The 54,287-nt window shown below is 70.3% G+C and carries 57 protein-coding genes, 1 pseudogene and 1 riboswitch (1 of these 59 running past the window's edge); of the genes and pseudogenes, 31 read left to right on the top strand and 27 right to left on the bottom strand.

Going from position 1 to position 54,287, the window contains the following annotated elements; translation table 11 throughout:
* Window positions 1–700, bottom strand: partial view of a class II fumarate hydratase gene (locus GXW71_RS23535; RefSeq protein ID WP_211855130.1) — the beginning only. 707 nt of this gene lie to the left of the window's left edge; 700 of the gene's 1,407 nt are visible here — the first part of the coding sequence; it begins with the start codon at window positions 698–700; its stop codon lies off the left edge, out of view.
* A 95-nt stretch (window positions 701–795) separates the two neighbouring features.
* Here GXW71_RS23535 and GXW71_RS23530 point away from each other — a divergent pair, with 95 nt between their 5' ends.
* Window positions 796–1,200 carry a DUF4332 domain-containing protein gene (locus tag GXW71_RS23530; RefSeq protein WP_211855129.1) on the top strand — a complete coding sequence of 135 codons (405 nt, stop codon included), beginning with the start codon at window positions 796–798 and terminating at the stop codon, window positions 1,198–1,200.
* Between the two features lie 177 nt (window positions 1,201–1,377).
* Here GXW71_RS23530 and GXW71_RS23525 read toward each other — a convergent pair whose 3' ends face one another.
* Window positions 1,378–1,776: a VOC family protein gene (locus GXW71_RS23525; protein ID WP_211855128.1), complete on the bottom strand. Its 399-nt coding sequence runs from the start codon at window positions 1,774–1,776 to the stop codon at window positions 1,378–1,380.
* A 92-nt stretch (window positions 1,777–1,868) separates the two neighbouring features.
* On the opposite strand from GXW71_RS23525, the gene GXW71_RS23520 reads away from it, so the two are divergent.
* A complete protein-coding gene (locus GXW71_RS23520; protein ID WP_246526825.1) occupies window positions 1,869–2,225 on the top strand; it encodes a DUF952 domain-containing protein in 357 nt (118 codons plus the stop codon).
* Window positions 2,226–2,232: 7 nt separating this feature from the next.
* Here the strand turns inward: GXW71_RS23520 and GXW71_RS23515 are convergent, their stop codons facing one another.
* Window positions 2,233–2,835, bottom strand: a complete 603-nt coding sequence (locus tag GXW71_RS23515; RefSeq protein WP_211855127.1) for a class I SAM-dependent methyltransferase — start codon at window positions 2,833–2,835, stop codon at window positions 2,233–2,235.
* A gap of 107 nt (window positions 2,836–2,942) precedes the next feature.
* Complete coding sequence (locus GXW71_RS23510) at window positions 2,943–3,845, bottom strand: DMT family transporter (protein ID WP_211855126.1); 903 nt, start codon at window positions 3,843–3,845, stop codon at window positions 2,943–2,945.
* Between the two features lie 169 nt (window positions 3,846–4,014).
* Here GXW71_RS23510 and GXW71_RS23505 point away from each other — a divergent pair, with 169 nt between their 5' ends.
* Together GXW71_RS23505 and GXW71_RS23500 are read left to right on the top strand one after the other, a co-directional pair.
* Window positions 4,015–5,073: a quinone-dependent dihydroorotate dehydrogenase gene (locus tag GXW71_RS23505; protein ID WP_211855125.1), complete on the top strand. Its 1,059-nt coding sequence runs from the start codon at window positions 4,015–4,017 to the stop codon at window positions 5,071–5,073.
* Entirely contained in the window at window positions 5,073–5,936 is an 864-nt protein-coding gene (locus GXW71_RS23500; protein WP_211855124.1) for a TIGR01459 family HAD-type hydrolase, read from the top strand. The genes GXW71_RS23505 and GXW71_RS23500 overlap by 1 nt, the downstream gene beginning before the upstream one ends.
* 245 nt (window positions 5,937–6,181) lie before the next feature.
* Here GXW71_RS23500 and GXW71_RS23495 read toward each other — a convergent pair whose 3' ends face one another.
* Complete coding sequence (locus GXW71_RS23495; protein ID WP_211855123.1) at window positions 6,182–6,790, bottom strand: YqgE/AlgH family protein; 609 nt, start codon at window positions 6,788–6,790, stop codon at window positions 6,182–6,184.
* Between the two features lie 146 nt (window positions 6,791–6,936).
* Here GXW71_RS23495 and GXW71_RS23490 point away from each other — a divergent pair, with 146 nt between their 5' ends.
* A complete protein-coding gene (locus GXW71_RS23490) occupies window positions 6,937–7,419 on the top strand; it encodes a peroxiredoxin (RefSeq protein WP_211855122.1) in 483 nt (160 codons plus the stop codon).
* Window positions 7,419–7,688, top strand: a complete 270-nt coding sequence (locus GXW71_RS23485; protein WP_211855121.1) for a hypothetical protein — start codon at window positions 7,419–7,421, stop codon at window positions 7,686–7,688. Before GXW71_RS23490 ends, GXW71_RS23485 begins: the two co-directional genes overlap by 1 nt.
* 213 nt (window positions 7,689–7,901) lie before the next feature.
* Here GXW71_RS23485 and GXW71_RS23480 read toward each other — a convergent pair whose 3' ends face one another.
* Complete coding sequence (locus tag GXW71_RS23480) at window positions 7,902–9,137, bottom strand: MFS transporter (protein WP_211855120.1); 1,236 nt, start codon at window positions 9,135–9,137, stop codon at window positions 7,902–7,904.
* A gap of 49 nt (window positions 9,138–9,186) precedes the next feature.
* Window positions 9,187–9,339: a hypothetical protein gene (locus GXW71_RS23475; RefSeq protein ID WP_211855119.1), complete on the bottom strand. Its 153-nt coding sequence runs from the start codon at window positions 9,337–9,339 to the stop codon at window positions 9,187–9,189.
* A gap of 192 nt (window positions 9,340–9,531) precedes the next feature.
* Here GXW71_RS23475 and GXW71_RS35255 point away from each other — a divergent pair, with 192 nt between their 5' ends.
* Window positions 9,532–10,122: a LysR family transcriptional regulator gene (locus GXW71_RS35255; protein ID WP_211855118.1), complete on the top strand. Its 591-nt coding sequence runs from the start codon at window positions 9,532–9,534 to the stop codon at window positions 10,120–10,122.
* 185 nt (window positions 10,123–10,307) lie between these two features.
* Here GXW71_RS35255 and GXW71_RS23465 read toward each other — a convergent pair whose 3' ends face one another.
* The 3 genes from GXW71_RS23465 to GXW71_RS23455 are packed head-to-tail and all read right to left on the bottom strand — an operon-like array spanning window position 10,308 to window position 13,175.
* The gene (locus GXW71_RS23465; RefSeq protein ID WP_246526824.1) at window positions 10,308–11,726 is read right to left on the bottom strand and encodes an aspartate aminotransferase family protein; all 1,419 of its coding nucleotides are present in this window, start codon (window positions 11,724–11,726) and stop codon (window positions 10,308–10,310) included.
* Between the two features lie 46 nt (window positions 11,727–11,772).
* Window positions 11,773–12,435: a GNAT family N-acetyltransferase gene (locus GXW71_RS23460; RefSeq protein WP_367617355.1), complete on the bottom strand. Its 663-nt coding sequence runs from the start codon at window positions 12,433–12,435 to the stop codon at window positions 11,773–11,775.
* 35 nt (window positions 12,436–12,470) lie between these two features.
* Window positions 12,471–13,175, bottom strand: coding sequence for a pyridoxamine 5'-phosphate oxidase family protein (locus tag GXW71_RS23455; RefSeq protein WP_367617354.1), 705 nt, complete (start codon window positions 13,173–13,175; stop codon window positions 12,471–12,473).
* Window positions 13,176–13,252: 77 nt separating this feature from the next.
* Between GXW71_RS23455 and pdxR the strand changes: the two genes are divergently transcribed.
* Window positions 13,253–14,671 carry a MocR-like pyridoxine biosynthesis transcription factor PdxR gene (gene pdxR, locus GXW71_RS23450; protein ID WP_211855117.1) on the top strand — a complete coding sequence of 473 codons (1,419 nt, stop codon included), beginning with the start codon at window positions 13,253–13,255 and terminating at the stop codon, window positions 14,669–14,671.
* Between the two features lie 39 nt (window positions 14,672–14,710).
* Here pdxR and GXW71_RS23445 read toward each other — a convergent pair whose 3' ends face one another.
* Together GXW71_RS23445 and GXW71_RS23440 are read right to left on the bottom strand one after the other, a co-directional pair.
* Window positions 14,711–15,184 carry a DUF2214 domain-containing protein gene (locus GXW71_RS23445; protein WP_211855116.1) on the bottom strand — a complete coding sequence of 158 codons (474 nt, stop codon included), beginning with the start codon at window positions 15,182–15,184 and terminating at the stop codon, window positions 14,711–14,713.
* A 14-nt stretch (window positions 15,185–15,198) separates the two neighbouring features.
* Window positions 15,199–15,585, bottom strand: coding sequence for a DUF6152 family protein (locus tag GXW71_RS23440; protein WP_246526823.1), 387 nt, complete (start codon window positions 15,583–15,585; stop codon window positions 15,199–15,201).
* 175 nt (window positions 15,586–15,760) lie between these two features.
* Between GXW71_RS23440 and GXW71_RS23435 the strand changes: the two genes are divergently transcribed.
* The 7 genes from GXW71_RS23435 to GXW71_RS23405 all read left to right on the top strand — a co-directional run bounded on the left by GXW71_RS23435 (window position 15,761) and on the right by GXW71_RS23405 (window position 23,752).
* A complete protein-coding gene (locus GXW71_RS23435) occupies window positions 15,761–16,030 on the top strand; it encodes a hypothetical protein (protein ID WP_246526822.1) in 270 nt (89 codons plus the stop codon).
* 33 nt (window positions 16,031–16,063) lie between these two features.
* Complete coding sequence (poxB, locus tag GXW71_RS23430) at window positions 16,064–17,791, top strand: ubiquinone-dependent pyruvate dehydrogenase (RefSeq protein WP_246526821.1); 1,728 nt, start codon at window positions 16,064–16,066, stop codon at window positions 17,789–17,791.
* A gap of 73 nt (window positions 17,792–17,864) precedes the next feature.
* Window positions 17,865–18,485 (top strand): hypothetical protein, encoded by a 621-nt coding sequence (locus tag GXW71_RS23425; RefSeq protein WP_211855113.1) that lies wholly within the window; start codon window positions 17,865–17,867, stop codon window positions 18,483–18,485.
* Window positions 18,486–18,538: 53 nt separating this feature from the next.
* Window positions 18,539–20,110, top strand: a complete 1,572-nt coding sequence (locus GXW71_RS23420; RefSeq protein WP_211855112.1) for a hypothetical protein — start codon at window positions 18,539–18,541, stop codon at window positions 20,108–20,110.
* 191 nt (window positions 20,111–20,301) lie between these two features.
* On the top strand, window positions 20,302–21,276 hold the full coding sequence (locus GXW71_RS23415) for an isopenicillin N synthase family dioxygenase (RefSeq protein WP_211855111.1): 975 nt from the start codon (window positions 20,302–20,304) through the stop codon (window positions 21,274–21,276).
* 75 nt (window positions 21,277–21,351) lie between these two features.
* A complete protein-coding gene (locus GXW71_RS23410) occupies window positions 21,352–22,917 on the top strand; it encodes an ABC transporter substrate-binding protein (protein ID WP_211855110.1) in 1,566 nt (521 codons plus the stop codon).
* Window positions 22,918–23,071: 154 nt separating this feature from the next.
* Window positions 23,072–23,752, top strand: coding sequence for a GntR family transcriptional regulator (locus GXW71_RS23405; RefSeq protein WP_211855109.1), 681 nt, complete (start codon window positions 23,072–23,074; stop codon window positions 23,750–23,752).
* A 42-nt stretch (window positions 23,753–23,794) separates the two neighbouring features.
* Here the strand turns inward: GXW71_RS23405 and GXW71_RS23400 are convergent, their stop codons facing one another.
* A complete protein-coding gene (locus tag GXW71_RS23400) occupies window positions 23,795–25,003 on the bottom strand; it encodes an MFS transporter (protein WP_211855108.1) in 1,209 nt (402 codons plus the stop codon).
* Window positions 25,004–25,128: 125 nt separating this feature from the next.
* Complete coding sequence (locus tag GXW71_RS23395) at window positions 25,129–25,749, bottom strand: TetR/AcrR family transcriptional regulator (RefSeq protein ID WP_211855107.1); 621 nt, start codon at window positions 25,747–25,749, stop codon at window positions 25,129–25,131.
* Window positions 25,750–25,841: 92 nt separating this feature from the next.
* On the opposite strand from GXW71_RS23395, the gene GXW71_RS23390 reads away from it, so the two are divergent.
* Together GXW71_RS23390 and GXW71_RS23385 are read left to right on the top strand one after the other, a co-directional pair.
* On the top strand, window positions 25,842–26,264 hold the full coding sequence (locus GXW71_RS23390) for an ABA4-like family protein (protein WP_211855106.1): 423 nt from the start codon (window positions 25,842–25,844) through the stop codon (window positions 26,262–26,264).
* Entirely contained in the window at window positions 26,261–27,064 is an 804-nt protein-coding gene (locus GXW71_RS23385) for a hypothetical protein (RefSeq protein ID WP_211855105.1), read from the top strand. Before GXW71_RS23390 ends, GXW71_RS23385 begins: the two co-directional genes overlap by 4 nt.
* Window positions 27,065–27,120: 56 nt before the next feature.
* Here the strand turns inward: GXW71_RS23385 and GXW71_RS23380 are convergent, their stop codons facing one another.
* Window positions 27,121–28,587, bottom strand: a complete 1,467-nt coding sequence (locus GXW71_RS23380) for an AMP nucleosidase (protein WP_211855104.1) — start codon at window positions 28,585–28,587, stop codon at window positions 27,121–27,123.
* Between the two features lie 255 nt (window positions 28,588–28,842).
* Here GXW71_RS23380 and GXW71_RS23375 point away from each other — a divergent pair, with 255 nt between their 5' ends.
* Window positions 28,843–29,811, top strand: coding sequence for a Bug family tripartite tricarboxylate transporter substrate binding protein (locus GXW71_RS23375; protein WP_211855103.1), 969 nt, complete (start codon window positions 28,843–28,845; stop codon window positions 29,809–29,811).
* Between the two features lie 15 nt (window positions 29,812–29,826).
* On the opposite strand, the gene GXW71_RS23370 is transcribed toward GXW71_RS23375, so the two are convergent.
* Together GXW71_RS23370 and GXW71_RS23365 are read right to left on the bottom strand one after the other, a co-directional pair.
* A complete protein-coding gene (locus GXW71_RS23370; protein ID WP_211855102.1) occupies window positions 29,827–30,597 on the bottom strand; it encodes an IclR family transcriptional regulator in 771 nt (256 codons plus the stop codon).
* Complete coding sequence (locus GXW71_RS23365; protein ID WP_211855101.1) at window positions 30,594–31,547, bottom strand: LysR substrate-binding domain-containing protein; 954 nt, start codon at window positions 31,545–31,547, stop codon at window positions 30,594–30,596. Before GXW71_RS23365 ends, GXW71_RS23370 begins: the two co-directional genes overlap by 4 nt.
* A gap of 137 nt (window positions 31,548–31,684) precedes the next feature.
* Between GXW71_RS23365 and GXW71_RS23360 the strand changes: the two genes are divergently transcribed.
* The 6 genes from GXW71_RS23360 to GXW71_RS23335 all read left to right on the top strand — a co-directional run bounded on the left by GXW71_RS23360 (window position 31,685) and on the right by GXW71_RS23335 (window position 38,550).
* The gene (locus GXW71_RS23360; RefSeq protein WP_211855100.1) at window positions 31,685–32,665 is read left to right on the top strand and encodes a Bug family tripartite tricarboxylate transporter substrate binding protein; all 981 of its coding nucleotides are present in this window, start codon (window positions 31,685–31,687) and stop codon (window positions 32,663–32,665) included.
* Window positions 32,665–33,651, top strand: a complete 987-nt coding sequence (locus tag GXW71_RS23355; RefSeq protein ID WP_246526820.1) for a D-2-hydroxyacid dehydrogenase family protein — start codon at window positions 32,665–32,667, stop codon at window positions 33,649–33,651. Before GXW71_RS23360 ends, GXW71_RS23355 begins: the two co-directional genes overlap by 1 nt.
* Window positions 33,648–34,481, top strand: coding sequence for an enoyl-CoA hydratase/isomerase family protein (locus tag GXW71_RS23350; protein WP_211855098.1), 834 nt, complete (start codon window positions 33,648–33,650; stop codon window positions 34,479–34,481). The genes GXW71_RS23355 and GXW71_RS23350 overlap by 4 nt, the downstream gene beginning before the upstream one ends.
* Complete coding sequence (locus GXW71_RS23345) at window positions 34,478–36,547, top strand: acetate--CoA ligase family protein (protein ID WP_211855097.1); 2,070 nt, start codon at window positions 34,478–34,480, stop codon at window positions 36,545–36,547. Before GXW71_RS23350 ends, GXW71_RS23345 begins: the two co-directional genes overlap by 4 nt.
* A 68-nt stretch (window positions 36,548–36,615) precedes the next feature.
* Window positions 36,616–37,887: an MmgE/PrpD family protein gene (locus tag GXW71_RS23340; RefSeq protein WP_408902003.1), complete on the top strand. Its 1,272-nt coding sequence runs from the start codon at window positions 36,616–36,618 to the stop codon at window positions 37,885–37,887.
* A gap of 465 nt (window positions 37,888–38,352) precedes the next feature.
* Window positions 38,353–38,550: a hypothetical protein gene (locus GXW71_RS23335; protein WP_211855096.1), complete on the top strand. Its 198-nt coding sequence runs from the start codon at window positions 38,353–38,355 to the stop codon at window positions 38,548–38,550.
* Between the two features lie 82 nt (window positions 38,551–38,632).
* Here GXW71_RS23335 and rnhA read toward each other — a convergent pair whose 3' ends face one another.
* The 3 genes from rnhA to ispH are packed head-to-tail and all read right to left on the bottom strand — an operon-like array spanning window position 38,633 to window position 41,020.
* A complete protein-coding gene (gene rnhA / locus GXW71_RS23330; protein WP_211855095.1) occupies window positions 38,633–39,106 on the bottom strand; it encodes a ribonuclease HI in 474 nt (157 codons plus the stop codon).
* Window positions 39,096–40,067 carry a homoserine kinase gene (locus GXW71_RS23325; protein WP_211855094.1) on the bottom strand — a complete coding sequence of 324 codons (972 nt, stop codon included), beginning with the start codon at window positions 40,065–40,067 and terminating at the stop codon, window positions 39,096–39,098. Before GXW71_RS23325 ends, rnhA begins: the two co-directional genes overlap by 11 nt.
* Window positions 40,067–41,020 carry a 4-hydroxy-3-methylbut-2-enyl diphosphate reductase gene (ispH, locus tag GXW71_RS23320; RefSeq protein WP_211855093.1) on the bottom strand — a complete coding sequence of 318 codons (954 nt, stop codon included), beginning with the start codon at window positions 41,018–41,020 and terminating at the stop codon, window positions 40,067–40,069. Before ispH ends, GXW71_RS23325 begins: the two co-directional genes overlap by 1 nt.
* A gap of 97 nt (window positions 41,021–41,117) precedes the next feature.
* Between ispH and GXW71_RS23315 the strand changes: the two genes are divergently transcribed.
* The 6 genes from GXW71_RS23315 to GXW71_RS23290 all read left to right on the top strand — a co-directional run bounded on the left by GXW71_RS23315 (window position 41,118) and on the right by GXW71_RS23290 (window position 47,717).
* Complete coding sequence (locus GXW71_RS23315; RefSeq protein ID WP_211855092.1) at window positions 41,118–41,651, top strand: hypothetical protein; 534 nt, start codon at window positions 41,118–41,120, stop codon at window positions 41,649–41,651.
* A 231-nt stretch (window positions 41,652–41,882) separates the two neighbouring features.
* A riboswitch (glycine riboswitch) is annotated at window positions 41,883–41,990 on the top strand.
* Window positions 41,991–42,161: 171 nt separating this feature from the next.
* Entirely contained in the window at window positions 42,162–43,289 is a 1,128-nt protein-coding gene (gene gcvT / locus GXW71_RS23310; RefSeq protein WP_367617353.1) for a glycine cleavage system aminomethyltransferase GcvT, read from the top strand.
* An 18-nt stretch (window positions 43,290–43,307) separates the two neighbouring features.
* Window positions 43,308–43,685 carry a glycine cleavage system protein GcvH gene (gene gcvH, locus GXW71_RS23305; protein WP_211855090.1) on the top strand — a complete coding sequence of 126 codons (378 nt, stop codon included), beginning with the start codon at window positions 43,308–43,310 and terminating at the stop codon, window positions 43,683–43,685.
* A 38-nt stretch (window positions 43,686–43,723) separates the two neighbouring features.
* Window positions 43,724–46,654: an aminomethyl-transferring glycine dehydrogenase gene (gene gcvP, locus GXW71_RS23300; protein WP_456315993.1), complete on the top strand. Its 2,931-nt coding sequence runs from the start codon at window positions 43,724–43,726 to the stop codon at window positions 46,652–46,654.
* Window positions 46,651–47,271, top strand: coding sequence for an NUDIX hydrolase (locus GXW71_RS23295; protein WP_211855089.1), 621 nt, complete (start codon window positions 46,651–46,653; stop codon window positions 47,269–47,271). Before gcvP ends, GXW71_RS23295 begins: the two co-directional genes overlap by 4 nt.
* Complete coding sequence (locus tag GXW71_RS23290; RefSeq protein ID WP_211855088.1) at window positions 47,268–47,717, top strand: GNAT family N-acetyltransferase; 450 nt, start codon at window positions 47,268–47,270, stop codon at window positions 47,715–47,717. Before GXW71_RS23295 ends, GXW71_RS23290 begins: the two co-directional genes overlap by 4 nt.
* A 38-nt stretch (window positions 47,718–47,755) precedes the next feature.
* Here GXW71_RS23290 and GXW71_RS23285 read toward each other — a convergent pair whose 3' ends face one another.
* The 6 genes from GXW71_RS23285 to GXW71_RS23260 all read right to left on the bottom strand — a co-directional run bounded on the left by GXW71_RS23285 (window position 47,756) and on the right by GXW71_RS23260 (window position 52,067).
* Window positions 47,756–49,333 carry an ABC transporter substrate-binding protein gene (locus GXW71_RS23285; RefSeq protein ID WP_211855087.1) on the bottom strand — a complete coding sequence of 526 codons (1,578 nt, stop codon included), beginning with the start codon at window positions 49,331–49,333 and terminating at the stop codon, window positions 47,756–47,758.
* Between the two features lie 286 nt (window positions 49,334–49,619).
* Window positions 49,620–50,129 (bottom strand): F0F1 ATP synthase subunit B family protein, encoded by a 510-nt coding sequence (locus tag GXW71_RS23280; RefSeq protein ID WP_211855086.1) that lies wholly within the window; start codon window positions 50,127–50,129, stop codon window positions 49,620–49,622.
* Window positions 50,130–50,132: 3 nt separating this feature from the next.
* On the bottom strand, window positions 50,133–50,633 hold the full coding sequence (locus GXW71_RS23275; protein ID WP_211855085.1) for a F0F1 ATP synthase subunit B family protein: 501 nt from the start codon (window positions 50,631–50,633) through the stop codon (window positions 50,133–50,135).
* A 78-nt stretch (window positions 50,634–50,711) separates the two neighbouring features.
* Window positions 50,712–50,936: an ATP synthase subunit C family protein gene (locus GXW71_RS23270; protein WP_133221840.1), complete on the bottom strand. Its 225-nt coding sequence runs from the start codon at window positions 50,934–50,936 to the stop codon at window positions 50,712–50,714.
* A gap of 46 nt (window positions 50,937–50,982) precedes the next feature.
* Window positions 50,983–51,738 carry a F0F1 ATP synthase subunit A gene (locus GXW71_RS23265; RefSeq protein WP_211855084.1) on the bottom strand — a complete coding sequence of 252 codons (756 nt, stop codon included), beginning with the start codon at window positions 51,736–51,738 and terminating at the stop codon, window positions 50,983–50,985.
* Window positions 51,739–51,761: 23 nt separating this feature from the next.
* Complete coding sequence (locus tag GXW71_RS23260; RefSeq protein ID WP_211855083.1) at window positions 51,762–52,067, bottom strand: AtpZ/AtpI family protein; 306 nt, start codon at window positions 52,065–52,067, stop codon at window positions 51,762–51,764.
* 150 nt (window positions 52,068–52,217) lie between these two features.
* Between GXW71_RS23260 and GXW71_RS23255 the strand changes: the two genes are divergently transcribed.
* Window positions 52,218–52,931, top strand: a complete 714-nt coding sequence (locus tag GXW71_RS23255; protein ID WP_211855082.1) for an MgtC/SapB family protein — start codon at window positions 52,218–52,220, stop codon at window positions 52,929–52,931.
* Between the two features lie 110 nt (window positions 52,932–53,041).
* Here the strand turns inward: GXW71_RS23255 and GXW71_RS23250 are convergent.
* Window positions 53,042–54,287 (bottom strand): annotated as a pseudogene (locus GXW71_RS23250) (chromosome segregation protein SMC); the annotation flags it as partial.

Below are 54,287 nucleotides of genomic sequence, written 5' to 3'. Positions count from 1 at the left end.
TGCCGGCGGCCGTGCCGCCCTGTGCCAGCGGCATCAGACGCACCATCGCCTCCCGCAGGCGTTCGGCGCCGAGCGCTGCCTGGCGCGCCCAGGCACCCACCTCCTGCCCGAGCGTCACCGGCACCGCGTCCATCAGATGGGTGCGGCCGATCTTCACGATATCGGCCCATTCCGCCGCACGAGCTTCCAGCGCGGCGGCGAGGGTCTGCAGCGCCGGGATGGTCCGCTCCGTCACCACCTGCGCCGCAGCGATGTGCATGATGGCCGGGAAATTGTCGTTGGAGGACTGGCCGCGGTTGACGTGGTCGTTCGGATGCACGGGCTTGCGGGTGCCGAGCGGCTGGCCCAGCAATTCATTGGCGCGGTTCGAGATGACCTCGTTCGCGTTCATGTTGGTCTGGGTGCCGCTGCCGGTCTGCCAGACGGGCAGCGGGAAATCCGCGTCGCGCTTCCCGGCGGCGATCTCCTCGGCGGCCTGCTTGATCGGCTCGGCGACTTCGCCGGGCAGCTCGCCGAGCCGCCGGTTGGCTTCCGCGGCGGCCCATTTGTGCAGGCCGACGGCGCGGATCAGCGCCGGCGGGAAACGCTCCGAGCCGATCCGGAACAGGCGGCGCGCCCGTTCGGTTTGCGGGCCCCAGTAGCGGTCCGCCGGGATGTCGATGCTGCCAAGGCTGTCCGTTTCGGTGCGGGTATCAGTCATGTGAAGAGTTCCGTCTCCGGTCCGATCTGGCTGGCGGCGCCGGGGCGCTTGCGGCTAGCGTCTTCGCATCCGAAGGGATGCGGGGGACTAGAGACATGGCGTACCCGATCGAGAAGATCGAGGGTATCGGTCCGGCTTTCGGCGAGAAATTGCGTGCCGCCGGGATCAAGGACACCGCGGCGCTGCTGGAGCGCGCGGCGACGCCGAAAGGCCGCGCCACGCTGGCCGAGGCGGCCGGCATCGCGCCGAAGCTGATCCTGGAATTCGCCAACCGCGCCGACTTGATGCGCGTGAAGGGCATCGGCGAGGAATACGCCGATCTGCTGGAAGCGGCGGGCGTCGACACCGTGCCGGAGCTCGCGCAGCGCAAGCCGGAGAACCTTCTGGCGACGATCGAAAAGAGCGACGCCGCCAAGCGCGTGCGCCGGCTGCCCAACCTGACCGATGTGAAGGCCTGGATTGAAGCCGCGAAGATGATGCCGCGCGCGCTGGACTACTAAAACAAGGTCGCCCAAGCCCGCGGCCGCAGGCCGCCCCTGGTTTCTGCCGAGCGAGGCGAAGCCGATGCTCCGGGGCCGCGAATGCGGCCCCGCGCGCGACCGACCGATGTCGCCGGTGCAACCTGACAGCGCGCAAGCCAAGGGCGCGGATGCGCCCGCCGGCGCTTGAGGTCCTACTTAATCCTGATAACTACTGATCTCGATCAGGTTGCCGTCGGGGTCGCGGCAATAGACGGAGCGGATCGGCCCGAGCGCGCCGTCCTTCACCACCGGCCCTTCGGCGATGGTGACGCCGCACTGTATCAGGTGCTCGGCCACCTGCTCGGCGGCGACGGTGACGATGAAGCAGAGATCCTGGCTGCCGGGCGCCGGCGCCACGCCGGACCACCATTCCTCCTGGCTGGCGCTCTCGGGCCGCAGATTGATCTTCTGCCCGCCGAAGGCCAGCGCCGTGCGCTTGTGCGGGCCGAATTCCGTCACTTCCATGCCCAGGACCCGCTGGTACCAGGAGGCGGAGGTGGCGACGTCGCGGCAGGTGATGACGAGGTGGTCGAGGCGGTCGACGGCGAAGCGCATGGCGGGCGTGTCTCCGGTTTGAATCCGGCATAAACGGCAGCGGCGCGGCTGTCACGCATGTCGCTGTTGCAGGGCAGGGAAGGGGTTCGGCTTTGGACCAGGCGATCTACACCATGGTGCGCACCGCCGACTGGGCGGAAGCGGAGCGGCTCGGCCACTACGCCGGCAGCGCCGATGACCGCCGCGACGGCTTCCTGCATTTCTCGGCAGCCGACCAGCTTCGCGCCAGCGCCGCCAGGCACCGCGCCGGAGAGCGTGATCTGCTGTTGGTCGCTGCCGATCCCGCCGCCCTCGGCGACGCGCTGCGCTTCGAGCCGACGGCGGCCGGGAAGCGGCCCGGCCTCTTCCCGCACCTCTACGGCGTGCTGCCGCTGGCGGCGGTGCGGAGTGTCACGCCGCTGCCGCTCGGCCCGGACGGGCTGCATGTCTTCCCGACGGAGATCCCCTGATCCCGGCTCAGTTAAGGGAGGTCGCCGGCTGCCGCCGAGTAATGCGGTAGACTGCGGCCGGCGGCAGGTTGCGGATCGTGCGTCCGACATGGGTGGCCTTGAGCCCCAGCCGGTCGAGCAGCCGAAGCGGGACCGGGCAGCGTGGCGTATAGGTGAACTGGTAGAAGGCGCCGCCCGGACGCAGGTAGCGGAAGGCACCCACCAGGATATGGGCGACCTTCCGGATCGGCATCGACAGCACCGGCAGGCCGCTGACGACCGCCGCTACCGGCGCACCGTCGAACAGGGATTGCCGCCCCACCTGCGCTGCGTCCATGCGCAGCACCCGTGCCAGGGGGAAGCGCGCCTCCAGCACCGCGACGAATTCCACGCCGTATTCGACCAGCGTCAGGTCGCTTTCGCTGACACCCCGGTTCAGCAGCGCCCGGGTGAAGGCGCCGGTGCCCGGGCCGAGTTCCAGGATCGGGCCGAGGCCCGGCGTGATCTCCTGCGTCATCACCCGCGCCAGGGCGCTGCCCGACGGCGCGATGGCGGCGACCTGCAGCGGGCTGGCCAGCCAGGATCGGAAGAACCGACCGAAATCGGAGGAGCATGTCCCGGCTGATGTCATGGGGATTCCCGCGGCTGTCGCGGCATCTCCGGCCGCATTGGCTGTCCAGCCGCGCCAAATCGCCCGGCAGGGGCCGATATGTGCCCGTTCGGGGATAGCGCAACGTTTCAAAGCGTAAGCTGGCGTGCCTTGGATGAAGGTGGCGCCTGCCGGGCCGTCGCCCTGGCGACGCTGCGCGCCCTTTCGCTGGCGATGCAGGCGGCGACGACGATCGCGGCGCCGGCCAGCGTCGCGAGCGCCGGCAACCGGCCCCAGAGCGCCAGGTCGAAGCCCAGCGCGAAGAGCAGCGCCGTATATTCGAAAGGTGCCAGCCGCGCCGCATTGGCGTGGCGGAAGGCGAGGGACATCGCGAGCATCGCCGCCCCCGCCACCACCCCGTTCAGCGCCAGCAGCAGCATGTCGCGCGGCGTGGGCGCCACCCATTCCGCGGCGGCGAAGGGCAGGGTCGCCACCAGCCCGAGCAGGCTCGGCCACAGAATGACCGCGGCGAGCCCCTGCTCCTCCCTGAGCCGCCGGTTCACCGTCATGATGACCGCGTAGCAGGCGGCACCGAAGCCGGCCCAGGCGTAGCCCTGCCAATGCCCGCCGGCGCCGATCGAGGGGGCGATGGCGACCGCGACGCCGGCGAAGCCGATCGCCGTCCAGCCCCAGGCGCGGGCTGGCATCGGCTCGCCCAGGGCAAGTGCGGCGAGGCCCAGCATCATAAAGGGAGCCGTGAAATGCACGAGATAGGCCTCGGCCATCGACATCTCGCGCATCGCCAGGAAGAAGCCCGCCGCCGAGCCCAGCATCGCCACGGCGCGGATCGCGTGCAGCGCCGGATGCGCGGTGGTCATCGTGCCGCCGGCGCCTGGCCGCAGCGCGCGAAGCCCGAGCACCAGCAGAAGCAGCACGGCATGGCGGATGCCGAGCACCTGGCCCGCGCCATAGGCGCCGGCCAGCAGCTTGCTGTTGGCATCCAGCACCGACCAGAGGCCGATGGCCGTGAGTAGCCAGGCGGGGCCTCGCAACAGCCCGCTCCTTTATATGGTCCGTGTGACTCAAGGGACCGTGCGGGCATGGCGGCGGCGGAGGGCTGGCGCCATGCCCATGCGGTCTCCCCGGTTCTGGCTGCCTCCCGCCGCCGCGTCAACGCGGGGGCTTTCGCGCGCAGGCCGGCTCGGGCACAAGCGGCGCGCCATGACCCCTGCCATCGCCTCCGCCCTCATGCCGCTGATCCGCGGCCTCGATGCCGAGACCGCGCATGGCCTGGCGCTGAAGGCGCTGGCGATGGGCCTCGCCGGCCGCGATGCCCGGCCCGACGACCCGCGCCTCGCGACCCAGGCCTTGGGTCTGCGGTTCGCCAATCCGCTCGGGCTCGCCGCCGGCTTCGACAAGGATGCGGTCGCGGTGCTGCCGCTGATGCGCTTGGGCTTCGGCTTCGTGGAGGCCGGCACCGTCACACCCCGCCCGCAGGCGGGCAACCCGCGCCCACGCCTGTTCCGCCTGCCGGAGGACCACGCGGTCATCAACCGCATGGGTTTCAACAATGGCGGGCTCGATGCCTATGCCGCGAGGCTCGCCGCACTGCCCCGGGCGTTGCCGGCGGTGTTCGGCGCCAATATCGGGATCAACAAGGACGGTGCCGACCCCGAGCGCGATTATCCCGCGCTCTATGCCGCGGTGGCGCCGTATGCGGACTACGTGACGGTCAACATCTCCTCTCCCAATACGCCGGGCCTGCGCGACCTGCAGGGCGAGGAGCGGCTGGCCGCGATCCTCGATGCCATCGCCGCGACCCGCGCCGGCCTGCCGCGCACGCCACCGGTGCTGGTGAAGATCGCGCCGGACCTCGCGGAGGATGCGCTGGCGCCGATCGTCCATGCCTGCCTGGCGCGTGGCGTCGCCGGCATCATCGTCTCGAACACCACCATCGCCCGCCCGGCCTCGCTGCAGGGCGCCGCGAAGGCCGAAGCGGGCGGGCTCTCCGGCACGCCGCTGCTGGCGCCTTCGACCGAGGTGCTGCGCCAGGTCGCGCGCATCGCGCGCGGGCGGCTGGTGCTGATCGGCGTGGGCGGCGTCGCGAGCGGCGCAGATGCGCTGGCGAAGATCAAGGCCGGCGCCGCGCTGGTACAACTCTATACCGGCTTTGCCTATGGCGGTCCGGCGCTGGTGCGCCGGATCAAGGATGATCTCGCGGCGCTGCTGGCGCGCGAGGGTTTTGCCAGTGTCGCCGATGCGGTCGGCGTGGAGGCGTGATGAAGATCCTGGACGGCATCGCTGACATCGCGGAGCACTACGACGCCTATGTGCTCGACCTCTGGGGCGTGATCCATGACGGGCGCGCACCCTATCCCGGTGTGCTCGAGGCGCTCGCGAAGCTGCGTGAACGCGGCAAGCGGGTGGTGTTCCTGACCAATGCGCCGCGCCGCGCCTGGTTCATCGACGGCATGCTGGAACGGATGGGCGTGGCGCGCGGCCTCTATGACGAGACCATGTCCTCGGGCGAGGCCTCCTGGCGGATGCTGCGCGACCGCAAGCACCCGTTCTTCGCGGGGTTCGGCCGTCGCGCCTTCCATATCGGGCCGGAGCGCGATCTCTCGGTGGTGGAGGAGGGCGTGGCGGAGATCGTGCCCACTCCGGAAGAGGCTGAGTTCCTGCTCAACACCGGGCCGGAGGCGGAGGTGCATGGCGCGACCTCGGCCGAGCCCTATCGCCCGATCCTGGAGCGCTGCCTGGCGCAGCGCCTGCCGATGGTTTGCGTCAACCCCGACCGCGCCGTGATGGTGGCTGGCCAGCGGCTGATTTGTGCCGGCGCGCTGGCCGATATCTATCTGGAAGTCGGCGGCCAGGTGATCGAGATCGGCAAACCCGATCCGGCCGTCTATGGCCCGGTGCTGGAGGCGCTCGGCAACCCGCCGCGCGAGCGGGTGCTCGCCATCGGCGATACCCCGCACACCGATCTCGCCGGCGCCAAGGCGATCGGCGTCGACTGCCTCTGGGCCATGACCGGCCTCGCCGGCGACACCCACGGCCCGAACCCCGACCCCCAGGTGCTGGCCCAGGAAGCGGCACACCACGACGTCACCCCGCTGGCGGCGCTGCGCTCCTTCCGCTGGTAGCCAAGAAACCGGCCAAACCACGCCAACCAAGCGCCCGGCGGCCGCACCCTCCTTCGCCGAGGCTTCGGAGGGCGAGGACCGCGCGGCCGCAGGCCGCCACCGGAAAGGCCGGACTGCGAGGCGTCAGCCGATGCAGGCCGAGGTCGCGAATGCGGCCCGCGCGCGACCATCAGCCGCGCCAGGTGCGCCCTGACAGCGCGCAAGCCAAGCGCGCGGACGCGCGCGCCGGCGCCTGAGGCCAAACATCAGGCGTGGCCTGCCACGCCTGAAAGCAAGATCGGGTCGATACGGAGCTTGGCCAGCGCCCGGCGCCACAAGGCGGCGTGGTCGCCATCGAAGAGCAGGTCGGCGTCGGCCGGCACGTTCAGCCAGGCATTGCGCTGGATCTCGTCCTCGAGCTGCCCCGGCGCCCAGCCGGCATAGCCAAGGGCCAGCAGGCCCTGGCGCGGGCCACCGCCTTCGGCGATCGCCTTCAGGATATCGACGCTGGCGGTCAGCGCGACCTCGCCCGCCACCGGCAGGCTGGTGTCCGCGGACCAGTCGGTGCTGTGCAGCACGAAGCCGCGACCGGCATCGACGGGCCCGCCGGTGACCATGCGGATGCGCCGTTGCGGCGGCACCGGCTTGAGGTCGAGCTGGTCCAGAAGGGTGTCGAAGCTCAGCCCCTCGATCGGCTGGTTCAGCACGATGCCCATCGCCCCTTCCGCGGAATGCGCGCAGAGGCAGATCACCGCCTGGGCGAAACGCGGGTCGGACATGCCGGGCATGGCGACCAGGAGCTGGCCGGTGAGCCAGGGCTCGCCCTGCGGCGCTCCGAGAGGCTTGGGAAGGGCGGCGGGGCTGCGTCTGGGCATGATCAAGACATGGATTGGGTGAAGGCGGGGCGCAAGTCACCAGGCCCGGCGGGACGGCAAGGTGACAGCCACCCCGGGTTCAGCCTAAACCTCGGCAGGAGGGAGACGCCGCGACTGCATCGTGGCCCCCAGGGGAGATTTCGAGCATGGCCATCCAGGTCGGGGACAAGATCCCCTCCGTCACCTTGATGCAGGCGACTGCCGAGGGGCCGAAGGAGATCACGACGGACGCGCTGTTCGCGGGCAAGACCGTGGTGCTCTTCGGAGTGCCCGGGGCCTTCACGCCCACCTGCTCGGCCAAGCACCTGCCCGGCTTCGTGGTCAATGTCGATGCGCTGAAGGCGAAGGGCGTCGACACCATCGCCTGCGTCGCCGTCAACGACGCCTTTGTGATGGGCGCCTGGGCCAAGGACCAGGGCATCACCGACCAGGTGGTGATGCTGGCCGACGGCTCCGCCAAGCTGGCGCAGGCGCTGGGGCTGGAGCTCGATCTGACGGCGCGTGGCCTCGGCATCCGCAACCAGCGCTTCGCCCTGGTCGCCAAGGACGGCGTGGTGACGCATGTCGGCGTCGAGCAACCGGGTGGCTTCGAGGTGTCCAAGGCCGAAGCGGTCCTGGCCGCTCTGTGATGGGCCCCGAGGCCTTCGCCCGCTTCGCCTGGCAAGCGGGCACGGTCTTCGCGCTGCGTAGCTGGGATCTGACCCAGAACCCTGCCGAGGCGAGCTTTCGCCTCTCCGAGATGGTGATCGAGAAGCAGCGCGCCTTCACGGAAGGTGCGGTTGCCGCCTGGTGGGAGGCCATGCTGGGCAGCCGGCCGGACATCGTCGCCGCTGCGGCGCTGCGCCCGACGCGGCGCCAAGTGTCGGCGAACCATCGGAGTTTGACGAAGATCGGGTAAGCCGGCGCCGGGCGCCGGCCGCGTTTTTCTTGTCCTCAAACGCCGGCGGCCGCATCCGCGGCCTTGGCTTTCGCGCTGTCAGGGCAGCATTGGCGGCGGCTGATGGTCGCGCGCGGGCCGCATTCGCGGCCTCGGCCTGCATCGGCTGACGCCTCGCAGTCCGGCCTTCCGGGGGCGGCCTACGGCCGCGAGGGAGAATTGTCCGGTTGGCGCTCAGGCGATCGCCGGCTGGCGGCGCCGGCGGCCCGCCAGTCGGGTCGCCAGCCACAGCACCAGCGCCACCTGGATCAGGTTCGCGCCGATGCCGACGGCGAAGGCGCCGCGATAGCTGCCCCAGGCGTCGTACAGTGCGCCGCCGAGCCAGGCGCCGGTCGCCATGCCGGAGAGGCTCACCAGCAGCAGGACCGGCACCCGCCAATGCGCCTGGGACGCCGGGAACAGCTCCCGGATCGCCAGCACATAGGCCGGCACGATGCCGCCGAAGCCGAGCCCGTAGAGGATCGAGACCAGGAACAGCCCGGCCTCGTCCTGGGTCGCCAGGAAGCCGGTCATGGCCGCAGTCTGGCAGACGCCGCCGATCAGCACCGCATGCAGCCCGCCGATGCGGTCGGCGACCCAGCCCCAGAATTGCCGGCTGACGAAGGCGGCGGCGAGCAGCAGCGAGAGCATCAGCGCGCCCCGCGAGGTGGCGATGCCGAGATCGCCGCAGAAGGCCACCAAGTGTGCGGCCGGCATCGCCATCGGGATGCAGCAGAGGAAGGAGGCCGCGGCGATCAACCCCTGCGCCAGGTTGGGCGACAGGCCGAGCACCTTCTGCCCAAGGGGCGGCCCAGCCGCCAGGCTGCCGGCGAGCGCCGCCGGCGGCACCCGGCGCAGCGCCCAGGCGGCGAGCGGGACGATCGCCGCGGCCGCGCAGAGGCCGAACGCCACCATGCTGCGCTGCCAGCCCCAGGCCGCGATCATGCGCTCGAAGATCGAAGGCCAGAGCGTGCCTGCGATGTACTGACCGGAGGAGACCAGGGCGAGCGCGGTGCCGCGCCTGCGGTCGAAGAACAGCGAGGCATGCGTCATCATCGGCGCGAAGAGCGCACCGGTGCCGAACATGCCGATGAACACCGCATGCGCCAACAGGAGCTGCCAGGCGCCGCCGGCGGTGGCCAGCGCGAGCCCGACCGCGATCGTGACACCCCCCAGCATGGCGATGCGCCGCGCGCCGAGCCGCGCGGCAAGCAGCCCCATCAGCACGCCGCCGGCGCCGGAGCCGAGATAGGCGAGGGAGGAGGCGAGGGCCGGGATGCCGCGCTGCCCGCCCATTGCTTCCGCGATCGGCGCCAGCCCGACCACCACCATCAGCGGCGCACCATAGGCGATGCCCATGATGATGGTGATGCTCCAGGCGACGACCCAGGATGCGTGTGTCTCGATGCTCGGTGCCGTCTCGCTTGACATGACGTTTCCCCGTGCCGCACCGCGTGGGGCGTGATGCGGCGATGTTGTGCTATCTCATCTGCAGTATGCGGATCGCGGCGCGCAGCGCATCCGCGATGCCGGACACCTCCGCCTCGCCGTGGGTCGAGGACAGCGGGCCGCCCATGATGCCGAACACGACCGCCGCGGCCGCCCACCCAAGCCAGCCTGGGCGACCCTCCATCCGAGCGGCAGAGCAACCTCACCGATGCCGACGGCTCCCCGATGCGCATGCACTGCTGCGTGATCTCGTCCTGAAGGTGATCGGTGCGCGCGTTGTCCCGCACGCCCGGGCCCCGCTCAACCGATTGTTTCTGATTGCCTGGAAGAGTTTTTCTATTCTGAAGCAGCCACCTGCATGCTCGGACCCGCGCCCATGAGCTATCGCCTGCCGCCCCTGAACGGATTGCGCGCCTTCGAGGCCGCCGGCCGCCACCTGAGCTTCAAGGCCGCCGCGACGGAACTCTCCGTCACGCCCGGTGCTGTCAGCCAGCAGGTGAAGCACCTGGAACAGGCGCTCGGCGTGCCCCTGTTCCAGCGCCTGCACCGCAGCCTGATCCTCACCGCGCAGGGCGAGGCCCTGCTGCCGGAGGTGGCGGACGCCTTCGAACGCCTGTCGGAGGCCAGCGACACGGTCGCGAAGGCTCTGAAGACGAAGCCGCTCCGCCTTGGCATCTCGCCGGTCCTGAGTGACGAGCCCAACCACCTGCTCGCCCGTCTCGCCGGCACGAAGCGCCCGCCCGATTATGTGCGGGCGGTGGCGACCGACGATGTGGCCGATCTTCTCGCCGGCCGCCTCGATGCCCTGCTCCGTCCGGGCCCCGGCCCCTATCCCGGCCTGCATGCCGAAGTGCTGGCGCTCGCGCCCGGCTTCGGAGGCCACAAGAGGGCGTCGCTGGTGGTCTGGCCCGGCCTCGCCCGCTGCCGCGAATTCACCCGCGCGCGGGCGCTCCTGGTGAAGGGCTGAAGCAGGACCGATCCGCTCGCGCCGCCGCGCGCCCTGCCGCGCTCCCATCGCGAACATACGCGGCACTCCACCGCTGCAGGTCCGGTTCCGGCACCTCTCGGACCTGGCGGCGCCCGGTGTCGCGCCGGTTGGCATGGTGTTTCCCCCGTACCGCACCGCGCAGGGCGCGATGCGGTGATGTCGCGCTATGGCATCTCGCCATCCGCGCGCAGCATGCGCACCGCGGCGCGCAGCGCACCAGCCGCCCCCCGCACCTCCGCCTCGCCATGCGTCGAGGAGAGGACGCCACCGATGCGGCCATTGGTGTCGACGCCATGGATCTGCAGCGCCAGGCGCAGCTTTGCGGCGAGGTCCTTCGGCTGGTTCTTCAGCGCCGATGCCGGCATGGCGAGCGGATCGAAGCGCAGCGGATCGATCACCGCGCCCTCCGGGTTCATGAACAGGTGGAAGCCGGAGAAAGTGCCGTAGACTGCCCAGGGCACGCGCTCTTCCGCCAGCACCGCGTTCAGCGCCTGGCGCAGCGTGGCGGCGGTCGCGTTGGCGCGCGCATTGGCGTCGGTGGTCGCGATCACCTCGAGTGCCGCGGTGCCGGCGGCGGCCGAGAGCGGATTGGCGTTGTAGGTGCCCTGATGCGCGATCTTCTCCCGCCCGGCCTTGGCCGTGACGCCGAAATCGAGCAGGGACAGCACGTCCTCGCGCCCTGCGACGGCGCCGCCGGGCAAGCCGCCGGCCAGGATCTTCGCGAAACTCATCAGGTCCGGCGTGACGCCGAGTGCCGCCTGGGCACCGCCGCGCGCGACGCGGAAGCCGGTGACCACCTCGTCCATGATCAGCAGCACGCCGTGCCTCGTCGTCTCCTCGCGCAGCGCGTGCAGGAAGCTCGGCTCGACCGGGACCTGCCCGAAACTGGCGCCGGTCGGCTCGATGATCGCGGCGGCGATGTCGTCGCGCGCCGCCAGCGCGGCGCGCAGCCCCACCAGGTCATTGGCGTCGAGCAGCACGGTCTGTTCAGCGACGCCGGAGAGCACGCCGGGGGTGGGCGTGCCGTCGAAGTGGTTGCTGTAGCCGCCCGCCATATGGTCGTGCCAGCCATGGAAATGGCCGCGGAAGCGCAGCAGCGCGGTCTTGCCGGTGAAGGCGCGGGCGAGGCGCACCGCCATCAGCGTCGCCTCGGTGCCGGAGGAGGTGAAGCGCAGCCGCTCCGCCGCCGGGACCAGGCGCTGCACCGCACGGCCCCAGGCGATCTCGCGCGGGTGGCTGGCGCCGTAATGCGTGCCTTCCGTGGCCGCTTCCGCGACCGCGGCCGCAACCACCGGGTGACGGTGGCCGAGCAGCAGGGAGCCGTGGCCGCCGAAGAAATCGATGTAGGCGTTGCCATCGACATCCCATTTGCGCGGGCCCTCCGCGCGGGTCACGTAGATCCCATAGGGGTACTGGTGGCGGGAATCATGGGTGATGCCGCTGGGGAACAGGTCCGAGGCCTGCTCGGCGAAGGCCGCCGATCCGGGGGTGCGTTCCCGGAACGCCGCCACGATCCGCGAATTGGTCTGCTGGTCCATCGCCACTGCCCACATGCCCTCTGTTGCCGCGTCATCATGCGGCATGGCGGGGATTGCGCCAGGGGGTTATGCCCGGCCAGCCAGAGGGGGGTCAGCCGAAGCTCAGCTTGCTCCGCTGCTGCCCTGCCGCGTCGAAATTCTCCGGCCGCAGCCAGGCCTCGTAGCCCGCCTTCAGGCGCGGCCAGTCGCCGTCGGTCATCGCGAACCAGGTCGTGTCGCGGTTCCGGCCCTTGATCACCATGTGCTGGCGGAACAGGCCTTCGTACTGGAAGCCGAAGCGCTGGGCCGCGCGCTTTGACGGCTCGTTGAGGCTGTTGCACTTCCATTCAAAGCGCCGGTAGCCGAGCGTGTCGAAGACATAGCCGGCAGAGAGGGAGAGCGCCTCGGTGGCAACGCGGCTGCGCGCGATGGCCGGGCCCCACAGGATGTTGCCGATCTCGATCACGCCATGCGCGGGATCGATGCGCATCAGCGCCTGGCGCCCCTCCGCCCGGCCGGTGATCCGGTCGATCACCGCGAAGAACAGGGGATCCGGGCTTGCCGAGGCCTTCTCCATCCAGGGCGCGAAAGCCGCGAGGTCGGCCGGGGCCTCATCCCCGAGATAGCGGAAGCGATCCTCGGCGCCCGGCTTCTGCGCCGAAGCCAGAAGGTCCGCCGTGTGCCGGGCAGGGTCGAGCGGCTCCAGCCGCGCATAGCGGCCTTCCAGGGTGATGCGGTCCGGACGCGGCGCGCCTTTCCAGGCCAGGAGATCCACGGGCAGGGTCCTTCGTGCGGAAGCTCGATCGGCGGTCACCGCAGCCGGCCGGAGCGGATCAATGCCGCCAATGGCTCGGGCAATGCGATGCCATCGGGCACGCCCGGCGCCACCTCGGCGGCAGCCAGGCTGGTCCGCACCGGAAGGACGCCCGCCCAGACGGGAAGCTCGGCTTCCTCGGGATCGCCGGGCGGGCCGTTGCGGACCTTGGCCGTCGCCTCCTCGATCTCCATCCACAGCACCGATGTCGCCTTCAGCTCCTGCGGGGTCATCGGGCGCAGGCTGTCCCAGCGGCCGGGAAAGAAGCTGTCGGTGAAGTATCGCAGCGCCTCCGTCTTCGCCGCGGCATCCTCCACGACGCGCGCGGTGCCGAACACCATGGCGGAGCGGTAGTTGATCGAGTGGTTGAAGGCGGAGCGCGCCAGCACGTAGCCATCCATGATGCTGCAGGTCAGGCAGACGGGCATGTCCTCCGCCGCGCGCAGGAAGCGGCTCGCCGCCGAACCGTGCCAGTAGACGCGGTCACCATGCCGCCAATGCAGGGTGGGCGTCACATAGGGTGCGCCGTCGATGACGTAGCCGACATGGCAGAGCGGCGTGGCGTCCAGCACCGCATGGACATCCGCGCGCGCGTGGCTGCCCCTGGGGTGCATCCGTCGGACGCGGCTGCGTTCGGTCGTCGGGTAATCGGCGGTCAGCGGCGGCTCCATGGCGTGCGTGGCATTCCCTGTCTGCGTCACGCCGATCTTGCGCATCCAAGAGGCAGGGCAGAAACTGCCACTTCCTGCATTTCCGGCAGACCACTTTGCGAGGCGGCATGGCGACCACGCCCCCGGTTTGGCTGACCCTGGACCGGACCGCCGGTGACCTGGAAGGGCAGCTCTACCGGGCATTGCGGGATCGCATCCTGCTTGGGCAGATGCCCGCCGGGCAGCGCCTGCCGCCGACCCGCAGCCTCGCGGCGTCGATCGGCGTCGCGCGTTCCACCGCCGTCGGTGCCTATGAGCGGCTGAAGGCCGAGGGCTACCTGGACTCCCGCATGGGATCGGCGAGCCGCGTCGCTGCGGTCGCGGCGTCGCCCTTGCCGGGGCAGAGCCCGCCGGCGCCGCCCGTCGCACGGGTCTTGGACGAGCCGATCGCCGGCACGGCCTTCGAGCCCGGCGTCCCGGACCTCGCCGCTTTCCCGCATGCTGCCTGGGCGCGCTGCCTGGGCTCACGGGCGCGGGCACTCCGGGTGCATGACCTCGGCTATGGCGCCGCGTGTGGGATCCGGGACCTGCAGGAGGCGATCCTTGACCATGTCGCCGCCACGCGCGGCGTATCGGCCCGCCCCGAACAGGTGCTGATCCTTGCCACCACCGGTGCGGCCATCGATGTGCTGGCCCGCCTGCTGCTGCGCCGCGACGGCGATGTCGCCTGGATGGAGGAGCCCGGCTACCCGACGGCGCAGGCGCTGCTGCGCGCTGCCGGGGCGCGCCTGGTTCCGGTTCCCTGCGACGCGGCAGGGATCGACGTCGCCAGGGCCGCGGGGCCGTCGCCGCGGCTGATCTATGTCACGCCTTCCCATCAATATCCGACGGGCGCGACGATGAGCCTGCAGCGCCGCCTGGCCTTGCTGGACGTCGCCCGGTCCAGCGGCGCCGTCGTGCTGGAAGACGACTATGACAGCGAATTCCAGTACGGCTCGCGCCCGATCGCCGCATTGCAGGGCATCGATCGCAGCGAAGTCGTCGCCTATCTCGGCACCTTCTCGAAGATCCTGACGCCCGGCCTGCGCGTCGCCTATGCGGTCGTGCCGCCTTGGCTGGCGCCGGAGGCCGCGGCGGCGGCGCGGCTGCGCGGGGCGGTGGTGCCCGTCCATGTGCAGGCGGCGCTGGCCGACTTCATCCGCGAGGGGCGCCTGCGCGCCCATCTGCGCCGGATGAATGCGGCCTATGCGGCGCGGATGGCGGCGACAGTGGCGGCGCTGCGCCGCCACTGCGGGCATGTCCTTGAGGTCGGCGAAGGCGCCGGCGGATTGCAGCTCGCCACCTGGTTCCATGATATCAGCATCGATGACAGCGCGGTCGCGGAGGCGCTGAACGCCCATGGCCTGGCGCTGCGGCCGATGTCGCGCTTCCACATCGGGCCGGCACGGCCGGGGCTGCTGTTCGGAATCGCACGCGTCGAACCGCAGGGCGTCGATGCCGCCGCGGAAAGGATCGGGCGTCTCCTCAGCGACCGGGCACGCCGATAACGCCCAGTGCGCCTCGGCAAGGCGCCGATGGAACTCCGCCTATTGCAGGAAGCCGATCCAGCGGCCCGCAACCACGGCGCCCGCCCAGACGAGAAGGGACACTGCGGCCGAGAGCCGCAGGGACCAGTGGATCGGCGCGCCGGCGCGCGCGGGCGGCCAATGGCGGTTGCACCCGAGCAAGATGGCATTGAGCACGCCGAGCCCGACCAGCCCGAGCTTGATGAGGAAGGCCGGGTTCTCGATGTAGGTGAGCGGGCGCGTGCTGAAGAGCAGGAAGCCCGTGACCGCGGCGGACGCCACGCCGCAGGCCGCGACGCGCCGCAGTGGCATGGCGAGCTCGGCGAGCGCGCTCGCCCGGAACATGCCCAGGATGCGCAGGTCCAGGGTCGCGATGGCGCCCACCAGGAGCCCGATCGAGAGGATATGGGCCGCATTGACCAGCGGATAGGCAATGCCGGACCGGCGGAGCGCCGCCGCGACCGGCCAGTCCGACAGCGCCTGCAGCAGTTCCACCCCCGGAAAGGCTCCTACTGCCGGATGCGCTCCGGATAGATATCGTAGCTCCGCTCACCCACCCGGAGCCGCACGGCCTTCATCCGCAACTCGGCCTGGTTGCGCGAGCGGTTGCCGATGGCGACGACCTGCTCGCCAGGCCGGGCCGAGGTCTCCGTGAAGCCGGCATTGGCGGTCTGGCGGGGGTTGCCCAGCTCGACGATCCAGACGCTGCCCTCGGTGCTCTGGACGCGGAGCGTGGGGTGCGGCTGGCCGATATAGACCTCCCGGACGGTGCCGCGCAGCTCGGTCTGCTCGCCTTCGGCCCAGGCCCAGCCATGATGCGCCGCGGCGCCCGAGACCCAGAGGGCCCCGGCGACGACGCCGGCAGCCAAACCTGCTCCGATACGGTGCATTCCCATGTGCAGCTCCCGGCTTTCTTGTTAGGCCACGGGGATGTGGTCACGGGATGGTTCCCTGTCGACCATGGCATTGGCCGCCATCCGCAACGCTTCCGCGAGCCGCCTGTCCCCCAGGCCTGCGAACCCGGCCCGTGCCAACCCTGGAAGCGCCCGGCCACGACGCCACATGATCGGCATGACAGACCTACGCGACCGCGCCGAACCCCCGGCTGCCCCGCTTCTGCGCGCCCTCTGGCTCGGCTTGCGCGGCGAATGGACCGCGGCGCATGAGATCGCCCAGGCCCATGACGATGCCAATGCCGCCTGGGTGCATGCGTGGCTGCATCGCATCGAGGGCGACGAATCCAATGCCGCCTACTGGTATCGCCGCGCCGGGAAGGAGGTGGGGCAGGGCAGCACAGATGCCGAGGGCGAGGCGATCGCCCGGACATTGTCCGACCGCTGACATCGCGGGACGCGTGAGATTCTGGAGGGAATGATGGCCCGCACCGTCGCCGATCAGATGGTCGACACCTTCGCCGCCGCCGGTGTGAAGCGCATCTACGGTATCGTCGGCGATAGTCTCAACGGCTTCACGGACGCGCTCCGCAGGCATGGCGGCATCCAGTGGCTGCATGTCCGGCACGAGGAGGTCGCGGCCTTCGCGGCAGGTGCGGAGGCACACCTGACCGATGCGCTCGCGGTCTGTGCGGGCAGTTGCGGGCCGGGCAACCTTCACCTCATCAATGGCCTCTTCGATTGCCATCGATCGCGCGTCCCGGTGGTCGCGATCGCGGCCCATATCCCCTCGGCCGAGATCGGCTCCGGCTATTTCCAGGAGACGCATCCCGAGCAGCTCTTCCGCGAATGCTCCAGCTACTGCGAGCTGGTCTCCTCGGCCGAGCAGATGCCCCGCGTGCTCGAGATCGCGGTCCGCCGCGCCACTCTGGAGCGTTGCGTCTGCGTGATCGTGATCCCCGGGGATGTCGCCTTGCGGCCCGCACCGAACGCGGCCGCCACCAAGCCGCAGGGCCTCGTTCCATCGCGCCCGTCGGTGGTGCCGCCCGCCGCAGCGGTCGAGCAGCTCGCCGAGCTGTTGAACGGCGCCGCCAAGGTCACGATCCTGGCCGGCGGCGGCTGCGCCGGCGCCCATGAGGAGGTCGTCGCGTTGGCCCGGGCACTCGGCGCGCCGGTGGTCCATGCCATGCGCGGCAAGGAGCATGTCGAGTGGGACAACCCCTACGACGTCGGCATGACCGGCCTCATCGGCTTTTCCTCGGGGTATTATGCGATGGGCGCCTGCGACGCCCTGCTGATGCTCGGGACCGATTTCCCCTACCGCCAGTTCTATCCGACCGAAGCCCGCATCGCGCAGGTCGACCTCCGGCCGGAGGCGATCGGCCGGCGCGTGCCGGTCGATGTCGCCGTGGTAGGCGACGTCGTCTCCACCGCACGACTGCTTCTGCCGCACCTGAAGACGCGGCAGGACCAGTCGCATCTCGACAAATGCGTCCGCCACTATCGCGCGGCCCGGGGCGCGCTGGACGAGCTCGCAGAGGGCCGCGCCGGTGGGCCCCTGCACCCGCAGCAGATCGCCCGGCTGGCCAGCAGCCTGGCGACCGAGGACGCGATCTTCACCTGCGACGTCGGGTTGCCGACCGTGTGGGCCGCCAGATACCTCACCATGAACGGGCGGCGCCGCCTGCTGGGATCTTTCTGGCACGGCTCCATGGCCAACGCCCTGGCGCAGGCGATCGGTGCCCAGGCTGCCTGTCCTGGCCGGCAGGTCGTCTCGCTCTCAGGCGATGGCGGCTTCACCATGCTCATGGGGGACCTGCTTTCGCTGAAGCAGCTCGACCTTCCGGTGAAGGTGATCGTCTTCAACAACGGGGCGCTCGGCTTCATCGAGCTCGAGCAGAAATCCTCCGGCTTCCTCGACACCGGGACGGAGCTTCAGAACCCGAACTTCGCCGCCATGGCGGAGGCGGTGGGAATCAAGGGGGTAAGGATCGATGATCCGGCCGAGGCAGAGGCGAAGCTCGCCGAAGCCTTCGCGCATCAAGGTCCCGTCGTCGTCGACGCCGCGGTGAACCGCATGGAGCTCGCCATGCCGCCGAAGGTGACGGCCGAGATGGCGAAGGGCTTCACGCTCTACATGATCAAGGCGATCCTGAATGGGCGGGCGGACGAAATCGTCGATCTCGCCCGTTCGAACACCTTCCGTTGACGCCGGGTGCGGCCGGGCGGCGGGACACGCTATTCTGCTACGCTGCCTTTTCCAGAAGGGGGAGGATGAATTCATGTACGTGAATCTGCGTCGCTACCCCAGGATCGGAGCAGGCAAGGACGCCATCGAGCACTCGGCGAGGAACGAACTCTTGCCCGAGTTGCAGAAGGAGCCGGGCTTCAAGGGCTACTGCGCATTCTGGGACGAAGGAGGTGCAGGAGTCAGCGTCAGCATCTTCGAGGATCACGAGGCGGCGCACAGATCCACCGCGACTGCGCGCCAATGGGTGATGCGCCATCAGGACTTCTTCCCCGAGCGCGGCGAGGAGTTCACCGGTGAATGCTTCGTGCATGAGGTATCACGCGACTTGGAGCCGAGGGCGGGCGAGGTTCGGCAGTCGCCCTACGTGCTGATCCGTATGCTGGACAAGGTTCCCGGCACGCAGGACACCAGAGCGTTCGTGGAGCAGCGAACGCTGCCGATGATCACGCGATCGCCGGGCTTCAAGGGCGTCTACATGGTGCGGAACGACAGGGAAGAAGGCCGCGCCGCGGTTGTCACGCTCTTCGACAGCAGGCCGCATGCCGAGGCATGCCATGCAAGGGCGGTGGAGCTGCTGCAGGAAGGGCTGCCCGCGGTCACGATCACCCGCATCCTCCAGGGGGAAAGCGTGATCCTCGGCAACGGCGATTAGAGCGTGATGCAGCCAGGGTGCGGCCGGCGCGCCGCGGTGACGGTCACCGGTTGATGCTCTCCTCCCCTGGGCCGCAACCGCCCGACCGCCGGCGGCGCGGCCTCGCCTTGCTGCTCACGCTGCTGCCTGCGGTCTTCTTCCTGGCGGTGGTGGTGGCGCCGCCTCTGAACCAGGACGTCGCGGCGGTGCTCAGCTTCGCCGAGCGCATGGTCGCGGGTGAGCCGCTCTACACGCATCTCATCGACGTCAACCCGCCGCTCGTCTTCCTGCTCACCCTCCCGGCGGCATGGCTGGCGGCCTTCACGCCGCTCTCGGCCGTGCAGGCGTGGCTGGCGCTGCTGCTGCTCTTCTGTGCCGGCATCGTCCTGCTCTGCCTCCGCCTCCGCCGCGCCGCGGGGCCGGCGGAAGCGGTGATGCTACTGGCGCTGCTGCCGCTGACGCTGCTGCTGGCCGGCTATGATTTCGGGCAGCGCGAGCATCTGATGGCCGTGGCCGCCATGCCCTATCTCTTCCTAGCGGAGCGGCGGATCGAGGGGCTGCGCACCGCGTGGGGCTTGATCGCGCTCGTCACGCTGATCGCTGCGGCGGGCTTCGCCCTCAAGCCGCATTTCCTGGCGGTGCCGGCGCTGGTCGAAGCCGTCGTGCTCGGGGCTGCCCTGCGACGAGGCCAGGTGGCCGGCGCACTCCGGGATCCCGTGCCATGGGGCATGGCGCTGCTGTGGCTGGCCTATCTGGCGCTGATCGCGCTCCGCTTCCCGGCCTATGTCGAGACCATCATCCCGCTGGTGCGCCACGAATATCTCGGCTTCGCCGGACCTTCACTCGGCCGGGCGCTGATGACGGTGCATCTCTTCAGCGCGACGGTGGCGACCATCGCGCTGCTCCTGCTCGCGGCCTCGCGCGGCGCGAGGGCCCTCGGCTGGCTGCCGCGACTGCTGGCAGCGGGCGCCCTCGGGGGCCTGGCCGCGGCGCTCGTTCAGCTCAAGGGCTGGAGCTACCACGTCGTCCCGGTCTGGATGTGCGCCGGCCTGCTCTGCGGCATCGTGGCCGCGCGCGCGGTGGACCGCCTGCTGCCGCCCCGTGCCGCCCGCCGCCTCGCGCCGATGCTGGCCGCCGGCACCTGCCTGGTGCTGGCGCTGCTGATGATGCGGGGCAGCGAAGCGCCCTGGCGCGAATTCACCTATCGCGATGCCACGGCCGGCCGCCTGGCGGCCTGGCTTACGGAACACGCGCCCGGTGCCCGCGTCATGGCGCTGTCGCCGGATATCTACCCCGCCTATCCCGCCATGAACTACGCCGGCAACCGCCCGGTCCTGCGCTTCATGAGCACCTGGCTGCTGCAGGCGGTCTATGCCACCTGCCCGGAGGATGGCGGTCGCTTCCGTGCGCCGGAGCGGATGGAGCCGCCGGAGCGCTTCCTGTTCGATGCGGTGGCTGAGGACATCGCGGAGTGGCAGCCCCGGCTCGTGCTGGTGGCCCGCGATGCGCATATCGCCTGGTGCGGCGGCCAGCCCTTCGACATGATCCCCTATTTCTCGCGCCATCCACGCTTCGCCGAGGCATGGCGACACTACCGACAGGTTGGCGAGATCGACGGCACCCTGATGTTCCTGCGGCAGGAGTGACGCCGCCGCGGCCGGCCCGGCAACGCCAGCGCATCGAGCAGGCATCCCCGCGCGGCCTGCTTATTCCGTAGGCAAATCATGGGGCGCCGGGCGTCATTCGCTTGCTCTTGCCGATTGACGACAATCGGCAAGAGCGGGTGTCATCCCGGACGAGCTGGCTCGACCAGAACCACCCGCCGAGGAGCGACCGCGTGTCCCACAACCCCGCTGCCACCGAGGCCATCCCCCTGATCGACCTCGGACCCTACTTCGCGGGCGCGCCAGGAGCATTCGAGGCGACGGCGGCGGAGCTCCGGCGCATCTGCGAGACGGTCGGCTTTCTCTTCATCAGCGGCCATGGCGTGCCGGCGGAGGTGATGCGGGACGCCTTCGCCATCGCCGAGCGCTTCCACGCGCAGCCGCTGGAGGCCAAGATGGCCCTGACGCTGAACGACCAGATGCAGGGCTACCTGCCCTACAAGTCGAGCGTCACACGCGCCAATGGCCTGGTCGCGGTGCGCAAGCCGAACGAGAACGAAGCCTTTTTCGTCAATCCCGAGCGCGATCCGCAGCAGCCGGCCAATCGCTGGCCGGAGGCGCTGCCGGAATTCAGGGCGACGACGCTGCGCTGCTTCGCCGCGCTGGAGGCGCTGGCGATGCGGATGCTGCCGCTCTACGCCCGCGCGCTCGACCTGCCCGCCGACTACTTCGATCGCTTCTGCGACCGTTCCTTCAGCTCGCTCCGGCTGACGCACTATCCACCCGTCACCTATGGCACGGACGAATACGGCATCGCGCCGCATACGGATTCGAGCTTCATCACCCTGCTGGCGCAGAATCCCGTGCCCGGCCTGCAGATCCGGACGCAGGCCGGCGAATGGATCGACGCCCCAGTGATCCCGGACACCTTCGTGGTGAACACCGGCGACATGCTGAAGCAGTGGAGCAACGGCCGCTTCATCTCGACCCCCCACCGCGCCTTCAACAAGGAGCCGCGGTCGCGCTACGCGATCCCGTTCTTCTTCCACCCCAATGAGGACACGCTGGTGGCGCCGCTGCCGACCTGCGTCAGCGACGACAACCCGCCGCGCTTTCCCGCGCAGACGGTGGGCGACTACATGGCCGCGTTCCGCGGCAGCAACTACGACCACTTCCGGCAGAAGGCGCAGCCCGGCTCCACTGCCTGAAAGACCAGGGCGAAACGCCCCCGGCGTACACGGCCAGCAGCAACAGCGTCATCGCTTTCAGCAGGACAAACAGGCATGCAACCGTTTCGCCTGGCCGGGGCCTGCGCCCTGGCCGCATTGCTCCTTGCCGCGCCGGAAGCCCGTGCGCAGAACAGGGTCGTACGGGTCTCCCTGAACACCGAATTGCAGGTGCTCGATCCCATCGTCACCACGATCAACTCGGCCCGCGTCTTCGCCTACCTGGTCTATGACACGCTGATCGGGATGGACGGCGGCGGCAATTTCCGGCCGCAGATGCTGGAAGGCTGGGAGATCAGCCCGGACCGCTTGACCTACAGCTTCACGCTCCGCGACGGGCTGGAATGGAGCGATGGCACCCCGGTGACGGCGGAGGATTGCATCGCGTCGATCCGCCGCTGGGCCAGGCGCGAGCCGTTCGGCGGCGCGATGATGGATGCCGTCAGCGAGCTTCGGCCCATCGACGCCAAGCGCTTCGAGATGCGCTTGAGCCGCCCCTTCGCCTTCGTCATCGAAGCGCTCGGCCGCTCGGGGCACCAGGTGCCGGTGATGATGCCGGCGAGGCTGGCGCAGATGGATGCCGCGGTGCCCGTGCCGGAGGTGATCGGCTCCGGCCCCTTCCTGTTCCTGAGGAATGAATGGCGGCCGGGCGAGCGTGCCAGCTTCATCCCCAATCCGCGCTACCGTCCCCGCGCCGAGCCGGCGGATGGGTTGGCCGGCGGGAAGGTCGTCAGGATCGATCGCCTCGACCTTCTCAGCATCAGCGACCAGTCGACCCGGGCCGCGGCCCTGCAGGCGGGCGAACTGGATTTCCTGGAGATCGCGCCGCTCGACTTCGTGGCGCCGCTGCGACGCAACCCCAATGTCGTGGTCGGCAGGCCGCAGGGCATCGACCAGTTCCTGGCGCTGCTGAACGTCAACCACGCGGCGCCGCCATTCAACGACATCAGGGTGCGGCGGGCGCTGCAGGCGGCGGTGCAGCAGCCCGAGGTCATGGCGGCGATGGGCCTGCCCGATGATCTCGTGGTGCCGACCTGCGGCTCCATCTACATGTGCAACGCCCCGGGTTCGACTGACACAGGCACCGAACCGCTGCGCAACGCGGGCATCGAGCGGGCCCGCAACCTGTTGCGGGAGTCCGGCTACAACAACGAGCCGGTGATCCTCCTGCATGCGCAGACCTCGGCGCTGCTGAACCCGATCGGGATGGTCGTCGCGGATCAGATGCGGCGCGCCGGGTTCAACGTGGAAATGCTGTCCTCCGATTATGCGACGGTCGCCCAGCGGCGGCTGCGACGCACGGGCTGGGCTTTGGCCCCGATCGTGAACAACGGCATCGATCTTCTGAACCCGATCGCGAACCCGCTCGTCGCATTCAATTGCTCCGATGTCTCGCCGGGCTGGTATTGCGACCCCGGGCTGACCGACCTGCTGCGGCAATACGCCGCGTCGGGCGACCCGCAGCGGCAGCGGGACCTGGCGGCACAAATCCAGGCGGCGATGCATGGCAACGTCAACTACGTGCTGGCCGGCCAGTTCTCCGGTCCGCCGGCTTGGCGGGCGAGCCTGAGGGGCGTGGTGCCGTTCAGCTTCCCGGTCTTCTGGAACATGGAACGGCGTTGAGCAGGCAAGGGCAGAGGCCGCATGGCGCTCCGTCGCCGCACGGCGGTGCGTGGTTTCGATTAACCTGTGTCGGGAACGGGTGTAGGAGCTTGCCTTCCTTATCCGGTCACGCACGGCAGCGATCCCGATGATCCCGCAAATGAAGGCTGGGGCGTTGCGCCCTGTCGCCCGCCTGTCCGCGGAGGCGCAGGCGACCAGCTTCCTCCGCGAATACATCCTGTCGGGCGCGCTCAAGCCTGGCGCGCGCCTGACCGAGACGCCGCTGGCCGAGCAGCTCGGCATCGCGCGGGCGACCCTGCGCCTGGGCCTTCACCGGCTGGCGGCGGAAGGGCTCGTTCTGCAGATCCCCTATACCGGCTGGCAGGTCATCGCCTTGTCGCCCCAGGATATCTGGGAGCTCTGGACCTTGCGCGGCAGCCTCGAGAGCCTCGCGTCTCGGATAGTGGCCGAGCGGATGACGCCCGCGAAGCGCGCGATCTTGGAGACGGCGATGCAGGCGTTGGCCGCAGCCTGCCGCAGCGGCCGCATGGAGGAGGTGAACGAAAGGGATTTCGCCTTCCACCGCACCATCATCGACCTGGCAGAGCATGGGCGGCTATCCGCCCAGTACGACAGGGTCGAGCAGCAGATCAGGCTCTATATCGCCAGCACCAACGTGCTCAACGAAGGGGACCTGTCGACCCTCGTCCGGGATCACGAGCGGCTGACGGCGGCCCTGACGCAGGGCGACGCCGCGCTGGCCGCCGGGGAGGCGTGGCTGCTCAGCGAGACCGTCGGCAGGACGCTCGTCTCCATGATGGGCGAAGAGGATCCCGCGTCCAGGGCTGCGCGCTGAGGGTGCGGGCCGGCACCATCCCGCGGTGCGGCGGGAGGGGCATCAGTCGCTGCCCTGCCACGCGGCGTGCCGCCAGGCGACCAGGCCGAACACTACCAACTGCGCGGCCGCGGCCAGGAAGCCGATCGCGAAGTTCCCGGTGGCGCCGACGATCAGCGCGAAGATCAGCGGGCCGCCGATGGAGCCGATGAAGGCGACCAGCGTCGCCGCGGAGGAGACGTCGGCGACGAGGCGCGACGGCGCCATGCCCGCCAGTTCCGCGTAGTAGATTCCGTTCCAGCCGAGCGCCGTGAACCCGATGAGCGCGACGCAGGCGAACGCCGCCCAGGGGCCCTGGTCAGCGGTGGCGACCAGCAGGCCGACGGCCCCGGCCGACAGCACGGCCTGGACGCCGAGATGCCGCAGTCCGCGGCCCATGCGGTCCGCCACCCAGCCGAGCGCGATGCGGCCGGTCACGCTCGCGGCCTGCATCACCGCGATGTAGAGGCCGGCTTCGGCCAGCGAAGCCGAGTGCCGGGTGATCATGTAGGTCGCCGTGAACGCGGTGATGCAGGCCTGGGTGATGGAGAGCGACATCCCGAGCATGGTCAGCATCGGCAGCGACGGGTGCGAGCGCAGCACCGCGCCGGAGCGGAGCAGGGCGGCCGCCGAGAAGAGCGAGCGGAGCCAGTTCAGCCGCGTCCCCGCGCTCTCCTCATCGAGCGGGCGACGGAAGGGCTGCGCGAGCAGGATGCCCAGCAGGGCGGTGGCGACCACGATCCAGATCGCGGCGGGGAAGCCCAGCGACGTGACGAGCGGCGCCACCGCGATGCCTGCGCAGGCGCCGCCCAGCGGCACGCCGGCCTGCTTGATGGAGAAGACGAGCGTCCGGTGCCGGGGCGGCGCCGTGCGCAGCAGCATCTGGCTTCCGGCGGAGGTGTTCGGGCCAAGCCCGATCCCGACTGCTATCGCGCCGATCAGTGCCGCCACGCCGATCGGCTGCGAGAGCACCAGCAGCCCGAGTGCCACGAAGGCCAGGCCGATCTGCAGGGAGCGGACCGGGCCGAAATGCGCGAGCATCGGGCCGCCGCCGGCGAGGTACCAGCAATTGCCCAGGGTGATCAGGGCGGAGACATAGCCAATGCCTTCCGGCGACAGCGATGCCCGGGCCATCAATATCGGCCCGAGCAGCGGGATCACTCCGGCGGCGAATGAGCTGATGGTCTGGACGAGCAGCGTCGCGCTGAGAGCGCTGACCCACAAGGGGAGCATCAGGGAGTCGTTTCCTCGGAGACGTCTTGCCGGCAGGTCGGTGTGCTTGCCTGCCGTGTCGCTGCCTGTGTCCTGCAAGGCAGCGAGCGTGTCCAGCGGGCGAGGCGGAAAACGCGGCGATGCGCTCAGCCCGCACAGGCCTCGGCCACCAGCGCCAGGAGGTCCTCGGCGACCTCCTCGGCCAGGGCGTCGGACTGCCAGAGGATCGCGCCCGGCAATTCGGCGCGCAGCGTGCAGAAGCCGTGCACGGCGGACCAGGCGAGGGCAAGGCGCGCCCGCATCGCGCGCGCCGGCGCGCCGGGCGCCAATGCCGCCATGGCATGCGCGAGCGGCACGAAGGCCGCTTCCTTAGCGGCGCGGAATGCCGGTTCGTCGGGGTCGAGCAGGTCGGCGCGGAACAGCAGCCGGAAGTGCCCTGGATTGGCGCGGGCGAAGGCGATGTAGCCGCGGCCGGTCGCCGCCAGCCGCGTCTGCGCATCCGCCGTCGGGGGCAGGGCGGCGACCGCGGCTTGCATGGCGGCGCGGAGGCGCTCCGAACCCTCGGTGGCGAAGGCGGTCAGCAGCCCGCGCTTGTCGCCGAAATGCGGCGTGGCGGCGGAATGGGAGACGCCGGCGCGGCGGGCGCATTCGCGTAGCGTCACCGCCTCCGGCCCGGCTTCGAGCACGACCTCGGCGACCGCGTCGAGCAGGGCGCGGCGCAGCGCCCCGTGATGATGGCGGCCGGCAGCCTTGGGTGTCACGGACATGCGACATCCTGGCTGGTTAGGAAGAACTTGACAACGGTCAGTCCTCTGCTCCAGTAATCTGACCATTGGTCAGATTGGAGGCGACACCACGCATGGAATCCCTCTTCTCAGCCGCCGGCGCGCTCGCCATCGCCGGCTGGATCGCCCTTCTGGTCGCCCCGCGCAGCCGCGCTGCGAATTGGTGGCTCGCCGGCCTCGCCATCCCGGGCCTGCTCTCCGCCCTCTATGCCGCGCTGTTCGCCATCCATGCGCCCGGGGCGGAGGGTGGCTTCTCCTCGCTGGCCGCCGTCGCCGCCCTGTTCCGCACCGAGGGCGTGCTGCTCGCGGGCTGGATCCACTACCTCGCCTTCGACCTCTTCATCGGCGCCTGGATCTGCCGCCGCGCGGCGGCCGAGGGGATCAGCCCCTGGGCCGCGCGCCTCTGCCTGCCGCCGGCCTTCCTCGCAGGCCCGATCGGCCTGCTGCTGTTCCTCGCTCTTCGCGCCCTGCTGTCCCGAAAGGAGATCCGTCCATGACCGCGCTCGCCCTTTCCACGCCCGGCCTCTTCGCCGCGTTGGACCGGCGGCAGCCGCTTCTGGCGCGCGCCGGCTGGGCGTCGCTGGCGCTGCTGCTCCTCTGCCTGGCGGCGATGACGGTGGATGCGCGCCTGATCAACGGCGTCTCCGTCTGGACCAAGCCGGCGAAATTCGCTGCCTCTTTCGTGGTCTGGTTCTGGACCCTTGCCTGGGCCTGGGGCGTGCTGGAGCCTGCCGCGCAGCGTGGCGCCACGGCGCGCCTCGTGCTGTGGGGAACGCTGGCCGCCGCCTGGTTCGAAATGGGCTGGATCACCCTCCGCGGCGCGCTCGGCCAGCCGAGCCACTTCGCGACCGACCCGCTCGGCGACGTCATGTACCAGCTCATGGGCGCCGGTGCCGTCACGCTGGTGGCGCTCGCCGCGACGCTTGGCGTGCTGGTGCTGCGGCGGGGCGATGCGACGCGGCAGGCGCGCGGCTGGATCTTCGCCATCGGCTGGGGGCTGGTCCTCACCGGCATCCTCGGTGGGCTGACGGGGGCTACGATCTCAGGCGCCGGCACGTCGCATATCGGCGGGATGCCGTCGGATGCCGCGAACCTGCCGCCCTTCTACTGGTCGCGCAATGGCGGTGACCTGCGCATAGCGCATTTCCTCGGCGTCCACGCGATGCAGGCGCTGCCGGCGCTGGCGCTGCTGCTCCCCGGCGCCTCGACGCGGCTGCTGGCACTCGGCGCCGCCGGCTGGACGGCAATGACGCTGGCCGTCTTCGCGGCAGGCCTCCTCGGTGTGCCGCTGCCCTGATCCTTAGTTGATCGCGCAATTCAGCTTTCGGCGATTCAACCGCGAGCCTTCACGCTTCAGCGGAAGACAGGCTCGTCGAAGGAGCGGAGCTTGCGGGAGTGGAGCGAGACGAGCTGCTCGCGCAGGAGGCCGAAGGTCTCGAGCCCGATCCTGAGATGCTCGCCGACCGCGCGCGCATAGAAGGCGGTGGCGGCCCCGGGAAGCTTGATCTCGCCATGCAGCGGCTTGTCGGAGACGCAGAGCAGCGTGCCGTAGGGGACGCGCAGCCGATAGCCCTGGGCGGCGAGCGTGCCGCTCTCCATGTCCACCGCCACTGCGCGGGCGAGGTTGATGCGCCGCCGCTCCTGCGTGAAGCGCAGCTCCCAGTTCCGGTCGTCGACGCTCATGACCGTCCCGGTCCTGAGGCGGCGCTTCAACGCCTCGCCACGCTCGCCGGTGACGCGCGCGGCCGCCTCCTGCAGGGCCACCTGCACCTCGGCCAGCGCCGGGATCGGGATCTCGGGCGGGAGCAGCTCGTCGAGGATCTTGTCGCGCCGGAGATAGGCGTGGGCCAGCACGTAGTCGCCGATGACCTGCGACTGCCGCAGGCCGCCGCAATGGCCGATCATCAGCCAGCAATTCGGGCGCAGCACCGCCAAGTGGTCGGTGATGTTCTTCGCGTTCGAAGGGCCGACGCCGATATTGACGATCGTGACCCCATGCCCGTCCTCGCGCTCGAGGCTGTAGGCCGGCATCTGGAACCGCTCCCACGGAGCGGCCTTCACCTTGGCGAGCGCCTCGTCGGCCGCGTCCTTGCGGGTGACGGTATCGCCGCCGGGCAGCATGAGCCGCGTAAACCGGCCTCCTTCGCGGGCCAGTTCGGAGAGGCCGTGCTGGACGAACTGGTCGACATAGCGCTGGTAGTTGGTCAGCAGGATCCAGGGCTGGATGCTGGTCCAGGGCGTTCCCGTGTAATGCGCCAGCCGCTTGAGCGAGAAATCCACGCGGACCGCATCGAAGAGGGCAAGCGGCCGCGGCTTGCCGGGGGAGAAGTCCCAGGCCCCATCGGCGACTTCATCGCCGACGGCGGCCAGCAGCGGCACCGGGAAGTGGCGCGCCAGCTCCGAGACCTCGACGGTGCCGTGCAGGAACTCGTCGCCGGAGCTGGCCACGTAGGGGTATGGGATCTCCTGGTCGCTCACGCGAACCTGGAGGGTGGCGCCGAACTCGTCGACGAGCGGGCGAAGCTGCTCGAGCAGATAGGTCCGGAAGTGGTCGGGATGAGTCACGGTCGTCGCATAGACGCCGGGCGCCTGGAACTTGGCCCAGGCGCGGCGGGTGAAAGGCTGCTTGCCGTGCGGCTCCCAGGTGACCCGGAGCTCGGGGTAACGGAAGCCGGCGCGCTCCTCCTCCGTCGGTGGAACTCCGCTCTCGGCGTAGCGCTTCAGCGCCGCGCGAAGGGCTTCGCAGGCCTCGGCGTGGATCGCCTCCAGGCGATCGACCGCTGCCTCGGGAGTCAGGGACGGCGTCGCTGTGGTCTGCATGGAATCGCCCAATCCTGTGTCGTCGTCGGCACTCGCTCCGTACCAGAGCTGGGCATTGCCTGACGTTCAGCCCAGCGTCTGCCGCAAGCGGTACTCTCAAAGTCCGGCCCCAGTGGCAACGCCGCCGGCTGTCGAGGGGGCCGCAGGCAGGGGTCCATCCATGGGGTGGAATTTACTTCCGTGGTACGGAAGCTGGCGCTAAGGGGTGGCGGCCTGACGGCAGCCGCCGGGCCCGAACGACACCAGAGGACGTCCATGAGAATATCCGCGCTTCTGGCCGCCGTCCTCGGCGTGCTCGCCGCGTTGCCGGCCACCGCCCAGGAGACCTACCCGACCCGGCCGATCCGCTTCGTCGTCCCCTTCGCCGCCGGCGGCCCCAGCGACATCGTCGCGCGCATCATCGCACCAAGGATGGCCGCGACCCTCGGCCAGCCGGTGGTCGTCGACAATCGCGCGGGGGCCGGCGGCGCGACCGGCGTCGATGTCGTCGCGCGGGCGGCGGCCGATGGCTATGTCTTCGGCATCGGCAGCGCCGGGGCGCTGGCGATCTCGCCGAGCCTCGGCCGCGGAACGCCCTATGATCCGATCCGCGACCTGGCGCCCATCACCCTCGCCGTCCTGGTGCCCGAGCCGCTCGTGGTGCCCGCGGCCTCGCCCTTCCGCAGCCTCCAGGACCTGATCGCCGATGCGCGCGCCCGGCCCGGCGCCCTCAACTTCGGCTCGACCGGCAGCGGCAGCATGCCCCATCTCGCGGCCGAGCAGCTTCGCGCGGCGGCGGGCATCGACATCGTGCACGTGTCCTACAACAGCGGCGGGCAGCTCGCGACGGCGATCCTGCGCAACGAGATGCAGCTCGGCTTCGCGGACCTGCCGGTGCTGCTGTCGAACATCCAGGCCGGCACGATGCGGGCCCTGGCGGTGGGCACGCGGGAGCGGCTGTCCTGGCTGCCCGATGTGCCGACCTTCGGCGAGCTCGGCCTGCCCGCGGTCGATGCCAGCAACTGGCATGGCCTGGTCGCCCCCGCGCGCATGGCGGCTGGGCCGCTCGGCGCGCTCCGCCGCGCCGCCATCGCAGCGCTCCAGGACCCCGAGGTGCGCCAGCGGCTGCACGAGCAGGGCGCGATTCCCGGCGGCAACAGCCCCGAGGAATTCGCCGCCTTCGTCCGCAGCGAGAATCAGAAATGGGGCGAGATCATCCGGCGGAACCACATCGCCGCCGACTGAGCGCGACCGCCGGCGTCAGATGCCCGCCGCCGCCCCGGCGGCCAGGAGCGGCACGGCATCGCCGCCGAGCTCCCGCGAGACCTGGATCGCCTCCCGCATCGTCAGGCGGCAGCAGTGCGCCTCCGTCTCCGGCGTGAAGCGATAGAGGGGCACCGAGATCCCGATCGAGCCGGCGACCTGCCCCGCGGCGTTCAGCACCGGGGCGGCGATCGCGGCGAGGTCCGGGTGCCGCTCCGCGCGGGTGACCACGGGCAGCCTGCGTGGCGGGCCTTCGAAGGCGATCAGCGCCCGACCATGCGCGCCATGGCCCAGCGGAAAGACCTCCCCGATCGGCGCATAGGCCCGCACGAGCTGCGGCGAATCCAGGCGATAGAGGCAGCGTCGCTGATGGCCGTCGCGCACGAAGAACACCGCGCTTTCGTCGCTCTCCGCCCGCAGCCTTTCCAGCGCGGGCATGACGTGGTGCTCGAGCCTGAACGAGCGGCGGAACCGCTCGCCCAGCAGCAGCAAGGTGGCGCCGAGCAGGTAGCCGCCGGATGGCAGGCGCTGTGCGAAGCCGTGCCCTTCCAGCGTCTGCATGAGCCGGAGGGCCGTGGTCATGTTCAAGCCGACGCGGCGGGAGATCTCGGCCAGGCCGAGGGGCCCGTCATCGTCCCGGAAGGCCGAGAGCAGGGCCAATGCCCGGTCGACGGCACGCACGCTGCCTTCGCGCAGGACCGAGCGTGGTTCCGCCGTCTCGACCGCGCCGGCGGCGGCTGTCTGGGTTCGGGTCGGTTTCCGGGTCACGGATCGTCGGTATCCTGTCCAGCGAATGTCGGAACCACGTCCTCCGCGGCGGCTTCCCGCATCAGCCACTCCGTGAAGATGCGCAGCGCCGGGCTCACGCGGCCCTCAGGCAGGATGAGCCAATAGCAGTCGCCCGTCGTCGCGCTGGTCTCCGAAAGGGCGACCAGGCGGCCCGCATGGACCTCCTCCTGCACGAAGGCCGGTGAGCAGATGACGGTCCCCAGGCCCTCGAGCGCGGCCTGGATCGCGAGTGTCGTGCTCTCGAACAGCAGTGGCGGTGCGGCCGGCGCCAGGCCCGCGTGCCGCTGCCAGACGGCCCAGTCGCCGGCGCGGACCTTGCTCCCAAGCAACCGATCACCGGGCAACCGACCAGCGAGCAGCCGATCACCGCGCTGGCGCCCTTGTACCGATGCGCCGGCGCGCCGGGCATTGCCCCGCTTCGGCGCGGCAAAGGGCGCGATCATCACCGGCTGCAGCCTGCGGGCCTTCGGCGACGGCGGATGATCCACCGGTGCCGTCTTGATGGCGGCATCGACACCTTCCCGAACGAGGTCGACCACCGCCGTCGAGGTGGACACCTCCACGTCGATCCCGGGGTTCTGTTCCTCGAAACGCGGCAGTCGCGGGATCAGCCAGCGCAACGCCCAGGTGGTATAGGCCCGGATGCGCAGCGGCGCGTTCTGCGCCTGCAGATTCCGCGTGGCGGCCTGCAACTGCGCGAAGCCCTGGCGCAGCTCCCTGGCGAAGCGCTTGCCCTGGTCCGTGAGGCTGATGGCGTTCGGGCCCCGGCGGACCAGCGCGCAGCCGAGCGCCGCTTCCAGCTCCCGCAGGCGCCGGCTGACCGCGGGCTGGGTCACCTTCAGCTCGGCCGCAGCCGCCGTGACGCTGCCGGTCTCGGCGATGGTGTGGAAGGCCCAAAGGCTGTCCAGGGGCGGCAGGGTGCGCGGCATCGCCTTAGTATAACACTAAGTTGGGGTAGGCCGAAAATCTCTTCGGCTTTCCAGGGCTGCCGGAATGGCGGAAGGACGCCGGGTCCGAGAAACACACGCCTTGCCGAGCGAGACACTTGCCGGAGGAAACCGCCACGATGCAGCGCCGCACCGCCCTCATGCTGATCCCCGCACTATCAGCGGCCCTGGCCCGGCCGTCAGCGGCACAGCCCGCGCCGTTCCCCGACCGGCCGCTCCGCATGGTCATCCCCTTCGCGGCCGGGGGCAGCAACGACATCGTGGGCCGCGTGATCGCCGAAGGCATGGGCGCGCGCCTCGGGCAGACGATCGTGGTGGAGAACCGCGGCGGCGCTGGCGGGATACTGGGCAATGAGGTCGTCGCGCGCGCGCCGAAGGATGGCCACACCTTCCTGCTCGGCGGCAGCGGCAGCTTCCTGATCAGCAGCCTGGTGCAGCCGCGCATCCCCTACGACATCATCCGCGACTTCACGCCGATCGGCTTCCTCGGCGCCGCGCCCAACGTCATCACGGTCAATCCCGGGGTCGCAGCGACGACGATGGGCGAGCTGCGCGACCTGGCGCGCGGGTCCCGGGTGCCGCTCTCCTATGCGAGCCCCGGCGCCGGCACCACGGGCCATCTGCTGGGCGCCTTGCTTTCGCTGGTCTTCGGCGCCGAGATGGAGCACGTGCCCTATCGCGGCACCGGGCCCGCCATCACGGATGTGCTCGCCGGCCGCGTGCAGATCCTCACCAATGCCGCGGCGCCGCTCAGGCCGCACATCGCATCCGGCGGGCTGCGCGCCATCGCGGTGGCGGCGCCGCGGCGGCTCGCGATCCTGCCGGAGGTGCCGAGCACGGTGGAGCAGGGCTTCTCCGACGTCGTCTCCTCCACCTGGTACGGGCTGCTGACGCCGTCCGGCGTGCCGGCCGAGCGCATCGGCGCGCTGCACGCCGCGTTGAACGCCACGCTTGCCGATGCCGCCGTGCAGCAGCGGCTCGCGGAGGAGGGCGTGGAGGTGGAGCCGAGCACGGCGCCGCAGGATTTCGGCAGCTTCATCGAGCGCGACCGGCAGCGCTGGCAGCAGGTCGTGACCCGCACCAACATCCGGGCCGAGTGATGGCGCGGCCGCCTCTCAGCCGGATCGTCGTGCTGGATGATTACGGCGACGCCGTGTCCGGCGCCGCGGACTGGTCCGGCATGCCGGTCGAGATCTTCCGATCCCACTTCCCGGAAGCCGAGCTGGCGGAACGCTTGCAGGGCGCCGACGCGCTGGTGCTGATCCGCGAGAGGAGCGCGGTGCCGGCCAGCCTGCTGCAGCGGCTGCCGGCGCTCCGCCTCATCGTCACGGCGGGCATGCGCAACCGCATCCTGGACCTCGATGCCTGCGCGGTGCGCGGCATCGCGGTCTGCGGCACCAATTCCCGCGCTTCGCCGACCGTGGAGCTGACCTGGGGCCTGATCCTGGCGCTGGCGCGCCGCATCCCGGAGCAGGAACAGCGCCTGCGGCAGGGCGGCTGGCAGCAGGGCACCGGCCTCGGGCTGGAAGACGCCACGCTCGGCATCGCCGGGCTCGGCCGCATCGGTGCCGGCGTGGCGGCGATCGGCCGCGCCTTCGGCATGCGGCTGCTGGCCTGGAGCCCGAACCTGACGGCGGAGAAGGCCGAGGCCGCCGGTGCGCGCCTGACGGACAAGGACGGGCTGTTCCGCGAGGCCGATATCGTCACCCTGCATCTCGGCCTCGGGCCGGCGACGCGCGGCATCGTCGGCGCCGCGGAACTCGGTCTCATGCGGCCGGGGGCGCTGCTGGTGAACACGGCCCGCGGGCCACTGGTGGACCAGGCGGCGCTGATCGCCGCACTCGAAGGCGGCCAGCTCGGCGGCGCGGCGATCGACACGCACGACCCCGAGCCCATGGCATCCGACGACCCGATTCGCCGTGCGCCCAACACGATCCTGACGCCGCATCTCGGCTACGTCACCCGGCAGAATTTCCGCTTCTACTGCGAAGGTGCGGTGGAATGCCTGCGGGCCTGGCGCGCCGGCGCACCCCTTCCGCGGCCGCTGAACGCCGCCGCCCAAGCCACATGGGAACCAACCGCATGACCCCCGCCGATCCCGCCTCCGACGCCATCCTGCTGCAGGCCGATGGCCCGGTCGCCGTGCTGACCCTGAACCGCCCGGCCGCGCGCAACGCCATCGACGACGCGATGCGGGCCGATCTCGTGGCCGCGCTGGACCATGTGGCGCGCACCGATTCCATCCGCGCCCTGGTGATCACCGGCGCCGGCAAGGGCTTCTGCGCCGGCGGCGACGTCAAGTCGATGCAGGCGCGGCTCGCGGTACCGCCGGGTGAGGTGGCGCTGAACGGCTGGCGCCGCCAGCAGCGTACGCACCACGCCATCGCCATGCTGCATGCGCTGCCCAAGCCCACCATCGCGGCGGTGAACGGCGCCGCGACCGGGCTCGGCTGCGACGTGGCGCTCTGCTGCGACTTCGTCATGGCCTCGGACGCTGCGAGCTTCGCCATGACCTACATCCTGCGCGGCCTCATCCCCGATGGCGGCGGCATGTATTTCCTGCCGCGCCGCGTCGGCCTCTCCCGCGCCAAGGAGCTCATCTTCTCCGGCCGCAGCGTCGCGCCGGACGAAGCGCTGCGCCTCGGCATGATCGACCGCGTGACCGGGGCGGAGACCCTGCTGGAGGATGCCTGCGCCTGGGCCGCCGAGCTCAGCCGCGGCGCGCCCGCGGCGCTGGCGCTCAGCAAGAGCATCCTCGATCAGACATTCGAGCTCAGCGTCGAGCAGGTCTTCGCCATGGGCAGCCAGGCGCAGGCCATCTGCTACAGCACGCGCGAGCATCAGGCATCCGTCGCAGCCTTCCTCGAAGGCGTCGCACAGCGAAGGGCGGCCAAGCAGAAGGGAGAGGGGACATGAACGCGGTCGGCGCCCTGCTGCGTCCGCGCAGCGTCGCCGTCGTCGGCGCCTCCGCCGATGCCGGCAAGATGACCGGGCGTCCCGTCGCCTATCTGCAGAAGCATGGCTTCGAGGGGGAGATCTGGCCGGTCAATCCGCGCGCGGAGACCATCGCCGGGCTGCGCTGCTACCCGGATGTCGCCGCGCTGCCGGGGGCGCCGGATGCCGCCATCGTGCTGCTCGGCCCCGACCGGGCCGAGGCGGCGGTGCGCGACCTCGCGGCGCGCGGCTGTCGGGCCGCAATCGTGCTGGCAAGCGGCTATGGTGAAGCGAATGAGGAGGGCGGCCGCCGCCAGCAGGCGCTGAAGGCCGCGGCGGGCAACATGCGCCTGCTCGGTCCGAACACCATCGGGCTCGTGAACCTCACCGACGGCATCATGCTCTCCGCCACCGGCGCGCTGGAGGTGGGCGAGCTTCCGGCCGGGCGCATCTCCGTCGTGTCGCAGAGCGGCGGCATCCTCGGCTCCCTGCTCTCCCGCGCCGCCGATCGCGGCATCGGCTTCGCCAAGCTGGTCTCCACCGGCAACGAAGCGGATCTCGACAGCACCGACCTCATCGAGCACTTGATCGACGACGCGGCAACCGACGTCATCGCCGTCTACATGGAAGGGCTGCGGCGGCCGGAGGCGTTCAAGCGCGCCGCGCGCCGCGCCGCGGCACTCGGCAAGCCGATCGTGATCTACAAGGTCGGCCGCTCGGAATCGGGCGCGCGCTCGGCCACCTCGCATACCGGCGCGCTGGCGGGTGCCGATCGCGTCTACGACGCCATGTTCCGCCAGCTCGGCGTGATCCGCGCCGAAAGCTTCACCGACCTGCTCGACATCCCCGCGGCGCTGGTGACGGGACGGCGGATGGCGGGCGGGCGCGTCGCGATCCTGACCTCGACCGGCGGCGCGGGCACGCTGCTGGCCGACAATTGCGGCCTCGGCGGGATCGAGGTGCCGCCGCCCGACGACGCGACGACGGAGCGGCTGGCGACGCTGCTGAACGAGGATCAGGCGGCGATCGGCCGCAACCCCGTGGATGTGACCTTGGCCGGGCTGCAACCGGAGCTGTTCCGCGGCGCCATCACCGCGCTGCTGGAAAGCCCGGGCTACGACGCCGTGGTCGTGGTGATCGGCTCCTCCGCGCTGGCGCGGCCGGACATCGTCGCGGGTGCCATCGTCGAATGCCAGGGCCGCAGCGAGAAGCCGGTGCTCGCCTATGTCAGCCCGCATGCGCCCCACCTGGTGCGGCTCCTGAACGAGAAAGGCATCCCGGCCTTCGCGACGCCGGAGAGCTGCGCGACTCTGTTGCGCGCGCTCCGTCGGCCCGCCGTGCCGCCGGTGCCGGCCGAGACACCCGCCGATGAGGGCGTGCTGGCCGGCCTGCCGTCCGGCAATCTGAACGAGGCCGAGAGCAAGGCGCTCTTCGCCCGCTTCGGCGTCCCGGTCACGCGGGAGCATGCGGCCGCCGACGAGGCCGAGGCCGCGGCGGCGGCGGCGCGGCTCGGCGGCGAGGTGGTGCTGAAGATCCTGTCCCGCGCCATCGCGCACAAGAGCGACATCGGCGGCGTCAGGGTGGGACTCACCGCGGCGCAGGTGCCGGACGCCTGCAGCGCGATGCTGGAAAGCCTGCGCCGCGCCGGTGCGCCGGTGCCGGAAGGCTTCCTGGTCCAGGAGCGCATCCGCGGCGGCGTGGAGATGATCCTCGGCTTCCACCGCGACCCGCAGCTCGGCCCGGTGATCCTGCTCGGCGCCGGCGGCGTGGCGGCGGAGCTGTTCCAGGACACGACGCTGCGCCTGCTACCGATCGCCCGCGATGATGCCGAGGCTATGGTGGATGAGCTGAAGGCGGCGCGCCTGCTGCGCGGCTATCGTGGCGCCCCGCCCGCGGACATCGATGCCCTCGTCGATGCCGTGATGGCCTTCGCCGCCATGGCCGGTGCCGCCGGGGACCGCCTGCTCGAGGCGGAGATCAATCCGCTCTTCGTCCTGCCCGAAGGGCAGGGCGCGCGGGCCGTCGACGGCCTTGCGGTGCTGCGGTGACCGGCAATCCGCTGCATGCCCTGGCAGTGCATGCGGCGGGCTGGCGGGAGAGGCCCTGACCCGAAGGGCTGGAACACCATGCGCGCCGGGCGTTGCTGGATTGGTTCGCGGCCATGCTGCCTGGGGCGCGGCTTGCCCCGGCGACCCTCCTGGCCGGAGCCCTGGCCGATGAACGGGGCGATGGCCGGGCGGTCTGCTATGTCGATGGCGGGCTGGGATCGCCACGCCACGCCGCCCTGCTGAATGCGATCGCCAGCCATACGGTGGAGTTCGACGACATCCACCGCGATTCCGGCCTGCATCCCGGCAGCCCGACCATTGCTGCCGCGCTCGCTGTCGCGCAGGCCTCAGGGGCCAGCATGGATGCGCTGCTGCGCGCGATGGCGGCGGGGTACGAGGTCGGCGGGCGCGTCGCGCTCGCCATACAGCCCAGCCATTACCGTTTCTGGCACACCACCGCGACCGTCGGCACCATCGGCGCCGCCGCCGCCGCAGCCCTGTTGCTGGGTTGCGGGGCCGAGCGCATCGCGCATGCCATCGCCCTGGCTTCGACCATGGCGGGCGGGCTGCAGCAGGCCTTCCGCGGCGAGGGGATGAGCAAGCCGATGCATCCCGGCCATGCCGCCGAGGCCGGAATCCTCGCCGCGCGCGCGGCGGCGGGCGGGGTGACGGGGGCGCCGGACGTCCTGCACGGCCCGGTCGGCTTCGCCGCGGCGACCAGCGACGGCACCGGGCGCTGGGAGCAGGCGTTGCAGGACCTCGGCGAGCGCTTCGTGATTGGGGCGATCACCTTCAAGAATCACGGCTGCTGCGGGCATATCTTCCCGGCGCTCGACGGGCTGCTCGCTCTGCGCGCGCGGCATCCCTTCCTGCCGGAGGAAGTCTCGCGCATCCACATCGCCGGCTATCGCGCCACGGTGGAGATGTGCGATCGGCCAGCGGTGGCAACCGAACAGGAAGCGCGCTTCAGCACGCAGTTCTGCGTCGCCGCCCTGCTGCACCATGGCGCCGTGCGCCTGGATGCCTTCGCGCCCGCGCGCCTGGCGGATCCGCTGCTGCGCGCCTTCATGGCGAAGGTATCGGTCAGCCTGGCGCCGGATCTCGCGGATGCCTATCCCGGCCGGCGCGCTGCGCGCATCCGCCTCGAGCTGCGGGATGGCCGGGTCTTCGACCACGAGCAGCCGACGCGTAAGGGCGACCCAGAGGATCCGCTGACGGATCCGGAGCTGGATGCGAAGTTCCATGAGCTGGTGGCCCCAGTGCTCGGCGAGGCGGGTGCGGCCGCCTTGTTCCAGGCGATCCGGCGCGGGACGCGGTTGCCGGGCGCCATCCTCGCCTGAACGCGGGTGCATTCCGGGACGCGGGCCTCCCAAGCGGGGCCATGGCGACTTCCGGGCACTCGCGCCCGCCCGAACAGTGTCTGCCTCGGGGCGTTCGTCAAAACTGGACTGATCGGTTCAGTACAATAGCATGCAAGGCGATGTGATCATGCAATTGGTGTATGTCTGCGCTGATTTGCGCTGGCGTCCCGGCGGCGCCATATCAATGATGAGCCGAAGGCGATCGGCGCCTGCGGCGAGTTGGCCATTGGTGAAGTTTGGTGCCGTTCAGTAGGCGATTAGGTCTGTGCAGTGTTAACCTGGAAGTAATCTGGCGATCATCTTCTCGCATACTGACGGTTTTGACCTGATGCCTGATAAATCCCGCAGGGGCGGCACCAGGACAGGGTTTTGAGCTCGACTTTGCTGAATGGTCGCCCTGGTGACCGGCCCGAATGGGCGGCGCCGATTGAAAGGATGCGTCTCATGAAGCGTTTTCTGATCGCGGCCGTGCTGGCCGCATCGACCCTGAGCGTGGCGGGTACGGCGATGGCAGCCTTCGTCGGCGAGGATGCTCGGACTCGGGGGACATCGTCGTCGTCGACCACGATGCTTGGGGGGAACTCGGACGAGTCCTTCATCAAGCAGCAGAACCAGCAGTACAACACCGACCCCGGCGAGTGACTGGCGCTTTCAGAGGCTGAAAAGGGCGGATCCGGGCGGATCCGCCCCTCTTCCATTGTGAGCGCGCCGACCGAAGTCTGCGCTACCCGCCCGCCTGCCGCGCTGCCGTCGCCAGCTTGTCGGCGCGTTCGTTCATGATGTCGCCGGCATGGCCGCGCACCCAGCGCCATTCGACCTGATGCGGCTTCGCGGCCGCCAACAGGCGCTGCCACAGCTCCATGTTGGCGACCGGGTCCTTTGCCGCGTTGCGCCAGTTGTTGCGCACCCAGCCGTTGATCCAGCGGCTGATGCCGTTGCGCACATATTCGCTGTCGGTGTGCAGCACCACGCGGCAGGGGCGCTTCAGCGCCTCCAGCGCCATGATCGCCGCGGTCAGCTCCATGCGGTTGTTGGTGGTGGCGGCGGCGTAGCCGGAGAGCTCCCGCTCCACATCGCCGAAGCGCAGGATCGCCGCCCAGCCGCCCGGGCCGGGATTGGGCTTGCTGCCGCCATCGGTCCAGATCTCGACCAGCTTTTCCGCCGCCGGTGCGGGCGCGGTATCGGCGTCAGATGCCATAGGCCTCGGGCCCGGTCGCGGCCAAATGGAAGCGCAGCCGCCGCACATACTCCATCGGGTCCTTGCGCGTCACCAGCGCGCCGGCCGGCGTATTCGCCCAGTCAAAGAGGCGCGTCAGCGCGAAGCGGATCGCAGCCCCGCGGCAGAGCACCGGCAGCGCCGCGATCTCTGCCTGGGTCAGCGGCCGCCGCGCGCGATAGGCGCCGAGCAGCGCCCGGGCCTTGGTGACATTGAAGGCGAGGTCCGGCTCGAAGCACCAGGCGTTGAGGCAGACCGCGACGTCATAGGCGAGCAGGTCGGTGCAGGCGAAATAGAAGTCGATCAGGCCGGAGACAACAGGCGGGCCGCCATTCGCGCCCATGAAGAAGACATTGTCCGGAAACAGGTCGGCATGGATCTGCCCGAGCGGCAGCGCCGAAGGCCAGTCGCTGAGAATGCCAGCGAGCGCTGCATCGAGCTCCGCCACCAACCCCGGCACCGGTTCCGCGCCGCCGCGGCAGCGGTCGAGCAGCGGCGCCCAGCCGGCAGGGCCCAGGGTGTTCGGCCGCCGCATCGGGAAATCCGCCGCCGCGTCATGCATCGCGGCCAGGGCGTCGCCGAGCGGCCCGCAATGCTCCACCCTGACGCGGCGCGGCCAGACGCCGGGCAGGAAGGTGCAGATCGCGGCAGGACGCTCCGCGAGCTCGCGCAGCGCCCGGCCGTCGCGGCCCTTCACCGGCACCGGGCAGGACAGGCCACGCGCCGCCATATGGTCCATCAGACCTAGGAAGTACGGCAGCTCTTCCGGGTCCACGCGCCGCTCATAGAGCGTGAGGATGAAATCCCCGGCATCGGTCTTCAGCGCATAATTGGAATTCTCGACGCCCTCCGCGATGCCGCGGAAGGCGACCAGGGCGCCGATCGCGTATTCGGACAGGAAGGCGCGTAGCGCCTCGTCCGTCACTTCCGTATAGACAGCCATTACTCAGCGGCCACACGCGGCACGCGGAAGACGATATCCTCGATGGCGACGGTCACCTCTTCCGTGACGATGTCGAAGCGCTCGGCGAGCCGCGCCAGCACTTCCTCCACCAGCACTTCCGGCGCGCTGGCGCCGGCGGTGATGCCGATGGTGGAGACGCCGTCGAGCAGCGCCAGATCAAGCTCCGCACCCCGCTGCACCATCACCGCCTGCCGGGCGCCGGCACGCGCCGCGACTTCCCGCAGCCGGACGCTGTTGGAGGAGTTGGGCGCGCCGACCACCACGACCAGCTCCGCCCGCTCCGCGATCGCCTTCACCGCCGCCTGGCGGTTGGTGGTGGCGTAGCAGATGCTCTCCTTCAGCGGCTCCTCCATCGCGGGGAAGCGGGCGCGCAGGGCAGCGATGATTTCGGCGGTGTCATCGACCGAAAGCGTGGTCTGGGTGGTGTAGGCAAGCTTCACCCCTTCCGGGACCGCGATCGTCTCCGCATCCTCCACCGATTCGACCAGGGTGATGCTGCCGGGCGGCAGTTGCCCCATGGTGCCGACCACTTCCGGATGCCCCTTGTGGCCGATCAGCAGCAGGTGCTGCCCGGCCTTGTGGTGGATCTCGGCCTGGCGATGCACCTTGCTGACCAGCGGGCAGGTGGCGTCGAGGAAGAACATCTGCCGCGCCTGCGCCTCGGCCGGCACCGATTTCGGCACGCCATGGGCCGAGAAGACGACCGGCTGGCCGTCATCGGGGATGTCGGAGAGGTCTTCGACGAAGACGGCTCCCTGCCGCTTCAGGCCTTCCACCACGAAGCGGTTGTGCACGATCTCATGCCGGACATAGACAGGGGCGCCGTGGCACTTCAGCGCCTCCTCGACGATCTTGATCGCGCGGTCCACTCCGGCGCAGAAGCCGCGTGGGCCGGCGAGGAGCGCGGTTAGCCTGGGTTTCGGAACGGTCATCGTTTTGAGCATGGGTCCTGGGGGCACGGCTTGCCGGCAGGCCGCGTCGGCCGGCACAGTAGAGATGGCGCCCGCATGGGCAAAGAGGGAGATGCTGATGCGGTTCGTGATGGGTCTGGCGCTGGCGGGTGCCGCGCTGCTGGCGGCCTGCGGCTCCTCCGAGACGCCACGGCAGGCGCCATGCCCGCGAATCACCCTGCTGCGGGAGGGGGCGGACCTGACCCGCTTCCGCCCCGGCGCCGGGCAGGACCTGTCGGTCATGTCCTATGACGCGCGTATCACGGGCTTCGATGCGCGCTGCGACTTCACCGACCGGGGCCGCAACGTCGCGGTCGATATCACGCCCCGCTTCGAGGTGGAGCGCGGCCCGGCCAGCGGCGGCGTGCCAGCCGATCTGCCCTGGTTCGTGGCGGTCAGCGATGCCGAGGACACGCGCATCCTCGATCAGGCGGATTACACCGCCCGTGCCGTTTTCCCGGCCAATGTCTCGCGCGGGAACGTGCCCGGCGAACGGGTGCGGCTGACGATCCCGAACAGCGACGGGCGGAATGCCGCGAATTTCAACGTGCGCATCTCCTTCCGGCTGACGCCGGAGGAACTGGCCTACAACCGGCGCCGGGGAGCCCGCTGATCAGGTAGCGAAGCCGCCGTTCCCCCCACGGCCCAGGCCGCTACTGGTCTCTGCGGAGCGAGGCGAAGCCGATGCTCCGGGGCCGCGAATGCGGCCCCGCGCGCGGACCATCAGCCGCGCCGGGCGCACACCCGGCAGCGCGTTAGCCAAGGCCGCGGATGCGGCCGCCGGCACCTGGGCCTCCGAATAGGTTGCGCCTGCGGCGGGTCTCGGGCATCTAGCAGGTCCCGCTGATCCTGCGCGGGAGAGAGCGGTGCAGCCCCGTCGGGGAAGGGCGCCGCCGCCGAAGGCGCAACCGGCCCCCGGAAACGCTCAGGCAAAATGGGCCGCGCGGGGAAGGGACCTCTGGAAAGATCGGCGCAGGATCGGCGCCGGCACCGAAGGAGTAAGGCGTCGCCGCCCCCGGGAATACGGCCCCGGCCAAGGCAGCCGCCGAATCTCTCAGGTCACAGGACAGAGGGGGGCCACGGACTGAAACCCCCACCGCCGCTGCGCGCGGCCGGAGGAACCGTGGCCGATCAAGAGACTCCTGTCCTGCGCGAAACGCCGCTGGCCGACCTGCACCGCGAGCTCGGCGGCCGCATGGTGCCCTTCGCGGGCTATGCCATGCCCGTGCAGTACCCGGCCGGCATCATGGCCGAGCACCTGCATTGCCGCGCCCGCGCCGCGCTCTTCGACGTCTCCCATATGGGCCAGGCGGAGCTGATGGGGGTGGGCGGCGCCGCGGCGATGGAGGCGCTGACGCCGGCCGATGTGCTGGGGCTGAAGCCGCACCGCCAGCGCTACGCCCTGCTGACCGGCGATGCCGGCGGCATCCTCGACGACTTCATGGTGACGAACCTGCCGACGCCGGAAGGCACCGACCGGCTGTTCCTGATCGTCAATGCCGCCAACAAGGACGCCGATTTCGATCGCATCGCGGCGCATCTGCCGCCGGGCCTCCGCCTGCAGCGGCGGGAAGATCGCGCGCTCCTCGCGCTGCAGGGGCCGGAAGCCGTCGCCGCCATCGCGGACCACGCGCCCGGCGTCGCGGCGCTCACCTTCATGGGCGTCGCCGAGACGACGCTGTTCGGCGTGCACGCCATCATCAGCCGCTCCGGCTACACCGGCGAGGACGGGGTCGAGATCTCGATCCCCGGCGAACGGGCGGAGGAGGTGGCGCGCGCCCTGCTGAAGCTCGACGGCGTGCTGCCGGCCGGGCTCGGCGCGCGCGACTCGCTGCGGCTGGAGGCCGGGCTCTGCCTGCACGGCAACGACATCGACGCCACCACCAACCCGGTCGAAGCCGGCCTCGTCTGGAGCATCGGCAAGCGCCGCCGCACGGAATGGAATTTCGCCGGCGCCGCCGTGGTGCGCGATGCGCTCGCCAATGGGCCGAAGCGCCTCCGCGTGGGGCTCCGCCCCGAAGGCCGCCAGCCGGCCCGCGCCCATAGCGTGATCCAGGCGGCGGATGGCGTGCCGGTGGGCGAGGTGACCTCCGGCGGCTTCGGCCCGTCCGTCAACGCCCCGGTCGCCATGGGCTATGTCATCAGCGACTACGCCGCCGATGGCACCGCCCTCGAGATCCTGGTGCGCGGCAAGGCGCTGCCCTGCCGCGTCGCCGCCATGCCCTTCCAACCCCACCGCTACGCACGCTGAACGAGAGAGACCCGACCAATGGCCGAGACCCGGTACAGCAAGGACCATGAATGGGTGCGCCTCGAGGGCGACACCGCGACCGTCGGCATCACCGACCATGCGCAGAATGCGCTCGGCGACGTGGTGTTCGTCGAACTGCCGGAGGTCGGCCGCGAGGTCGCCACCGGCGAGGCCTGCGCGGTGGTCGAGAGCGTGAAGGCCGCCTCCGACGTCTATGCGCCGCTCGCCGGCAAGATCGTCGAGGTGAATGCGGGCCTCGCGGACAATCCAGGCCTGATCAACAGCGAGCCGACCGCCGGCGGCTGGTTCTTCCGCATCGAGGTCGCCGATTCCACCGAGTTCGCCGCCCTGCTCGACGAGGCGGCCTATCAGCGCGTCGTGGAGAGCGAGGCGTGAGCGCGTCCGATGATCGGAAGGCCGAAGGGCCTGGAGATCTGAATCGGTCGCGCCAAACGGAAAGCGATCTGGATCTGCTTGAAGCGCTGGAGGACCGCGCGGAATTCGCGCGCCGGCATATCGGCCCGAACGATGCCGAGATCGCCGCCATGCTGAAAGTGGTCGGCGCCGAGAGCCTGGAAGCGCTCGCGGCGAAGACCGTGCCCGCGGCCATCGCCGGCAAGGCGCTCGATGCCCTGCCGCCGCCCGCGACCGAGGCGGAAGCGATCGCGGAACTGCGCGCGCTCGCCGCAGAGAACCGCAGCGACATCAAGCCGCTGCTCGGCACCGGCTATCACGGCACCCACACACCGCCGGTGATTCTGCGCAACGTGCTGGAGAATCCCGGCTGGTACACCGCCTATACGCCCTACCAGGCGGAGATCGCGCAGGGGCGGCTGGAGGCGCTGGTCAATTTCCAGACCATGGTGACCGACCTCACCGGCCTCCCCGTCGCCAATGCATCCCTGCTCGATGAAGGCACCGCGGTCGCCGAGGCGATGGCGATCGCCCATGCCGCGACCCGCGGCAAATCCGACGTGATCCTGGGGGCTGACGACCTGCATCCGCAATCCCGCGCGGTGCTGGCATCGCGCGCGGCACCGCTCGGCCTCCAGGTCCGCTTCGCCGCCGTCGCCGAGATCGCGGCCGTGGTCGCGGCCCAAAAGCCCTTCGCGCTGGTGCTGCAATATCCCGGCACCACCGGCGAGGTGCGCGACATCGCGCCGGAGATCGCCGCGGTGCAGGCGGTGGGCGGGCTCGCGATCGTCGCGGCCGACCCGCTGTCGCTCTGCCTGCTGACGCCGCCCGGCGAGATGGGGGCGGATGTGGTGGTTGGCTCCACCCAGCGCTTCGGCGTGCCGATGGGCTATGGCGGCCCGCACGCCGCCTATATGGCTGTCAAGGACGGGCTGAAGCGGTTGATGCCGGGGCGGCTGGTCGGTGTCTCCATCGATGCCGCCGGCGCACCCGCCATGCGCCTCGCGCTGCAGACGCGCGAGCAGCATATCCGGCGCGAGAAGGCGACCTCCAACATCTGCACCGCGCAGGTGCTGCTCGCGGTGATGGCGAGCATGTACGCGGTCTGGCACGGGCCGGAGGGGCTGAAGCGCATCGCGAGCCGCGTGAACCTGCAGGCGCGGCTGCTGGCCGGCGCCGCGGCGCGCACCGGCCTCACGCTCCGCCACCAGGCCTTCTTCGACACCATCGCGGTCGAATGCGGGGACCGCGCGCCGGCGCTGATCGCGGCGGCGCTGAAGCGCGGCTTCAACCTGGCGCGGCTCGAGGGCGGCGCCGTCGGCATCAGCCTCGATGAGACGGTGACGCGCACCGATCTGGATGCGCTGGCCGAAGTCTTCGCCGAGGTGGGCGGTACGCCGGCGCCGCTCGGCGAGGCCGCCGGCGGCATCCCCGATGCGCTTGCGCGCCGGACCCCCTTCCTGACCGCAGATGTCTTCAACTCGCACCATGCTGAGCATGCCATGCTCCGCTATCTCAAGCGCCTCGAAGACAAGGATGTGGCGCTGAACCGCAGCATGATCCCGCTCGGCTCCTGCACCATGAAGCTGAACGCGACGGCGGAGATGATCCCGATCACCTTTCCGGGCTTCGCGAATATCCATCCCTTCGTGCCGACCGATCAGGCCCAGGGCTATCTGACGCTGGTGCGGCGGCTTGCTGGCTGGCTCTGCGACATCACCGGCTTTGCGGCCGTGTCGCTGCAGCCCAATGCCGGCAGCCAGGGCGAATATGCGGGGCTGCTGGCGATCCGCGCCTGGCACCTGTCGCGCGGCGATGCGCATCGCGACATCTGCCTGATCCCGTCCTCCGCGCATGGCACCAACCCGGCATCCGCTGTCATGGCGGGGATGAAGGTCGTGGTCGTCGGCTGTGACCGCGACGGCAATGTCGATCTCGACGACCTCAGGGCGAAGGCCGAGCAGCATGCGGCCAGCCTCGCGGCGCTGATGGTGACCTACCCCTCGACCCATGGCGTCTATGAGGAGGCGATCCAGGAGATCTGCGCCCTGATCCACGCGAAGGGCGGCAAGGTCTACATGGACGGCGCCAACATGAACGCGCAAGTGGGGCTGACCAGCCCGGCCCGTATTGGTGCCGACGTGTGTCACCTGAACCTGCACAAGACCTTCTGTATCCCGCATGGCGGCGGCGGGCCGGGCGTCGGCCCGATCGGCGTCACCGCGGAGCTGGCGCCCTTCCTGCCCTCCCACCCGCTGGTGGCGGAGGCGGGACCGGCGACCAGCGACACCGTCATCAGCGCCGCCCCCTTCGGCAGCGCCGCCATCCTGCCGATCAGCTACGCCTATATCCGCATGATGGGCGCAGAAGGCCTCAGGCGCGCGACCCAGGTCGCGATCCTGAACGCGAACTACATCGCGAAGCGCCTCGATGGCCATTTCCCGGTGCTCTACAAGGGCGCCCGCGGGATGGTGGCGCATGAGTGCATCCTCGATTGCCGCGGCTTCCAGCAGGGCGGCGGCGTGCTGGTCGAGGACATCGCGAAGCGGCTGCAGGATTACGGCTTCCACGCGCCGACCATGTCCTGGCCGGTCACCGGAACCCTGATGGTCGAGCCGACCGAGAGCGAGCCGAAGCACGAGCTCGACCGCTTCATCGAGGCGATGGTCGCGATTCGCGCCGAGATCCGCGCCGTGGAGCGCGGCGAGGCCGACCGCGCCGACAACCCGCTGAAGCACGCGCCGCACACCGCGGCCGAGGTGATGGCGGATGCCTGGCCGCATGCCTATTCGCGCGAGCAGGCGGCTTTCCCGCTGCCCTATGTGCGCGCCCACAAATACTGGCCGCCGGTCAAGCGCGTGGACAATGTCCATGGCGACCGCAACCTGATCTGCACCTGCGGGCCGCTCGAGGAATACGCGCAGGCGCATCACCTCCAGGCCGCGGAATGAGCGCGCCCGATGATCTCGGTGCCGCGGCGCTGACCGGGCCGCGCACTGAAGGCGTCCGGCCTTGGCGCAAAACCGGCGAGCGGTCGCTGGTGCGCGACCGCTGGATCGATTTGCGCGCCGAGGCCTGGGAGACCGGCCGCGGCGTCTCGCTCGATCCCTGGTACATGCTGCATTGGCGGCCCTGGGTGCATGTGGTCGCCATCACCCCGGATGACCGCGTCGTGATGGTGCGCCAGTTCCGTCCCGGCGCTGCGGAGGCGCTGCTCGAGCTTCCCGGCGGCATCGTCGACGAGGACGGGGAAGGCGCGATCATGCGCGCCGGCGAGCGCGAGCTGGGGGAAGAGACCGGCTATACCGCGGAGGACTTCATCCCCTATGCGGCGCCCTTCAACGACCCGGCGCACGCGACCAACCGCGTGCATTTCCTGTTCGCGCGCAACGCCCGGCCGACGGGCGCGCAGCGGCTGGACGAAGCGGAGGACATCCAGGTGGAGACGCCGACCATCACCGAGCTGCTGGAGGGCCTGCCGCGCGGCATGGTCGCGCATGCGAGCCATATCGGCACGCTCTATCTGGGCCTGCTCGCCGCCGGCCGCATCGCGGTGACGCCGCGATGAGCGCCGTCAGGATTGTGCCCCTGGAACAGCGCCATCGGGAAGGCTGGGAGCGTCTCTATGCAGGCTACGCAGCCTTCTACAAGGTCGAGCAGACGCCGGAGATGCGCGCCACCGTCTGGGGTTGGATCCACGACCCCGCACATGAGGTGAAGGCGCTGGTGGCCGAGGATGCCGAGGGCCGCGCCATTGGCCTGGCCCATTACCGTCCCTATGCCCGGCCTCTGCGCGCCGGCTATGGCGGCTTCCTCGACGATCTCTTCGTCGATCCCGCCGCGCGCGGTACCCGCGTCGCGGATGCGCTGATCGCGCGGCTGTCGGAGATCGGGCGGGAGAAGGGCTGGAACGTGATCCGCTGGATCACCGCCGATGACAATTACCGCGGCCGGGGTGTGTATGACCGGGTGGCGACGCGGACGATGTGGATCACCTACGACATCGCCCTGTGACGGGAAGCAGGCGCCCCGACCGAGGCGCCTGCTCTCCCTCAGTTCCCGAACCGCACGTGCCGAAGCTGGAAGTAGTTGTCCGCAGTCTGCACCACGTGCCAGCCCTGGCGTACCGCCCAGACGATCTGCTGTTGGTGCAGCGGGATATAACCGACATCGTCGCGGATCACGCCCGCGGCTTCCGTGATCAGCCGCTGCCGCGCCGCCTGGTCGGTCTCCACAGCGATGCGGTCGACCAGCGCATCGAAGCGGGGGTTGGAATAGCCGCCATTGTTGAAGACGCCGCGCGTGCCATCGCGGGTGCCGGCCAGGTTGAACAGCGCGTTGTGGGCGTCGCTGGTCGCCGGCGTCCAGCCCAGCAGGTAGAAGCTGGTGTTGAAGCCCGGCGCATTCACCTCGGCGAAGAAGCGGGCACGGGTCTGCGCATTCAGCGTCACCCGGACGCCGATGCGGGCCAGCATGGCGACGACGGCGGTGCAGATCCCCTCATCATTCACGTAGCGGTCGTTCGGGCAGTCGAGCGTGACGCCGAAGCCGTTGGGATAGCCGGCCTCGGCCAGCAGCGCGCGGCCGCGCGCCAGGTCGACGGCCGGGCGCTGGTCGTCCTCTTCCCTGAAGCCGTTCACGCCGGGGCCGTAGATCAGGTTGGTCGGCCGTGACTGCCCGCGCATGACGCTGCGCTGGATCGCGGTGGTGTCGATCGCGAGCTGCATGGCGCGGCGCACGCGCACGTCCTGGAAGGGGTTGCGGTCGCGCACATCGGATTTCAGCAGCACCGGCCGGGACTGGTCCAAGCCGAGATAGATGGTCCTGAGCTCGGGGCCCTGAATTACCGAGACGCCGTTGGTGCGGCGGATGCGCTCCACATCCTGGGGCGGCACCGTATAGACGAAATCGACTTCGCCGGAGAGCAGCGCCGCGACGCGGGTCGCGTCGTTGGAGACGATGTTCAGCTCGGCGCGGGTCAGGTTGTGGGTCGGGCGGTCCCACCAGTTGGGGTTCGGCACCAGCACGGTGCGGCGGTCCGGCTCCCGGCTCTGCAGCAGGAAGGGGCCGGTGCCCATCGCGTTGCGGGTCGCGAAATTCTCCTCCCGGGTGGTCAGGTCGGCCGGGCGGACGGCGTTGTGCCGCTCCGACCAGGCACGGGAGAACATGCCCCAGTTAGTGATCTCCTGGAGCAGGATCGGGTTCGGGTTGGTGGTCTCGAAATCGACCGTGTGGTCATCGACGCGCCGCACCTCCTTCACGGAGGCGAGGACGCCCTGGATGTTGGAACCGGGGGCACGGGCACGCTGGACGCTGAACACTACGTCGTCGGCAGTGAAGGGCGTGCCGTCGGAGAAACGGACGTTCCGGCGCAGGTGAAAGCGCCAGACCGTCGGCGAGACCATCTCCCACCGCTCGGCCAGCGCCGGCTCCACCGCCATCTGGGCGTTCCGGCGGACCAGCGGCTCGTAGATGTTCGCATTGAAGGACAGCAGGAAGGTCTCCTGCCGCGTGTAGGGATCCATGGAATTGACGTCGCCGTCATTGGCCCAACGGAAGATGTTGCCCTGGGCATGGGCGGCGAGGGTGGAACCCGCGAGGAAGGCGGCTGCAAGCGTCAGACGTCGCATGATGTTCCCTGTCGCGTTCTGGTTATTCCTGAACGCTACCGGCAAGACCCGGCATCGGGAAGCACTCTGAGAGCCTGTTTGGGAATGCTGCGGGTCGGTCCGGCGGGTCTTTTCCGCCCCTGCCGCGCCGTCTTCCTCGCCGATGCCACCAGCATCGGCTGCGTCAGCCGCCACGGCAGGGACGAAAAATCCCTTGCCGGCCCTCCGCCGCTCCATTCCCAAACAGGCTCTGAAACGAAAACGGGGGCCGCGAGGCCCCCGTGATCCGTTCAGCGATTGTGTACCGTCAGGCGGCGCGCAGTGCCCGCGGCAGGTCGGCCGTGGCGGCGTCGATCAGCGCGGCATCCGCCGCCGCGTCCACCTGCTCCGCGATCACCTGGCGCGCCGCGTTCACCGCGACCTCGGCGGCAGCGTTGCGCACTGCGGCAATCGCCCCGGCCTCGGCGGCCGCGATCCGGTCCATCGCCATGCGCTCGCGTCGGGCGGCGGCGGCTTCCGCTTCCTCAGCGGTCGCCTGGGCCAGGCGTGCGGCCTCGGCACGAGCTCGGGCGATCAGCGCCTCGGCCTCGCGCAGCGCGGCCTCCCGTTCGGCCTCGGCCTGCTTGCGCATGGCCTCCGCCTCGGCCCGGAGGCGTGCGGCTTCGTCAAGCTCGGCGCGGACGCGGGTAGCACGGCCGTCGAGTGCTTCGGTGATCTTGGCCCAGGCCATGCGGCCGACGAGGAGGACGAAGATGACGAAGCTGACGGCGACCCAGAACTTCGGGTCCAGCCAGAAATGCTCGTAATGGTGTTCCATGGCTCAGCTCCCCGCGCGTGCGGCCAGCGCCGTGTCCACGGCCCGGCCGACGGCCGCCGGATCGGCGCGACCGGTGAGCTTCGCCACCAGGCTTTCCGCCGTCTCGCTCGCCACCTGGCGGAGCGCGCCCATGGCGGCATCGCGCGCCACGGTGATGCGCGCCTCGGAAGCGGCGATCTGCGCGTTCAGCTTGGCGTTGAGCGTATCGGCGTGCGCCTGGGCTTCCGCATGGGCCTGGGCCGTCGCCGCCGCGATCGCGGCCTGGGCTTCGGCACGGGCCTTGGCGGTCGCCTCGGCATGTGCGGCGAGCGCCGTATCGGCCTCCGCCTTCGCCGCGCGTGCCGCATCCAGGTCCGCCGCGATACGCGCGCGGCGATCCTCGAGCACGGCCTCGACGCGCGGCAGGGCGTAGTTCGACAGGATGAAGTAAAGCAGGCCGAAGATAATCATCAACCAGACGATCTGGCTGATCATCAACGGATTGCCGAAATCGAGCTGCGGCATCGCCCCGCCTCCTTATCGCCTCGGTGAGGGGATCCCCTCAGGCCGGCCTGGCGCGCCCGGTGGGGCGCGCCGCCCGGGTCAGGCGAACAGGATGAGGAACGCGATCAGCAGCGCGAAGAGCGCCACTGCTTCCGTCAGCGCGAAGCCAAGGATGCCGATGGGGAACACGGCATCACGTGCACCGGGGTTCCGCGCCACGCTGGTGATCAGCGAGGAGAAGATGTTCCCGATGCCGAGGCCCACGCCGAACAGCGCGATGACGGCGATGCCAGCCCCGAGGGCCTTCGCGGCAGCGACTTCCATGGAGAATGTCCTTCCGTTTCTCCGGTTGATCCAGATCCGCTGACGCTCAGTGCAGATGCACGGCGTCGTGCAGGTAGATGCTGGTCAGGATGGCGAAGACATAGGCCTGCAGGAAGGCCACCAGGACTTCGAACCCAACCAGGGCAATGTTCACGGCGAGCGGCAGCGCGGCCACGAAGGGGCCGATCACGCCGAGACCGCCGAGGAGCACGACAAAGGTCGCGAACACCTTCAGCATCACGTGCCCCGCGACCATGTTCGCGAAGAGACGGATGGAGAGGCTGACGGGACGCGAGAGATAGGAGACGACTTCGACCGGGATGATGATCGGCGCCAGCCAGAGCGGCGCGCCTTGCGGGAAGAAGTAGCTGAAGAAGTGCATGCCGTGCCTGGCCAGCGCGACCACGGTGATCAGCACGAAGACGATGAAGGCCAGGCCGAAGGTGACGGCGATATGGCTCGTGTAGGTGAAGGCGTAGGGCAGCAGGCCCAGCATGTTGCCGAACAGCACGAACATGAAGAGCGTGAAGACGAAGGGGAAGAAGCGCTTCCCTTCCTCGCCCACCTGGCCGACTACCAGGTTCTGCACGAATTCGTAGATGGTCTCGGCGGAGGCCTGCAGGCGGCCCGGCACCACCGCGCGGGCCCGCATGCCGACCATCAGCAGGGCCACGATCAACAGCCCGGCGACCAGCATGTGCATGTTCGACTGGCTGAAGCCGATCGAGCGCCCGACCGCGCCGAGGACCGGCGTCAGCTCGAACTGGCTCAGCGCATCGATCGTCTTGCCTTCGACTGCCACGCGAGCCTCTCCAATCCTGTGCGCTACCTGCGCGTCCGATCAGCGCCGCTCCGCGGGGTGAACAGGCGATAGACGTTCAGGACCCCGGCGACGCTGCCCACCACGAAGAATACCAGGAAGAGCCAGGGCCAGGTGCCGAGCCAGCGATCCAGGATCACCCCCAGCGCGACCCCGACGATCAGCGCCGAGACCACCTCCACCCCCGCGCGGAACCCGACGCCCCAAGTGCTGCCGCTCGGCAGGCCTCCGCGCGTCTTCTGCGCCGGATCGAGCCCTTGTCGGGCCCTGGCCTGTTTCAGCCGCTTCTCGAAACCGTTGTCTTCCGCCACGTGTGCCCCCCCCGCGGAAACCCCCCGGAAGGCACGGGGCTCCTACGGTTCCCCCGCGCGAGTGTCAAGCAAGGGCCGGGAATATTCGGCGTCTTGCGGCGCTTTCGCCACGCATCGCAGGATGGCCGGCAGGGGAGCATGGCAGCGCGGATGACGATCGGCCTGGAACAATCGGCGCTGAATCTGCTGGCGGCGATGGTGCTCGGCGTCGTGATCGGCATCGAGCGGGAATGGCGCCACCCCTATGAGGGGCTCAGGATCAACGTGCTGGTGGCGTTGGGATCGGCCGGATTCGTGCTGTGCTCCCAACTCGTCGCCGGCGACAACAGCCCGACCCGCATCGCCGGGCAGGTGGTCACCGGCATCGGCTTCCTCGGCGCAGGGTTGATCTTCCGCCAGGGCGGGGATGTGAAGGGGCTCAAGACCGCAGCGACCCTCTGGTGCGCCTCCGCGGTCGGGGTGCTGGCCGGATTCGGCGCCTTCGCCAATGCAGCGCTGCTCACCGGCTTCGTGCTGACGGTGAACCTCGTGCTGCGCCCGCTCGGGCGGATGATCGAGCGCGGCTTTGGCATCACGCCGCTACCGCCCGACCGGGGTGGCGGCAGCTACCGCCTGCAGATCATCTGCGACGCCGCCTCGCTGCCCGCGCTCCGCACAGCGCTGGCGGCCGCGGTGGAAGCGGCGGCGGGGGTCCGGCTGCGCGACCTCGAAGGCAATCTGCTCGCCGGCGGCACGGCCGAGGTCAAGGCTGCGCTGACGGTCGAGACCGCCGCCGCGACCACGCTGGAGCGCATCCTGGCCGGGCTCGCCAAGGCGCACCCGATCGCTTCGGCGCGCTGGCGGGTGGAGATGGCTGGCGGATAGAGCGTGATGATTTGAGGCGGAATCGCCAAAAAGTCCGAATCACGCGATCAAACAAAGGGCTGGAGCATGAGGCATGAGCGCTTGCGAGCGCATCATGCTCAAGCCACCGCTCAGGCTTCCGCCAGCGCGACCGCCGCGCCGAGATCGACCGACAGCAGCCGTGACACTCCGCGCTCCTGCATGGTCACGCCGTAGAGCCGATGCATGCGCGCCATGGTCAGCGGATGGTGGGTCACGATCAGGAAGCGGGTGCCGCTCTCCGCCGCCATGGCGTCGAGCAGGTCGCAGAGCCGCTCCACATTCGCGTCGTCGAGCGGCGCATCGACCTCGTCCAGCACGCAGACCGGCGCCGGGTTGCAGCGGAACACCGCGAAGATCAGCGACAGGGCGGTCAGCGCCTGCTCGCCGCCGGAAAGCAGGCTCAAGGTCGCGAGCTTCTTGCCCGGTGGCTCGGCATAGATCTCGAGCCCCGCCTCCAGCGGATCCTCGCTGCCGACCAGCGCCAGATGCGCCCGGCCGCCGCCGAACAGCCGGCTGAACAGGTTGCGGAACTCGGCATCCACCTTGTCGAAGATGGTGCGCAGCCGCTCCCGTCCCTCCCGGTTCAGGTGGCCGATGGAGCCGCGCAGCTTGGCGATGGCGGAGCCGATCTCGTCGCGCTCGCGGGTGATGTCGCCGATGCGGGTCTCGGTCTCCGCCATCTCGATATCGGCACGCAGGTTGACCGGGCCCATCTCCTCCCGCTCGCGCACCAGGCGTTCGACCTTGCGACGGGCCTTTTCCTCGGCGGCGTCGGAGAGCTCCTCCGGCGGGTCGGGCAGCTCGGCGCCTTCGCCGAGGCGTTCGGCGACGCGTTCCGCGACGGCGGCGGCAGCGGCTTCCGCGGCTTCCAGCGCGGCGATGCCGCGGACCATGCGTTCGCGCGCGGCCGCGAATGCCTGATCGGCGGCGCGGCGGGCTTCCGATCCAGACCGCTCGGCGCGCTCGGCGGCACCGAGCGCGGCGGCGGCTTCGGCATGGCGTGCCTCCGCCTCGGCCAGGACACTGCCGGCGGCGGCGCGGCGGGAAGCGGCTTCCTCCGGCAGCGGGGCGAGGCTGTCGCGTTCGGCGCCCGCCTCCTCCGCACGGTGACGCAGCTCGGCCAGGCGTTGGACCGCATCGGCGGCCCGGCCGCCCCAGCCCTCCACCTCGGCTGCGATGGTGGTGCGGCGCGCGGCGATGCGCGTGCCTTCCTGCACCAACGCAGCCTCGTGGCCGCGCGCGGAGAGCTCCTCGGCACGCGCGGCCACGGCGGCGGCGCGGGCGGCTTCCACCGCCTCGCGCAGCGCCGCGAGGTCGGGCAGCACGGCCTGGGCT

Source organism: Plastoroseomonas hellenica, assembly GCF_018129085.1.
GTDB lineage: Bacteria > Pseudomonadota > Alphaproteobacteria > Acetobacterales > Acetobacteraceae > Plastoroseomonas > Plastoroseomonas hellenica.
Note: the sequence above shows the minus strand (reverse complement) of the source record. Positions and strands in the feature narration are given on the sequence as shown.

What these genes read in the sequence shown, in the direction of transcription:
- GXW71_RS23505 (WP_211855125.1), top strand. Translation starts at nt 4,015, where the DNA reads ATGACCCCTGCCATCGCCTCCGCCCTCATGCCGCTGATCCGCGGCCTC.
- GXW71_RS23515 (WP_211855127.1), bottom strand. Translation starts at nt 2,835, where the DNA reads ATGACATCAGCCGGGACATGCTCCTCCGATTTCGGTCGGTTCTTCCGA.
- GXW71_RS23495 (WP_211855123.1), bottom strand. Translation starts at nt 6,790, where the DNA reads ATGCCCAGACGCAGCCCCGCCGCCCTTCCCAAGCCTCTCGGAGCGCCG.
- GXW71_RS23335 (WP_211855096.1), top strand. Translation starts at nt 38,353, where the DNA reads ATGAAGCGTTTTCTGATCGCGGCCGTGCTGGCCGCATCGACCCTGAGC.
- GXW71_RS23325 (WP_211855094.1), bottom strand. Translation starts at nt 40,067, where the DNA reads ATGGCTGTCTATACGGAAGTGACGGACGAGGCGCTACGCGCCTTCCTG.
- GXW71_RS23255 (WP_211855082.1), top strand. Translation starts at nt 52,218, where the DNA reads ATGACGATCGGCCTGGAACAATCGGCGCTGAATCTGCTGGCGGCGATG.
- GXW71_RS23410 (WP_211855110.1), top strand. Translation starts at nt 21,352, where the DNA reads ATGCAACCGTTTCGCCTGGCCGGGGCCTGCGCCCTGGCCGCATTGCTC.
- GXW71_RS23360 (WP_211855100.1), top strand. Translation starts at nt 31,685, where the DNA reads ATGCAGCGCCGCACCGCCCTCATGCTGATCCCCGCACTATCAGCGGCC.
- GXW71_RS23275 (WP_211855085.1), bottom strand. Translation starts at nt 50,633, where the DNA reads ATGCCGCAGCTCGATTTCGGCAATCCGTTGATGATCAGCCAGATCGTC.
- GXW71_RS23350 (WP_211855098.1), top strand. Translation starts at nt 33,648, where the DNA reads ATGACCCCCGCCGATCCCGCCTCCGACGCCATCCTGCTGCAGGCCGAT.
- rnhA (WP_211855095.1), bottom strand. Translation starts at nt 39,106, where the DNA reads ATGGCATCTGACGCCGATACCGCGCCCGCACCGGCGGCGGAAAAGCTG.
- GXW71_RS23480 (WP_211855120.1), bottom strand. Translation starts at nt 9,137, where the DNA reads ATGTCAAGCGAGACGGCACCGAGCATCGAGACACACGCATCCTGGGTC.
- GXW71_RS23365 (WP_211855101.1), bottom strand. Translation starts at nt 31,547, where the DNA reads ATGCCGCGCACCCTGCCGCCCCTGGACAGCCTTTGGGCCTTCCACACC.
- GXW71_RS35255 (WP_211855118.1), top strand. Translation starts at nt 9,532, where the DNA reads ATGAGCTATCGCCTGCCGCCCCTGAACGGATTGCGCGCCTTCGAGGCC.
- GXW71_RS23530 (WP_211855129.1), top strand. Translation starts at nt 796, where the DNA reads ATGGCGTACCCGATCGAGAAGATCGAGGGTATCGGTCCGGCTTTCGGC.
- GXW71_RS23400 (WP_211855108.1), bottom strand. Translation starts at nt 25,003, where the DNA reads ATGCTCCCCTTGTGGGTCAGCGCTCTCAGCGCGACGCTGCTCGTCCAG.
- GXW71_RS23315 (WP_211855092.1), top strand. Translation starts at nt 41,118, where the DNA reads ATGCGGTTCGTGATGGGTCTGGCGCTGGCGGGTGCCGCGCTGCTGGCG.
- GXW71_RS23290 (WP_211855088.1), top strand. Translation starts at nt 47,268, where the DNA reads ATGAGCGCCGTCAGGATTGTGCCCCTGGAACAGCGCCATCGGGAAGGC.
- GXW71_RS23280 (WP_211855086.1), bottom strand. Translation starts at nt 50,129, where the DNA reads ATGGAACACCATTACGAGCATTTCTGGCTGGACCCGAAGTTCTGGGTC.
- GXW71_RS23285 (WP_211855087.1), bottom strand. Translation starts at nt 49,333, where the DNA reads ATGCGACGTCTGACGCTTGCAGCCGCCTTCCTCGCGGGTTCCACCCTC.
- GXW71_RS23355 (WP_246526820.1), top strand. Translation starts at nt 32,665, where the DNA reads ATGGCGCGGCCGCCTCTCAGCCGGATCGTCGTGCTGGATGATTACGGC.
- GXW71_RS23375 (WP_211855103.1), top strand. Translation starts at nt 28,843, where the DNA reads ATGAGAATATCCGCGCTTCTGGCCGCCGTCCTCGGCGTGCTCGCCGCG.
- GXW71_RS23390 (WP_211855106.1), top strand. Translation starts at nt 25,842, where the DNA reads ATGGAATCCCTCTTCTCAGCCGCCGGCGCGCTCGCCATCGCCGGCTGG.
- GXW71_RS23270 (WP_133221840.1), bottom strand. Translation starts at nt 50,936, where the DNA reads ATGGAAGTCGCTGCCGCGAAGGCCCTCGGGGCTGGCATCGCCGTCATC.
- gcvH (WP_211855090.1), top strand. Translation starts at nt 43,308, where the DNA reads ATGGCCGAGACCCGGTACAGCAAGGACCATGAATGGGTGCGCCTCGAG.
- GXW71_RS23485 (WP_211855121.1), top strand. Translation starts at nt 7,419, where the DNA reads ATGGGCCCCGAGGCCTTCGCCCGCTTCGCCTGGCAAGCGGGCACGGTC.
- GXW71_RS23500 (WP_211855124.1), top strand. Translation starts at nt 5,073, where the DNA reads ATGAAGATCCTGGACGGCATCGCTGACATCGCGGAGCACTACGACGCC.
- ispH (WP_211855093.1), bottom strand. Translation starts at nt 41,020, where the DNA reads ATGACCGTTCCGAAACCCAGGCTAACCGCGCTCCTCGCCGGCCCACGC.
- GXW71_RS23420 (WP_211855112.1), top strand. Translation starts at nt 18,539, where the DNA reads ATGCTCTCCTCCCCTGGGCCGCAACCGCCCGACCGCCGGCGGCGCGGC.
- GXW71_RS23440 (WP_246526823.1), bottom strand. Translation starts at nt 15,585, where the DNA reads ATGGGAATGCACCGTATCGGAGCAGGTTTGGCTGCCGGCGTCGTCGCC.
- GXW71_RS23435 (WP_246526822.1), top strand. Translation starts at nt 15,761, where the DNA reads ATGACAGACCTACGCGACCGCGCCGAACCCCCGGCTGCCCCGCTTCTG.
- GXW71_RS23380 (WP_211855104.1), bottom strand. Translation starts at nt 28,587, where the DNA reads ATGCAGACCACAGCGACGCCGTCCCTGACTCCCGAGGCAGCGGTCGAT.
- GXW71_RS23465 (WP_246526824.1), bottom strand. Translation starts at nt 11,726, where the DNA reads ATGCCGCATGATGACGCGGCAACAGAGGGCATGTGGGCAGTGGCGATG.
- GXW71_RS23295 (WP_211855089.1), top strand. Translation starts at nt 46,651, where the DNA reads ATGAGCGCGCCCGATGATCTCGGTGCCGCGGCGCTGACCGGGCCGCGC.
- GXW71_RS23475 (WP_211855119.1), bottom strand. Translation starts at nt 9,339, where the DNA reads ATGGAGGGTCGCCCAGGCTGGCTTGGGTGGGCGGCCGCGGCGGTCGTG.
- GXW71_RS23490 (WP_211855122.1), top strand. Translation starts at nt 6,937, where the DNA reads ATGGCCATCCAGGTCGGGGACAAGATCCCCTCCGTCACCTTGATGCAG.
- GXW71_RS23525 (WP_211855128.1), bottom strand. Translation starts at nt 1,776, where the DNA reads ATGCGCTTCGCCGTCGACCGCCTCGACCACCTCGTCATCACCTGCCGC.
- GXW71_RS23425 (WP_211855113.1), top strand. Translation starts at nt 17,865, where the DNA reads ATGTACGTGAATCTGCGTCGCTACCCCAGGATCGGAGCAGGCAAGGAC.
- GXW71_RS23395 (WP_211855107.1), bottom strand. Translation starts at nt 25,749, where the DNA reads ATGTCCGTGACACCCAAGGCTGCCGGCCGCCATCATCACGGGGCGCTG.
- GXW71_RS23385 (WP_211855105.1), top strand. Translation starts at nt 26,261, where the DNA reads ATGACCGCGCTCGCCCTTTCCACGCCCGGCCTCTTCGCCGCGTTGGAC.
- GXW71_RS23345 (WP_211855097.1), top strand. Translation starts at nt 34,478, where the DNA reads ATGAACGCGGTCGGCGCCCTGCTGCGTCCGCGCAGCGTCGCCGTCGTC.
- poxB (WP_246526821.1), top strand. Translation starts at nt 16,064, where the DNA reads ATGGCCCGCACCGTCGCCGATCAGATGGTCGACACCTTCGCCGCCGCC.
- pdxR (WP_211855117.1), top strand. Translation starts at nt 13,253, where the DNA reads ATGGCGACCACGCCCCCGGTTTGGCTGACCCTGGACCGGACCGCCGGT.